Origin of the sequence: Streptococcus sanguinis (assembly GCF_019928825.1) — a bacterium.
GTDB classification, from domain to species: Bacteria; Bacillota; Bacilli; order Lactobacillales; family Streptococcaceae; genus Streptococcus; species Streptococcus sanguinis_L.
In genome coordinates, this window is record NZ_JAHZOP010000006.1 from 57,420 (window position 1) to 102,415 (window position 44,996).

A 44,996-nucleotide genomic window follows, 5' to 3' on the forward strand; every position below is an offset into this window, starting at 1 on the left:
CTATATCGCTCGTATCCGGAATTTAGCACGTGTCGTGGCCAAGACCTTTGTGGCTGAGCGCAAGCGTCTGGGCTATCCGCTTTTGGATGCAGAGACTCGCGATAAACTCTTGGCAGAGGAGGGAGAATAATCATGGTAAAAAATTTATTAGTTGAATTAGGCTTGGAGGAAATGCCAGCCTATGTCGTGACACCGAGCATGAAGCAGCTGCGCGACAAGATGGGAGCCTTCCTGACAGACCATCGTCTGACCTTTGAGAAGATTGAAATGTTCTCAACGCCTCGCCGTTTGGCGGTGCGCGTGGTTGGCTTGGCGGACAAGCAGTCTGATTTGACAGAAGATTTCAAAGGTCCTTCTAAGAAAATTGCTCTGGATGCAGATGGGAACTTTACCAAGGCTGCAGAAGGCTTTGTCCGTGGCAAGGGTTTAACGGTTGATGACATTACTTTCCGCGAAATCAAAGGTGAAGAATACGTCTATGTGACCAAGGAAGAAATCGGTCGCCCTGTAGAAGAGATCATCCCAGCAGTGACAGAAGTTCTGCAAGCCCTGACCTTCCCTGTCAGCATGCACTGGGCCAACAACACCTTTGAATACATCCGCCCGGTCCACACCTTGACTGTACTCTTAGATGAGCAGGCCTTTGACTTGGATTTCTTGGATATCAAGAGCGGCCGTACTAGCCGAGGACACCGCTTCCTGGGTCAAGAAACGGAGATTGCTTCAGCGGATTCCTATGAAGATGACCTACGGGCTCAGTTTGTCATTGCCAGTCCTCTTGAGCGGGGAGATATGATTGTCGAGCAGATTCGAGCACTTGAAGAGGAGCACGGAGTTTCTATCGAGATTGACGAAGACCTACTCAATGAAGTGTTGAATCTGGTAGAATATCCAACTGCTTTTCTAGGTAATTTTGATGCCAAATATTTAGAGGTGCCTGAGGAAGTCTTGGTAACTTCCATGAAAGAGCACCAGCGTTATTTTGTTGTGCGTGATAGTGAAGGTAAGCTTTTGCCACACTTCATCTCTGTCCGCAATGGGAATGCAGAGCATTTAGAAAATGTCATCAAGGGAAATGAGAAAGTCTTGGTGGCTCGTCTGGAAGACGGGGAATTCTTCTGGCGGGAAGACCAAAAGCTGGCTATTGCTGACTTGGTTGAAAAGCTGAGCAATGTGACCTTCCACGAAAAGATTGGCTCTCTGGCAGAGCACATGGAGCGAACTGGCAAGATTGCTGCTCTCTTGGCACAAGAGGCAGGATTGGATGCTGATGAGACAGCTGACTTGGCTCGTGCAGCGGCTATTTATAAGTTTGATTTGCTGACTGGCATGGTTGGGGAATTTGATGAGCTGCAAGGTATCATGGGTGAAAAGTATGCTCTTCTGGCTGGTGAGAATGCTACGGTGGCAGCTGCCATTCGGGAGCACTATATGCCGACTTCAGCCGATGGCGAATTGCCTGACACCAAGGTCGGAGCAGTCTTGGCTCTGGCTGATAAGCTGGATACCATTCTGTCCTTCTTCTCAGTTGGGCTGATTCCGAGCGGTTCCAATGACCCTTATGCACTACGCCGTGCGACTCAGGGTGTTGTGCGTATCTTGGACAAGTTTGGCTGGAACATTGACTTGGCTCAGCTTCTTGGTCGACTTTACGAACTGAAGTTTGATAGCCTAAGCTATGACAATCAAGAGGCCGTGCTGGACTTCTTCCGTGCCCGTGTTGAGAAAATGATGGATCGCAGCATTCCAAAAGACATCGTGACAGCTGTTCTTCAAAGCACTCATTTCGTCGTACGCGATTTGGTAGAAACAGCTGCGCTTTTAGCAGAAAAAGCTCAGGAAGATAACTTCAAGTCAGCAGTGGAAAGCCTATCTCGAGTCTTTAATCTAGCTGAGAAAGCCCAAGGTCAGACAGCTGTCAATCCAGCTCTCTTTGAAAATCAAGAGGAAAAAGACTTGGCAGCTGCCATTGAAGCAGTAGAGCTGACATCTGACTTAGCGGCCAATTTGGATCAACTCTTTGCCCTCAGTCCAGTTATTGACGCTTTCTTTGACCATACCATGGTTATGGCTGATGATGAGGCTGTGCGCAGCAACCGCCTAGCTCTCCTCGCATCTCTGACAGCAAAGGCGGGACAGCTGGCCCAGTTTAATCAGATTAATACCAAATAAAAGATAAGAGAGGTAGAATCATGGATCCTAAAAAAATTGAACGCATCAACGAACTCGCTAAAAAGAAAAAAACCGTCGGTCTGACTGGTGAAGAAAAGGTAGAGCAGGCCAAGCTTCGTGAAGAGTATATCGAAGGCTACCGTCGCTCTGTTCGCCATCACATCGAAGGCATCAAGATTGTTGACGAGGAAGGCAATGATGTGACACCTGAGAAGTTGCGTCAAGTTCAGCGCGAAAAAGGACTTCATGGCCGCAGTCTGGATGATCCAGAGTCTTAAGTAAATATAAAAAAATCCCTCGCTAGGAAGCTAGAAAGTTCCTGTCGAGGGGTTCTTTTATTCTTGTTTACGTTTTTTCAAAATGCGGAGGGCTACATAAATGCAGCTAACGATGATGGCTACATCCAGCCAAAAAATCCAAGGCTCCGTGATACGGAAAAAGAAATAAGCAGCGATGGCAATAATGAGGGACAGAATGCCTAGATCCATTTTTTCTTTGAGATTAAGTCTCATAGGTCTTCTTCCTCCTTTTTTTGTGCTTGACGAATCTTTCCTTTGGCAATGAAATGCATAATCAGTCCAAATCCAAGACCTGCGGCTAAACCAGTTATAATAAGTTTTGGCTGAAGCAAAACTTGTAGGATATCTTTCTTTTCCATGACAGCTATCATGATGCCGAAGAGAGGGTAAAAGAGCAGCCAATAGGAGAAGCCTGCTTTGAGACCAGCATGTTTCATAGCTTTTTCTTCTTTTTCATCCTGAAGTCCTAGCTCTAGATCATCAATTCCTTTGCGTCGTGCTTGGATAATTATATAAACACAAAAGCCGAGGATAAGGATTTCCAGCAGGATAGGATAGGCAACAGCGATAATTTTGGGCCAGCGAAAGGCTAGGGGAAAGGCGATAGCATTGCCAAAAATCAGAATAAAGAAAAGCCAGATGAAGCCTATATTTCCTAAGTGTTCAGCCTGTTGACGTTTTTGCTCGTCCAAAGGTCCAGTAATGCCGTAAAATCGTTTGATCATCTTGTCTGAGAATGTTTCTTTTTTCATGTTTGTTTCCTTTCTAGCTTAGGTCAAGGTATTATTCGCTCTGTTCAGTATGGTGTTTGCGTGATTTAAAGTAAAAGCTGATAAAAACACCTAAAATGCTAGCGACCAAGGCTGATTTCAGGATTCGATCAGCTTGTAAAAAGAGAGTGAAAAAGTCTTGCTTGAGAGTGACTGCTTCTACAAGGCTAAAGATAGGATGGAAAGTCAACCCAACGAAGAGAGCAATCTTAAGACCGGGATATTGAAGCTTGCGCCTTTCTTTTTCACTCATGAGTTCCAAATCCAAATCTGCCAGGTGCTCTTTCTCAGACCTGAAGTAAATGATACCAGCTATTATAAAGGTAAGAACCTCTATAATAATGGGGTAAATTCGAGCATCTAAGCCTGGATAGATATCGGCTAGCATGAAAGCTAGGAAATTACCAACTTGCAAAATCAAGAAAAGCCAAATAAAGCCTATATTTCCTAAGTGCTCAGCCTGTTGGCGCTTTTGCTCGTCCAAAGGTCCAGTAATGCCGTAAAATCGTTTAATCATCTTGTCTGAGAATGTTTCTTTTTTCATGTTTGTTTCCTTTCTTTAGGTATGAATGTTGCTGCAGGGAAAAACTCTTAGTCATTTGAATCTTCATCTGTCAGCTGGGATTCCCAAAAGAGGGCGTTGAGGTCAGTATCCAGCGCTCTAGCCAGATTGATACAGAGCTCGAGGGTGGGGTTGTATTTGTTGTTTTCAATCATATTGATAGTTTGCCGCGATACCCCGATAGACTTGGCCAACTCTAGCTGGGACATCTTTTTTTCTTTTCGAAATTCTTTGACACGATTCATTACACCCTTCCTTTCTAATTCTATAACTAATAACTTTCAGTAAGTTTGTCAGTTATATTTGACTTTTATTTTATGCTAGTATAATACTTTTCAAAAAAAGTGTCAAGTATATCTGACAAAAAATTTAAAAAAGGATTTCATCCGCTTACTTTTTCTTTTAAATTTTTTTTTGCTTTTGAATGTGATATAATAAGTAAGATATGACAAACGAATTTCATCACATTACTGTTCTTCTTCATGAAACGGTTGACCAGCTGGCGGTTAAGCCTGACGGCATCTATGTCGATGCGACCCTTGGCGGTGCTGGTCACAGCGAATATCTTTTGAGCCAGCTCGGAGACGAAGGGCATCTCTATGCCTTTGATCAGGACCAGACGGCTATTGACAATGCTAAAAAGCGCTTGGCTCCTTATGTAGAGCGGGGGATGGTGACCTTTATCAAGGACAATTTCCGCCACCTCAAGAGCCGTTTGCAAGAAGCCGGTGTGGAAGAAATTGATGGGATTTGTTATGACTTAGGCGTTTCCAGTCCTCAGCTGGATCAGCGTGAGCGTGGTTTTTCCTATAAACAGGATGCGCCTTTAGATATGCGCATGAACCGCGAGGCAGCCTTGACAGCTTTTGAGGTTGTCAATCATTATAGTTATCAGGATTTAGTACGAATCTTTTTTAAATACGGCGAAGACAAGTTTTCTAAGCAGATTGCTCGCAAGATTGAGCAGGCTAGAAGTGTCAAGCCTATTGAAACAACGACAGAACTGGCTGAAATTATCAAGTCAGCCAAGCCAGCTAAGGAGCTGAAGAAGAAAGGGCACCCAGCCAAGCAGATTTTTCAGGCCATTCGGATTGAGGTCAATGATGAATTGGGCGCAGCGGATGAGTCTATTCAGCGGGCCATTGATCTGCTGGCGGTAGACGGCCGGATTGCAGTCATTACCTTTCATTCGCTGGAAGACCGCCTGACCAAGCAGCTTTTCAAAGAGGCGTCAACAGTGGATGTTCCTAAAGGCTTGCCCTTTATCCCTGATGAACTGCAGCCTAAGCTGGAGCTGGTCAGCCGCAAACCAATTTTACCAAGCAAAGAAGAATTAGAAAGCAATAATCGGGCTCATTCCGCCAAGCTGCGCGTGGCCCGTAAGATACACAAGTGAGGAAGAAATGTCAGAAAAAAGACCAAACCCGCTTCAAGATCAGATGAGAAAATTTTCCCGAGTTGAGAAGGCTTTTTACGGCTCTATCGTTTTGACTGCCATTATTTTAGCGGTCAGCATCGTCTTTATGCAGACCAAGCTATTGCAGGTGGACCGGGATTTGACGGAAGTTAATACACAGATTGAAGCGGAGCAGACAGAGCTAGCCGACATCAAGCAGGAAGTCAATGAACTGACCCGCTATGAAAGGCTGTCCCAGCTAGCCAGCTCTCAGGATATGAAACTCCAGAAGGGAAATCGTAAAACAGTGAGTTCAACGGATGAAGAATAGAATTTTTGAAAAAATTAAAAAATACGCCCTGAAAAATAGGCAAACCCCTGAATACAATCGGCGGCAAGTGGGAAAGAGCATGAGTATCTTAGCTATCTTTCTCTTTTTCGTTTTCTTGATTAATTTTGCCATCATTATCGGGACAGACCAGAAGTTCGGTGTTAATCTGTCAAAGGGAGCAGAAGTAGTCCATCAAAAGACGGTCACAGTCGCTGCCCGGCGTGGAACGATTTATGACCGAAATGGTGTTCCCATTGCAGAGGATGCTACGACTTATAATGTCTATGCCATTATTGACAAGAGCTACAAGTCAGCTACCGGCAAGATTCTCTATGTAGAAGAATCCCAGTACGATAAGGTGGCAGAGATTTTCAATCAATATCTAGAGCTGGATAAGGACTACGTCAAAACCCAGCTGTCGCAGAAAAATCTCAAGCAAGTTTCTTTTGGGGCACAGGGCAATGGCATTACCTACAGTAATATGAACGCCATGCGGGAAGCCTTTGAAGCTGCTGGTATTGAAGGGATTGACTTTACTACCAGTCCTAACCGCAGTTATAGTAACGGTGTGTTTGCCTCCCAGTTTATCGGTCTGGCCCAGCTGCAGGAGGATAAGGAAGGCAATAAGACGCTGAAAGGGACTTCTGGCATGGAGCAGGCTCTGGATAGGATTCTTGCTGGTCAGAATGGGATTGTGACCTACGAAAAAGACCGGAATGGCAATGTTGTGCCTGGGTCAGAAAAGGTCTCTGTACAGGCAGAGGACGGCAAGGACGTCTATACAACGCTGTCGGCTGATTTGCAAACATACCTAGAAACGCGGATGAACGCCTTTCAGGAAAAAGTCAAAGGTAAGTTTGTCAATGCGACCTTGGTCAGTGCTAAGACAGGCGAAATCCTAGCCACATCTCAACGGCCTACCTATAATGCAGATACCAAGGAAGGCTTGAATGAGAAAAATCTAGGCAACTGGAACACCATGCTCTATCAAGGCCAGTATGAGCCTGGATCTACTATGAAGGTTATGACCCTGGCTTCAGCGATTGATAATGGCAGCTTTAATCCTAACGATACCTATGACAGCAGAGAGTACAAGGTCATGGATGCGACCATTCGGGACTGGAACGTCAACATGGGGATTTCAGAAGGGGAAACCCTGACCTTTGCCCAAGGATTTACCTATTCCAGTAACGTTGGTATGACCATTCTGGAGCAGAAGATGGGCAATGACAAGTGGCTGGACTACTTGAGTAAGTTTAAGTTTGGTCTGCCGACCCGCTTTGGGATGGGCAATGAAACCTATGGCTCCCTGCCAGGTGATAACTATGTTACGATTGCCATGAGTTCTTTCGGTCAAGGGATTGGTGTGACCCAGGTGCAGATGCTGCGCGCCTTCTCGTCCGTTGCCAATGATGGTGTCATGGTTGAGCCTAAGTTTATCAATGCTATCCATGATCCTAAAACCAATACAGCTCGTAAGACTACGACGGAAATTATCGGAAATCCTGTCTCAGAAAAAGCAGCTCAAACCACTCGGGATTATATGGTTCAGGTCGGAACAGACGCCTACCACGGAACCCTGAATGTCGGTGGAGAACCCGTCATTCAAGTGGCTGGTCAGAATGTCGCTGTCAAATCGGGGACCGCTCAGATCGCTTCTGAAAACGGTTATCTAGAGGGTGAGAACGACTATATCTATTCAGTTGTTGCCATGACGCCGGCAGAAAATCCGGAATTTATCATGTATGTGACAGTTCAGCAGCCTGAGGAAAAATTCCAGCCTATATTCTGGCAGGAAGTGGTCAATCCGGTCTTGGAAGAAGCAGTCGCTCTTAAAGACAGTCTTAATCTGACGACAGAGACGACTCCAGCTCTTGAAACAGTCACTGAAGAAACCAGCTATAAAATGCCATCACTGGAAGATTTGACCAAGCAACTAGGTCTGAAACATCAAATCAGTCCTGGCGGTCTGGCAGATGAATTGCGCCGCAACCTCGTCCAACCAATTGTACTGGGAACAGGTGGCAAGATTAAAAAAGTATCTGTCAAAGAGGGCAAAAATCTCAAGGCCAATCAGCAGATTTTGATCTTGTCAGATGATTTAGACAGTCTGCCCGATATGTACGGCTGGACCAAGGCCAATGTTGAACGTTTTGCGAAGTGGCAGGGCATTGAAGTCACTTTCAAAGGAGAGGGCTCCAAGGTCGTCAAGCTGAGCGAGAAGACCAATACTTCGCTGAAAAATCTCAAGAAAATAACAATTACAATGGGAGACTAATATGCTTATTGCTCTTATTGCAGGAATCGTAACTTTTATCCTAACTATCATCGGCATTCCTGCCTTTATTCGTTTTTACCATAAGGCTCGTATCACAGGCCAACAGATGCACGAAGATGTTAAGCAGCATCAGGCCAAGGCCGGAACACCAACCATGGGGGGTACTGTCTTTCTCTTGACATCTGTTCTGGCCAGCTTTGTTATCGGTCTGTTTTCGCATCAGCTGTCCAACGGCCTCATCATGATTCTTTTTATCTTGGTCCTGTATGGCGTTGTCGGCTTTTTGGATGATTTCCTTAAGGTGTTTCGTAAGATCAACGAAGGTCTAAATCCCAAGCAGAAATTGTTTCTGCAGCTGGTTGGTGGAGTTGTCTTTTACTTCTTCTATAATCAGCACGGTGCAGGTGACCAGCTGAATATCTTCACCGTTCCTGTCCAGATAGGCTTCCTCTATGTCTTTTTCGTCCTTTTTTGGCTGATTGGCTTCTCCAATGCTGTCAATCTGACGGATGGAATTGATGGTTTGGCTAGCATTTCTGTGGTCATTAGCTTGGTGGCCTATGCTGTAATTGCTGTTGAGCAGAAGCGTTTTGATATTTTGATTGTCATCATTAGCATGATTGGTGGCTTGCTAGGCTTCTTTGTCTTCAATCACAAGCCCGCTAAAATCTTCATGGGAGATGTGGGAAGCTTGGCTTTGGGAGGTATGTTGGCTGCTATCTCCATTTCCCTTCACCAAGAGTGGACCCTGCTCTTGATTGGTATCGTCTATGTATTTGAAACAACCTCTGTCATGATGCAGGTGACCTACTTCAAGCTGACCGGCGGCAAGCGGATTTTCCGGATGACCCCGGTTCATCACCACTTTGAGCTTGGTGGCCTAACTGGCCACGGCAAGGAGTGGAGCGAGTGGAAAGTCGATTTCTTCTTCTGGGGAATCGGTATCGTGGGCAGTCTTTTGACCCTAGCTATCCTATATCTATAGCAAAAAGCGAGTCTCTGACTCGCTTTTCTGCTTCTTAGATTTGAGGGTAAGCAGGATGGGCAATTTTTTGGTATAATAGTTAGGATAATAGAATAGAGGACAAGATGAAATTTACAGAATTTAAGTTTAAAGATTATATTCAGGAAGCGCTCAGGGATTTGAACTTCGTTGAAGCGACTCCGGTCCAAGAGAAGCTGATTCCAGTGGTATTGTCAGGTCGAGATTTGGTTGGCGAGTCTAAGACAGGCTCTGGTAAGACCCACACGTTTTTGCTGCCGATTTTTCAAATGCTGGATGAGGAAGCAGACAGCGTGCAGGCTGTTATTACAGCCCCAAGTCGGGAGCTGGCAGCGCAGATTTATCAAGCCGCTCGTCAGTTGGCTAGTTTTTCTGAAAGAGAGATTCGGGTGGCCAACTATGTCGGTGGGACAGACAAGGCTCGTCAGATTGGAAAGTTAGAGTCCAGTCAGCCTCATATCGTCATCGGAACGCCTGGTCGGATTTATGACTTGGTAGAGTCAGGCGATTTGGCTATTCACAAGGCCAAGACCTTTGTCGTTGACGAGGCAGATATGACACTGGACATGGGCTTTTTGGCGACGGTTGATAAGATTGCAGGCCGGTTGCCTAAAGACCTGCAGTTTCTCGTTTTCTCAGCGACCATTCCGCAGAAGCTCCAGCCTTTTTTGAAAAAATACCTGTCTAATCCAGTCATTGAGCAGATTAAGACCAAGACGGTCATTGCGGACACCATTGAAAACTGGCTCTTGTCAACCAAGGGACGAGACAAGAATGCTCAGATTTATCAAATCAGTCAGCTTCTGCAGCCTTATCTGGCTATGATTTTCGTCAATACCAAGACGAGGGCAGATGAACTGCACAGCTATCTGACAGCTCAGGGGCTTAAAGTTGCTAAAATTCATGGAGATATTGCTCCGAGGGAGCGCAAGCGTATCATGAATCAGGTCAAGAATCTGGATTTTGAGTACATTGTCGCTACTGACTTGGCAGCGCGGGGGATTGATATCGAAGGTGTCAGCCATGTTATCAACGATGCCATTCCTCAGGACTTGTCTTTCTTTGTCCATCGGGTAGGCCGGACCGGCCGTAATGGTCTTCTCGGCACAGCCATTACTCTCTACCAGCCGAGTGACGACTCAGATATTCGGGAGTTGGAAAAGATGGGGATTAAGTTCATTCCCAAGATGATAAAGGATGACGAGTTCCAGGATACCTACGACCGAGACCGTCGGGCCAATCGGGAAAAGAGCCGGGAGAAGCTGGATACGGAAATGCTGGGGTTGGTCAAGAAGAAAAAGAAAAAAATCAAACCAGGCTACAAGAAAAAAATCCAGTGGGCTGTTAACGAAAAGCGCCGCAAGACCAAGCGAGCAGAGAATCGTGCACGTGGCCGGGCAGAGCGTAAGGCTAAGCGCCAAACCTTTTAGTGATATACTTTTCTTATCGCTGTGATAAGAAAAATATATTAGTCTTTGTGAGATAGATATGATAGACTAGTGAAACTAGTCTATTTTTATATTGGGCTTAGTGTGGCTTATTTGATATTTAGGAACACGAGATTTGCACTAGCTACTCATGTTTTGACTGCTAAAAGACATTAAAAGCGGAGCAAATTCTTTGTTTTGTTCTAGAATTGTGTTAAAATATTTCATTATCAAGAAAAGGAAGTAATGATGGTAGTTACAACTTATCTTCTGACAACTGGTTGGTATGAGGAGTTCCTCAAGATTATTCCAGATGGTAAATTATTTAGTTTAAGGGCTGTTTTTGAGGCTATTCCCGGCATTTTGCAAAATCTGCCAATCACCCTTCTCTTGACAGCGGGTGGTGCAGTCTTTGGTATTCTGCTTGCCATGGTTTTTGCTATCGTCAAGATTAATCGAGTCAAAGTCCTGTATCCGATTCAGGCTTTCTTTGTCAGTTTTCTGAGAGGAACGCCGCTGCTTGTCCAGCTCATGCTGACCTATTTTGGGATTCCTTTATTGCTCAAGGCCATCAATCAGAAGTATGGCACAAGTTTTAATATCAACGAGATTCCAGCGTCTGTCTTTGCGATTGTTGCCTTTGCTTTCAACGAAGCGGCTTATGCCAGTGAGACCATCCGGGCAGCAATTTTGTCCGTAGATCCGGGAGAAATTGAGGCTGCACGCAGCTTAGGAATGACCAACAAGCAGGTTTATATGCGTGTCATTATCCCCAATGCAGCAGTAGTGGCGACACCTAGTCTGATTAATTCCCTGATTGGCTTAACCAAGGGAACTTCTCTGGCCTTTAGTGCCGGTGTAGTGGAAATTTTTGCCAAGGCGCAGGCTATCGCGGGGGCGGACTACCGTTACTTTGAGCGTTTTATTTCGGTTTCGCTGATTTATTGGGCAGTCAATATTCTCATTGAGCAACTTGGCCGCTGGATCGAAAAGATGATGGATATCAAACAGCCGGATAAATTTGAATCGCTTCAGCAAGCAGAAGGAGAAGGAATCTGATGATTAATATTTCACATTTAAGTAAGACTTTTTCAGGTCAAAAGGTTCTGGATGATCTCAGTTTGGACATTCAAAAAGGCGAAGTGGTAGCTTTAATTGGCTCTTCAGGTGCTGGGAAGTCAACCTTCCTCCGCAGCCTCAACTATCTGGAACAGCCTGATAGCGGAAAGATTACTATTGACGGCTTCAAAGTGGATTTTTCAAGAATTTCCAAAGATGAGATTTTGCTACTGCGCCGCAAGCTAGCCATGGTCTTTCAGCAGTTTAACCTCTTTTCCCGCCGGACGGCTCTGGAAAATGTCAAGGAAGGTTTGCTGGTAGTTAAGAAACTATCAGACCAAGAAGCGACTAAGATAGCCAAGGAAGAATTAGCAAAAGTTGGCTTGTCAGACCGAGAAAATCACTATCCTAGACATTTGTCAGGCGGTCAGAAGCAGCGGGTTGCCTTAGCAAGGGCTTTGGCTATGAATCCAGATGTTCTTTTGCTAGACGAGCCGACCTCAGCCTTGGATCCCGAGTTGGTCGGAGAAGTAGAGAAATCAATCGCTGATGCAGCCAAGTCTGGCCAAACCATGATTCTGGTCAGTCATGATATGTCCTTTGTCGCTCAGGTTGCGGATAGAGTACTCTTTTTGGACAAGGGGAAAATCATAGAGTCTGGGACACCGGATGAGATTATCCATCATCCAAAGGAAGAAAGAACCAAGGAATTTTTTGCTAGTTACAAACGGACCTATATTTGATATAATAGAGACAGTGAAGGCTCAGTTGGCTAGACCAGCTGAGTTTGTTTTCAGTGTCAGCATGCAGTGGAGCAGGCTTTCTTGTCTAGTGGGTGTTTTTGCTGACAGCTAGATTTGGAGTTGTTCCCTTTCTTTGCACTATGAGGCTGATTGACCTTTGAGGAGTTGACATGTTAGATCAAATATTTGCACTTTATATCGAGAGCCTGCTTTATACAGCAGTCGGTGTAGGGATCATTGCGGGTTTATGGATTGGGCTGCGGATGATTCGCCGCAAGGACAAGACAGCCAAGGAGCGGCAGAGTCATCTGTATGATGTCCTTCTGATTGTCATTATGACGATTCCAGTCCTGTCTTTTGCGACGTTGGGCCTGCTCATTGTCCTAAAAGCTTAAATGCTTGTAAAACTGTAGAAAAGTTGTTAGAATAATTCTAGTTACAACAAGGAGAAAGAAGAGTTATGTACGATACAATTATTATTGGAGCTGGACCTGCCGGCATGACAGCTGCCCTCTATGCAGCCCGCAGCAACCTAAAAGTTGCCCTGCTGGAGCGTGGTATTCCTGGTGGTCAGATGAATAATACTGCTGACATTGAAAACTATCCAGGCTATGCCAATATCAGCGGTCCTGAGCTAGCAGAGAAAATGTTTGAACCTCTGGAGAACCTGGGTGTTGAACATTTATTTGGCCTAGTAGAAAAAATTGAAGACCGAGGTGATTTTAAGGAAATCATCACAGAAGATGAGCGTTTTGAAACTAAAACAGTCATCATTGCTTCTGGTGCCAATCATCGTCATCTGGGGGTTCCTGGTGAGGAAGACTACAACAGCCGCGGCGTTTCCTACTGTGCGGTCTGTGATGGTGCCTTCTTCCGCGATGAAGACCTGCTGGTTGTCGGTGGAGGCGACTCAGCGGTAGAGGAAGCTATTTTCCTGACGCGCTTTGCAAAAAGTGTGACCATTGTTCACCGTCGCGATGAGCTGCGTGCACAAAAAGTGCTGCAGGATCGCGCCTTTACCAACGAAAAGATTCGCTTTGTCTGGGATTCTGTAGTGGAAAGTATCCATGGTGATGAACGTAAGGTGACTGGTGTAACTTTCAAGAATGTCAAGACAGGTGAGGTTAGTCAGGCAGAGTTTGGCGGTATCTTTATCTATGTTGGCTTAGATCCAGTTAGCGAATTTGCTGCGGACTTGGGCATCACTGGTGAGGCTGGCTGGATTCTGACGGATCATCAAATGAAAACGTCAGTAGCAGGCATTTACGCTGTTGGTGATGTTCGCCAGAAAGACCTGCGCCAGATTACGACGGCTGTTGGCGATGGTGCCATTGCCAGTCAGGAAGCCTACAAATATCTTACAGAGCAAGCATAAAAATATAAGCTAAGCAAGTGTGTCTATTCAAGTGAGTTGACTGGATTTGCTTAGCTTTTTTGGAATTATGATATAATAAAAGGTATCTAGCATAAAGGAGCAAGAAGATGTACCCAGATGATAGTTTAACTCTGCACACTGATTTGTACCAAATCAACATGATGCAGGTTTATTTCAAGCAAAATATTCACAACAAGCGTGCAGTTTTTGAAGTTTTTTTCCGTAAGAATCCTTTTAAAAACGGCTACGCAGTCTTTGCTGGCTTGGAAAGAATTATTTCCTATCTCAATAATCTGACATTCAGCCAGAGCGATTTAGATTATTTGCAAACCTTGGGCTATCACGGAGAGTTTCTGGATTATTTGCGGAATCTCAAGATGAGCCTGACCGTAAGGTCTGTTCAGGAAGGCGATTTGGTTTTTGCCAATGAACCAATCGTGCAGGTGGAAGGTCCACTAGCTCAGTGTCAGCTGGTTGAGACGGCTCTGCTCAATATCGTTAATTTTCAGACGCTTATTGCCACCAAGGCAGCCCGTATACGTTCTGTCATCGAGGATGAGCCCCTGATGGAGTTCGGTACGCGCCGGGCTCAGGAAATGGACGCTGCTATTTGGGGGACCAGGGCTGCGGTGATTGGCGGAGCCAACGGGACCAGTAATGTCCGGGCTGGCAAGCTCTTTGATATTCCAGTCTTGGGAACGCATGCTCATGCTCTCGTTCAAGTCTATGGTAATGATTATGAAGCCTTTAAAGCTTACGCTGAGACTCATCATAACTGTGTTTTCTTAGTAGATACCTATGATACATTGCGTCTAGGTGTTCCGGCAGCCATTCGGGTGGCTCGTGAGCTAGGAGACAAGATTAAGTTTCTGGGTGTCCGTATTGATTCGGGAGACCTTGCCTATATTTCTAAGAAAGTTCGGCAGCAATTAGATGAAGCTGGCTTTCTTGATGCTAAGATTTATGCTTCCAATGATCTGGATGAAAATACCATTCTCAACTTGAAAATGCAAAAGGCCAAGATAGATGTCTGGGGCGTGGGAACTAAGCTCATTACAGCCTACGACCAGCCGGCTTTAGGAGCAGTTTATAAGATTGTTGCTATTGCAGATGAGAATGGAGAATTGCGCAATACCATCAAGCTGTCCAATAATGCTGAAAAAGTTTCTACTCCAGGTAAGAAGCAGGTGTGGCGCATTACCAGTCGCGAAAAAGGGAAGTCCGAGGGAGACTACATTACCTATGATGGCCTTGATGTCAATGGTTTGGAAGAGCTGGAAATGTTCCATCCGACCTATACCTACATCAATAAAAAAGTCAAAAATTTTGATGCTGTACCGCTTTTGGTCTATATTTTCCAAGAAGGAAATTTAGTCTATAATCAGCCGACCTTAACTGAGATTCAAGCCTATGCCCGTGAGGAATTTGATAAACTTTGGGACGAGTACAAACGAGTTCTCAATCCACAGGATTATCCAGTTGACCTGGCTAGAGATATTTGGCAGGATAAGATGGACTTGATTGACCAGATGCGCAAGAAAGCCTACCAGACAGGAGCAGAAAAATGAGTCTACAAGAGGAAATCATCGCTCAACTGGGCGTCAAACCAATCATTGACCCGGAGGAAGAAATCCGCAAGTCGGTGGACTTTCTCAAGGCCTATTTGAGAAAGCACCCTTTTTTGAAAAGTTATGTCCTGGGTATTTCTGGTGGTCAGGATTCAACCTTGGCTGGCCGCTTGGCTCAGCTGGCTGTAGAGGAAATGCGGGCTGAGACTGGCGATGATGGCTATCGCTTTATCGCTGTTCGTTTGCCTTACGGTGTTCAAGCGGATGAAGATGATGCGCAAAAGGCTCTGGCTTTTATCCAGCCTGATGTCAGTCTAACAGTCAATATCAAGGAATCTGCTGATGCTATGACAAGGGCTGTAGAGGCAACGGGTGCCAAAGTCTCTGATTTTAACAAGGGCAATATCAAGGCCCGCAGCCGTATGATTGCCCAGTATGCTTTGGCTGGTTCATACAGTGGGGCTGTCATTGGGACCGATCACGCAGCAGAAAATGTCACGGCCTTTTTCACCAAGTTTGGGGATGGCGGAGCAGATATCTTACCGCTTTACCGTCTCAATAAACGACAAGGTAAGCAGCTTTTGGCCGCCTTAGGAGCTGATTCGGCTCTCTATGAAAAGGTACCGACGGCTGATTTGGAAGAGGAAAAACCTGGGATTTCGGATGAAGTCGCTCTGGGAGTGACCTACAATGAAATTGACGATTATCTCGAAGGTAAGTCTGTTTCAGCTCAAGCCCAAGAAACTATCGAATCTTGGTGGCATAAAGGACAGCACAAACGCCATTTGCCGATTACGATTTTTGATGAATTTTGGAAGTGAAAATCTCTATTGAAACTTTTTAGTTTGCGCTAAGAAACGAGGAAGTTATGAAAAAGATTGGTACACGGTCCATTGAAACCAAACGTCTTTTGCTAAGACCTTTTCTGGAATCGGATGCTCAAGCTATGTATGACAGCTGGGCTTCTCGTCCAGATAATTTACTGCATGTGACCTGGGATGCTCACGAGAGTCCTGAAGTCACCCAACAGTCTATTGCTCGCTGGGTTGAGAATTATCAAAACATGGATTTTTACAAGTGGGCCATCTGCCTGAAGGAAACCCCTGAACAAGTTCTTGGTGATATCAGTGTGGTCGATAGAGATGATACGGTCAATGCTTGCGAGGTCGGTTATATTCTAAGTAAAGACTATTGGGGACAAGGATTGATGACAGAAGCTTTGAAAGCTGTTTTGAACTATCTCTTGCAAGACGCAGACTTCAATCGTGTCGCAGCAAAATTTGTAACAGCTAATCCAGCTTCTGGGCGTGTCATGGCCAAAGCTGGCATGAGCTACGAAGGAACTTTCCGTCAGGCTGTATTGCATAAAGGACAAGTCAAAGATTTTTCCGTCTATGGAATCCTAAAACCCGATTTAAAAAAAGGCTAGGACTCTTTTGTCCAGCCTTTTTACTTGCGCTCTTTTTTTAAAGTTCTATAATAGATGTATAATGACAAGGAGGATTCTATGCATTCGTTAGAACAAGATTTTACAGATAAGTTGTATGCTGCTTATGAGGCTAATCCCAAGTTTGCAGCAATTGAAAATGCCATCAGCCACAATGGCCTTTTGGCTTCCTTAGAGAAGCGAAGCGCTGCTGTGGAAAACATACCTGTCTTTTCACTGGATCTTACTAAGGACAAGGTTAGTGACCAGAAAGCATCTGGACGCTGTTGGATGTTTGCAGCTCTTAATACTTTCCGCCACAAGATGATTGCTGGTTTCCAATTGGAAGATTTTGAGCTATCTCAGGCTCACACCTTCTTTTGGGATAAATATGAGAAATCCAACTGGTTCTTAGAGCAGGTGCTGGCGACTGCTGACCAAGAATTGACCAGCCGCAAGGTTAAGTTTCTCTTAGATACGCCTCAACAGGATGGCGGTCAATGGGATATGGTTGTTTCTCTTTTTGAGAAATACGGCGTCGTACCCAAGTCAGTCTATCCAGAGTCAATTTCTTCTAGCAACAGCCGTGAGCTCAATCAGATTCTTAATAAACTCCTGCGTCAGGATGCACAGATTTTGAGAGAATTAGTGGCAGAAGGTGCAAACTCGGCTGACCTTCAGGCTAAGAAAGAAGAACTTCTCCAGGGAGTCTTTAACTTCCTAGCTATGAATTTAGGTTTACCGCCTCGCCAATTCGACTTCTCTTATCGCGATAAAGATAACAATTTTCATAGTGAGAGCGGATTGACACCACAAGTTTTCTTCAAAAAATATGTTGATCTCAAATTAGACGATTATGTCTCTATCATCAATGCGCCAACTGTAGACAAGCCTTATGGTAAGTCTTATACAGTTGAGATGCTGGGTAATGTCGTTGGTAGCAAGCCAGTTCGTTATTTGAATGTTGAAATGGACAGGCTAAAAGAGCTGGCTATCGCCCAAATGCAAGCTGGCGAGACCGTGTGGTTTGGCTCGGATGTTGGTCAGTCTAGCAATCGTAAGGCGGGTGTTATGGCAGAGGGGATGCACGATTTCACTGCCAGCATGGATATTCGACTAACTCAGGATAAGGCTGGTCGCTTGGACTATAGCGAAAGCCTCATGACCCACGCCATGGTCTTGACAGGGGTAGACTTGGATGAAAATGGCAAGGCTAAGAAATGGAAGGTCGAAAACTCCTGGGGTGAAAAGGTTGGTAACAAAGGGTATTTCGTAGCCTCTGACGCTTGGATGGACGAATATACCTATCAAATCGTCGTTCGTAAAGAATTTCTGACAGCTACAGAATTAGCAGCATATGAAGCAGAGCCACTTGTGCTAGCACCATGGGATCCCATGGGGGCTTTGGCAAAGTAAGCTTTGATGAGAGAATAAGAAAAGAGTAAGAATTTTTCATTCTTACTCTTTTAGTTTGTATTCTAATCTTCGTCTCTCTAGTCATTTCCACCGTCACCGGAAGATGAGTCATTGTGGTTAGAAGAGCTATTGTTTGAATCACCAGAATGCTCACTGGAAGCTGATGTGTCAGAGTTAGCTTCTGTACTGTAACTGCTATAGCTAGAATAGTTATAGTACTGCTGGTTATTGTAGTAACGGTTATAGCCGGTACCACTGTTGAGATAGACATAAGAGCCACTGCGGTAGAGACCATCTGGCATTTCCCAATCCTCTGAAGCAGAGCCATCTTGAGCTAGGTAAAGCATCATTTCGCGGTAGACATCTGTTGCTACCTTAACCCCATCATCAAGAATTGGTGTCAGGCGGTTAGAGTAGCCGGTCCAAACAGCCATTGAATACTTAGGCGTGTAACCAACGAAGAGCTCGTCTGGTGTGACAATGCTAGAGTAGTAGTAAGGCTTGGTCAGCTTGGCTAATTCATCGTCAGCATAGTTGGAGGTTCCAGTCTTACCAGCCTGATAAACCCCAGAAATAGCAGCGTTTGTACCTGTACCAGACTGCAAGACTGTTTTCATCATATCGGTCATCATGTAGGCTGTCGTTTCCTTCATAGCCTTGGAACCATTGTTGGAGAAGGTCTTCTCCGTTCCGTCACTGAAGACGACACGATTGACATACTGAGGTTTGTAGTAAGTACCGCCATTGGCAAAAGCAGCATAGGCAGCAGCCATTTTTTCACTGCTGGCTCCGTATTCGTTGCCGGATTTGCTGGTATTACTTGAAAAGGCATTAACATAAAACATTTCAGGATAGTTAATCCCAATACGGTTTAGGAACTTGAGGGATTCATCCAGACCAACGGCTTCCAGCGTTTTCACGGCAGGAACGTTCCGGGATTCCTGAATAGCGTATTGAATCGTCATCCCGCCATAATATTTCTTATCCCAGTTATAGACTGGTGTGCTGGAATACGGGAAGTTATATGGAGCATCCGTGATAGGAGCAGCAGTTGAGGTATAGACTTCATTTTCAAGAGCTGGAGCATAATCGGTGATTGGCTTCATTGTTGAACCGAAGTCGCGGTTGGTTTCAACAGCTTGGTTGGTACCAAAGGATACGTTGGTAGATTGGTTACGAGAACCGAGCTGGGCAATGACTTTACCAGTTTGCACATCCATAACGGTGGACGCAACCTGCATTTCGTCATCTGGATAAGCTACATAGTCTCCTGTGTTGTAAATATCCCAGAGTTTCTTTTGGGCATCAGTGTTGACATTTGTATAGACTTCCATACCAGTTGTCAGGACATTGTAGCCAGTCTCTTCTTCTACTTGTTCAATTACTTCCTTAAGATAATTGTCCATGTAAGCAGGATAGCTAGTGGAAGCTTTCAAACTTTGAAGTCCGTCGGTTACAGGGGTATTCTTGGCTTGCTCATACTGTTCATCTGTGATGTACTTGAGATCATGCATCTCACGAAGTACCAGATTACGGCGGTTGGTCGCAGCCTCTGGATGGGTGTAAGGGTCGTATTGGTTAGGTGCCTGAGGCATACCTGCCAGTAGAGCTGTTTGGTGTAAGCTCAAGTCTTTTAGGTCCTTGCCATAGTAGCTTCGGGCTGCTGTCTGCATACCGTAGTTACTGTTAGACATGTAGACTTTGTTGACATAATAGGTCAAGATTTGCTGCTTGGTTGCTTTGCGCTCAAGCTGAGCGGCCAGCCAAGCTTCTTGGATTTTACGTGAAAGGGTCGCGTCCGAAGAAGAAGTTGAGAAATAAGACAGCTTAATCAACTGCTGGGTCAGAGTTGAACCACCTTGACGGCCTCCGCCACGGATGTTACTGATAAGGGCACCTGCAATCCGAATAAAGTCCACCCCGCGGTGGTTGAAGAAGCGATGGTCTTCGATGGCGACAATGGCGTTAACCAAATCCGTAGGTATTTCACTAGTTTCAGCATTGACCCGCTTTTCAGCGCCTAGGTCCGCAATCAAATTGTTATTGCTGTCAAAAATCTTACTGGATGTGGTCGCGATGAGGTCTTTTTCAGAAAGCTTAGGAGCCTTGACCGCATAGTAGGTAAATACCAAACAGCCAATCACGAATCCAATCATAAGCAGGGTTATAAGTGCACTTGCAAGATATTTCAAAGCCTGCATAAGAGTTTGTTTATTCATTTATAATACCACCTAGTAGTTTTTGTTCGATAATTTCAAGATAAGGGATGCTGGGAAGCTGTTGCATTTCAATCGGATAACCATGCTCTTGGATGTAAGTTAGAGGCATGGACTTCCCTCCCTTGTCGATCTTGTAAAACTCAATTAAATAAGAAGCGGGAAGTAGGTAAGTCTCACTTAAGCTGGAAAAATGCAGTAAGACAAAACAGATGCCCTTTTGCTCAAGGACTGCCTCCATATGCTCAATCTGATGCGAATGAAAATTTTTCATGGGCATCGATTTTTTCTGTCGGGTTTCCTTGGCTTCAAAGTCAATATAATGGCCCTTGTAGACACCAGAATAGTCTGTTGTGGAAGCTTGCCGAAAGTAAGCCTCTACAATCTTGGCTCGGCTACGGTGCGGATAATCAACCTTGACAATCTGAATGGGGGTGGGCTTTTTATGGATGACAGCGAGTCCTCTGCTTAGATAGTAGTTGTTGGATTCGTTGATCATCTTTTCAAAAGACATCCCACGATTGGCAAAGTTAATCATGCTGGGAACTGGCCTATTGATACTGCTTTTTGCCTTTAGCTTATGCGGATAGTTGACCATAAAACTCCTTATTGGTACAATAGCATCACTCTATTATACCACAAAAAACTTTTTTAAGGGAGAATAAATGACCAGTCTATTAATAACAGGCTACAAAGCCTTTGAAATCGGCATTTCGACGGAAAAAGATATGAGAATAAACATCATAAAAGAAGCCGCTAAGAGGGACTTAATCCGTTTTTTGGAAGATGGAGTGGACTGGCTGGTTTTTATGGGTAATCTGGGCTTTGAGTCTTGGGTTTTGGAGCTAGCTAATGAATTGAAAAAGGATTATGAATTTCAGATGGCAACCATCTTTCTCTTTGAGAATCAAGGTGAAAATTGGAACGAAGCCAATCAAGCAAAATTAGCTGCTTTTAAGCAGACCGATTTTGTCAAGTATGCTTATCCGACCTATCAAAATCCCAGCCAGTTTCGTGATTACAATCAATTCATCATTCAAAATACCAACGGAGCCTATCTCTTTTACGATGAAGAACAGGAGACAAAACTAAAACATCTTTACCAAGAAATGAAAAAACAAGAACAATATTTTATCAAAAAATTAACATTTGATGACCTGAATGAAGTGGCTGAAAATTTTTCGGGAAATTAGATGATAAATCTTGATTTTTATTAGGCATTTTGTTTATAATTGAATATGATAAACTAGATTGGAGAGAGAAGATGGCAAGTATTATTTTTACAGCAAAAGATATTTTTGATCAGGATTTTAAACGCGAAGTACGCGGCTATAGTAAGTCCGAAGTGGATGAGTTTTTGGATGATATTATCAAGGATTATGAGACTTATGCAGCCTTGGTAAAGGAGCTGCGTGAGGAAAATCGCCGTCTCAAGGAAGAGTTGGCTGCGAAGCCAGTTGAAAAAGCACCAGTTCAGCCAACTCAGCCTGTCCAATCAACACAAGCAACTCAGTCGACTGTGGAAAGCTTCCCGCAGATGACTTCTGCGACTAATTTTGATATCTTGAAGCGCTTGAATCGTCTTGAAAAGGAAGTATTCGGGAAACAAATTCTGGATCGTGAATAATGGTTCTTTTAGAACAGTGCAATTTTTGGATAATCGCGTGGAAATTTTAGATTTTCATGAGGAAAGTCCATGCTAGCACTGGCTGTGATGCCGGTAGTGTTTGTGCTAGGCGAAGAAATAAGCCTAGGGACGGATTTTTCCGTTACGGCGACTGAAAGGGCTAAGTCTTTGGATATGTCTGATTAGGTCTGAAAGTGCCACAGTGACGTAGTTCTTTTGGAAACAGAAGAAGTGGAACGCGGTAAACCCCTCAAGCTAGCAACCCAAACTTTGGTCGGGGCATGGAGTGCGTGGAAGCGAACATAGCACTCTGACTGGAAACAGTAGACAGATGATTATCGAAGGAAATGGTACCTAGTCATTTCCGGAACAAAACATGGCTTACAGAAAATTGCATATAGGCTGAGGCTGGGACGGCAAGTCCTGTCCTCTTTAAATTTTATAATAGAATAGCAAGAGAGTGGCTGAGCGCTCTATTCTCTGCTAAGTTCAACTAGCTGTTGCTTCATTTGTTTAATGGATATTTCAAGTGCTGAGCTAGCTGATAAATGGCAGTGAAACCTTCTCAGCCCAAAATTTAAAAAGGGAGAGTGAGGAAAATCGATGTGACGAAATCACGATTTTTGTCTCACTCCCTTTGTTTGTATAGATTGGAATCCATTTAAAAAGCCAATATGAAAGAAAAATTTAATTTAATTGCGACCGCAGCGGCAGGACTGGAAGCTGTCGTCGGCCGTGAAATCAGAGAGCTGGGGCTTGATTGTCAGGTCGAAAATGGCCGGGTTCGCTTCGAGGGTGATGTCAGTACCATTATTCAAACCAATCTCTGGCTGCGCGCGGCCGATCGGATTAAGATAGTAGTTGGCAGTTTTCCAGCCAAGACTTTTGAAGAGCTCTTTCAAGGAGTTTTTGCTCTGGATTGGGAGAATTATCTACCGCTTGGAGCTAAATTTCCTATTGCCAAGGCTAAATGCGTCAAGTCAAAACTTCATAATGAGCCTAGTGTTCAGGCTATTTCTAAAAAGGCAGTTGTCAAGAAGCTGCAGAAGCATTATGCACGTCCGGAAGGGGTGCCCCTGCAGGAAAATGGAGCTGAGTTTAGGATAGAGGTTTCTATCCTAAAAGATGTAGTGACAGTCATGATTGATACGACAGGGTCCAGCCTCTTCAAACGTGGCTATCGTGTCGATAAAGGCGGTGCACCGATTAAGGAGAATATGGCAGCGGCTATTTTGCTCCTGTCCAATTGGTATCCAGATAAGCCTTTGATTGACCCGACTTGCGGCTCTGGTACCTTTTGTATAGAGGCAGCTATGATCGGGATGAAGATGGCGCCGGGACTTCATCGTTCTTTTGCCTTTGAAGACTGGAATTGGGTGGATAAAGATCTGGTTGCACAGGCTCGCTCGACTGCACTCAGTCAGATTGATCAGACCATCCAGCTGGATATTTCTGGCTCGGATATCGATGGCCGTATGGTAGAGCTAGCTCGAAAAAACGCTGAGCAAGCAGGAGTAGCAGAGCGGGTTCACTTTAAGCAGATGCGATTGCAGGATTTGCATACAGATAAGATTAATGGTGTGATTATCTCTAATCCGCCATATGGGGAGCGCCTCCTAGATGATGAGGCTGTGACTCGTCTTTATCAGGAGATGGGAGAAACTTTTGCTCCGCTCAAAACTTGGAGCAAGTTTATCCTGACTAGCGATGAAGCTTTTGAAAGTAAATACGGCAGTCAGGCCGATAAAAAACGCAAACTTTATAATGGTACTTTAAAAGTTGATTTATATCAGTATTTTGGCCAGCGGGTCAAACGTCAGTTAGATTAGAAAGGATTTGCCGTGACGAAAGAAGAAAACTACTCACCGGAAGAAGAAAAGAAAGAGTCTGTCCTTGATTTTGAAGAGGCCAAGGAAATGACAGTCGGACAAGCTACTCGTAAGAAAGAGGAGCTGGAAGCCGGTGTGAATGAAAGCGACAATGTGCTGGATAAGTATATCAAGCAGCACCGTCAGGAAATCGAAGCAGGAAAATTTGAAACCCAGAAAATCAGAAAGCTGCAGGAGCAGGAAGCTGCTCAAGCTGAGCAAGCCTCTTCTGATTTGACCGACTTCATCAAAGAAAGACGGCAAGAGGTTGAAAGTGAACAGGAGATTCCAGCAGCTCGGTCGACAGCCGCTGAGACAGCGAGTGAGCCAGAAGCAGCTCCAAATCCCTTAGGATCTCGCAGTCAACGCTCAGAGAAGGCAGATTCGATTCCTGTTGCTCCCGTTCAAAAGACATCTTACGGTCCTATTCCAGAACCGCTTGATGAGAAGGAATTACAGGTTCCTAAGACGCCTTTCTACAAGAAAAAAGCTTTCCTTTATCCAGTCTTAGGACTTTTAGGGATTGCTGTAGCGGGTACAGGGCTTTACTTTGCTCTGGGGCATAATTGGGGACACAAGACTGTTACAAGCTCCAGCTCTTCAACATCGCAGTCCAGCAAAAAGAGTTCGTCTTCCTCTAGCTCTGATAATACTGCCAAGGATTTGAAGTCTTTTAATGATGAGTATGCTGCATTTTTCACAGATAGCAATCAGACAGCTGTCAAAAACAGTAAATTCGGCGACTTGGAAAAATTAAAAACCTTACTTGAAAAGCTAAAAGGTAGCAAAGACTATGATGCCGCTAAGAGCAAGTATGATTCCTTGGTCAAGCAAATTTCGGCTATCCAAAGTGTCAATTCGCAGTTTGACGGCGGAGCGATTACTGACGGTGTCTTGAACAAGGATGCCAAGGCTAATACAAATGCGACCTTCTCAGATGTATCAAGTGGCAATGCTAAATTAGATGAAGTTCTAAAGGCAGCAATTGCCCAAGGACGCGGCCAACAGGTACCAACTCCGGCTCCTGCTACTGATCAGGGAGGCTCTAGTGCGGGTACAAGTGGCAGTTCAAGCTCGTCTGCTTCTGGTTCAGGAGCTTCCAGCTCTTACTCTGGCTATGGTCTCCCTAGCAATGGAGTAAATCTGCAGAGAGATCTCAGTCGTGTCCCTTATAACCAAGCAGCTATTGATGACGTCAACAATCCAGCTTGGACATTCAATCCTGGTGTTCTGGAGAAGATTTTGCAAACTTCTCGTGAGCGCGGCTACATTACTGGAGACAACTATATTCTGGAACGCGTTAATATTATCAAAGGAAACGGCTACTACAACCTCTTCAAACCAGACGGCACCTACCTCTTCAGTATTAACTGTAAGACTGGATACTTTGTCGGAAATGGTCCGGGTCATGCTGACTCGCTTGATTTCTAGTCATCTTTGAACATTTCTTCAGCAGCTGGCTTTCAGGTTTGTTGATGAATTTCATTATACATGCACAAAAAAAGTTCTCAATTTCGAGAACTTTTTATTGTTTTAAATCACATGGCGTTCAAAGGCATCATCTGAGATTCCTTGGCTGAGAATAAGTTTGGCCCATTCTTTGGCTGAGAAAAGGCTGTGATCCTTGTAGTTTCCGCAGGATTCAATGGTTGTTCCAGGGACATCTTCCCAGCTAGTTGACTCAGCGATTTCTTCCAGACAAGATTTGATGACTTGAGCAATCTGGCTGGAGCTGTGTTGGCCCCACATAATCATGTGAAAACCAGTGCGGCAGCCAAAAGGTGAGCAATCAATCATACCATCAATGCGCTTGCGAATCAGCATAGCCAGCAAATGCTCGATGGTATGCAGACCGGCTGTCGGAATGGAATCTTCATTGGGCTGAACCAAACGGATATCAAAATTGGAAATGATATCGCCTTTAGGGCCGGTTTCCTCTCCAATGAGGCGGACATAAGGCGCTTTGACAATGGTGTGATCCAGCTCAAAGCTTTCAACGATAACTTCTTTAGACATGGTTTCTCCTTTGCAATGTAGCAAGTACGAGAAGGTTTTTCTAGTGATATCAAGCCATAGGTTTGTCTTGTTAGCGAAGAAAAAGCCTGTCTCATATACACATTTTCTTCTCTGATTATAGCATAAAAAAATTTTATTTGGGAATAAAGTTTAAGTTTTAGGAAAATGAAAAATTTGAACAATCGTGCTTATGGTTTGAAAAAGTTTTGGTACTCAGGCTTCTACAAACTTTGAAGATTTTGTCTCTAAAAATTGGACAAAAGCTTTCTTGAATTTCAAAAAATAGGTTTGTGAATTTTTTAGATTTGTGATAGAATAGTATGGAATTTTGAATTCAACAATTAAATAGATTTGGAGTAAAAACATGGACCTATTTCCTATAATTATGTCTGTTTTTGCTGCCATCATTGGTTTAGTGATTGGATATGTAAGTGTCTCGGCTAAGATGAAATCATCTAAAGAAGCTGCAGAGCTTACTCTTTTAAATGCTGAACAAGAAGCAACCAATTTACGCGGACAAGCTGAACGTGAAGCTGATTTGATTATCAAAGAAGCCAAGCGGGAAACAAGTTCGCTTAAAAAAGAAGCACTTTTGGAGGCAAAGGAAGAAGCCAGAAAATATCGTGAACAAGTTGATGCAGAATTTAAGTCTGAACGTCAAGAGTTGAAACAAATCGAAAGCCGCTTGACAGAGCGTGCTTCGACCCTTGACCGCAAAGACGATAATTTAAGCAACAAAGAAAAGGCTTTGGAGCAAAAAGAACAAAGTCTCTCAGATAAATCTAAACACATTGATGCGCGTGAAGAACAAGTAGCGGAACTTGAAAAGCAGAAGGCAGCAGAGCTGGAGCGAGTTGCTTCGCTATCGCAGACAGAAGCGCGTGATATTATTTTGACGCAGACCGAAGACAAGCTTTCTAAAGAGATTGCGACTAGGATTCGGGATGCGGAGCAAGATATCAAAGAGCGGTCTGATAAGGTCGCCAAGAATATCTTGGTCCAAGCCATGCAGCGTATTGCTGGTGATTATGTCGCTGAGCAAACCAACTCAACGGTGCATCTGCCAGATGACAGTATGAAGGGGCGGATTATTGGCCGGGAAGGTCGCAACATTCGGACTTTTGAAAGTCTGACTGGTATTGATGTCATCATTGATGACACGCCTGAAGTGGTTACTCTCTCAGGTTTTGATCCGATTCGCCGCGAAATTGCTCGTATGACCATGGAAGCACTTTTGAAAGACGGTCGCATTCACCCAGCCCGCATTGAGGAGTTGGTTGAGAAGAACCGCCTGGAAATTGACAATCGCATTCGTGAGTACGGGGAAGCCGCAGCTTATGAAATCGGAGCTCCTAACCTGCATCCTGATTTGATGAAGATCATGGGGCGCTTGCAGTTCCGTACTTCTTATGGTCAGAACGTCCTTCGGCACTCTATTGAGGTTGCCAAACTTTCCGGTATCATTGCTGCTGAGCTGGGTGAAAATGCCAATTTAGCCCGCCGTGCTGGTTTCCTCCATGATATTGGCAAGTCTATCGACCGTGAGGTTGAAGGCAGCCACGTGGAAATTGGAACAGAACTGGCTCGTAAGTACAAGGAGCATCCAGTCGTTGTTAATACCATTGCCAGCCACCACGGGGATGTGGAAGCAGAAAGTGTCATTGCCGTTATCGTAGCTGCAGCAGACGCTCTCAGTGCCGCTCGGCCAGGTGCCCGCAGTGAATCTCTGGAAAGCTATATCAAGCGTCTCCAAGATTTGGAAGAAATCGCTAATAGTTTCAAGGGTGTCAAGAACAGTTTTGCTTTACAAGCCGGCCGGGAAATCCGGATTATGGTTCAGCCGGACAAGATTAAGGATGACAAGATTACGATTTTGGCTCACGATGTTCGTGAAAAGATTGAAAACAACTTGGAATATCCAGGCAATATCAAGGTAACAGTTATCCGTGAGATGCGGGCCGTTGACTACGCAAAATAAAGAAGAAATGCAGTCTGGTAACAGATTGCTTTTTTCTTGAATGTTCTGCTGGTCTATTTTATTTTCCGTATGATTACTTGCTTATTTTTCTATTTTCTCAAAACTCTAGACACATACAGTTCTTCCTATCCTCTTGAAATATCAGTCTAATTTTGTTACACTAGATAGAAAGACTGTGAAGGAGACATGATGACGGAACGAGGCTTACTAATCGTCTTTTCTGGTCCCTCTGGTGTAGGAAAAGGGACTGTTAGACGAGAAATTTTTGAAAGCACTGATAATCAATTTCAGTACTCGGTATCCATGACGACTCGTCCTCAGCGTCCAGGTGAAGTGGATGGAGTTGACTATTTCTTCCGCACTCGCGAGGAGTTTGAAGAGCTGATTCGTCAGGGACAGATGCTGGAGTATGCAGAGTATGTAGGAAACTACTACGGGACGCCTCTGACTTATGTCAATGAAACGCTGGATAAAGGTATTGATGTCTTCCTAGAGATTGAGGTTCAGGGAGCTTTGCAAGTCAAGAAAAAAGTTCCAGATGCTGTCTTTATTTTTTTGACTCCTCCAGACTTAGAAGAACTTAAAGACCGCTTGGTCGGCCGTGGGACAGACAGTGCTGAGATTATCGCCCAGCGCATTGAAAAGGCCAAAGAAGAAATTGCCCTTATGCGCGAGTATGATTATGCCATTGTCAATGATCAGGTACCGCTAGCTGCCGACCGTGTCAAGCGCGTGATTGAAGCAGAGCATTTCCGAGTAGACCGTGTTATCGGCCGCTATCAGGACATGCTTCCCAAAAATGAAACGATTATTCGATAGAAAGTTAGAAATTAGGTAGAAAATTATGATGTTAAAACCGTCTATTGACACTTTGCTGGACAAGGTTCCGTCAAAATATTCCTTGGTTATTTTAGAAGCTAAGCGCGCTCATGAGCTTGAAGCTGGAGCTCCCGCTACGCAGGAATTCAAGTCTGTCAAATCCACTCTTCGTGCTTTGGAAGAAATTGAATCTGGCAATGTCGTTATCCATCCAGATCCAGAAGGCAAGCGCGAGGCAGTTCGCCGTCGGGCAGAAGAAGAGCGCCTGCGTAAAGAAGAAGAAGAACGCAAGATTAAAGAGCAAATCGCTAAAGAAAAAGAAGAAGGTGAGAAGATTTAAGGTTGGGGATGCTCAATCTTATTTTTTCTGTAATGATGCTTAAGAAAGTGGGGTGAGAATGTGAAGCTAGCAAAGATTATTGTGGATGTTCCTCTGATGCAGACGGACAAGCCCTATAGTTATGCTATTCCAGAAGAGTTTGCTGGAATGCTAATGGCTGGCATGCGGGTCCATGTCCCTTTTGGGCAGGGAAATCGCCTGATTCAGGGGATTGTGGTCGGCTTTGATGAGACGGGAGGCCAAGAAGAGCTGAAGGAGATTGCGGAGGTCCTTGATTTCAGTCCCGTGCTGAATCAGGAACAACTCTGGCTGGCGGATGAGCTGCGCAAGTCAGTCTTTTCCTACAAGATTACCCTTTTAAAAGCCATGCTGCCTAGTCTTCTCAACTCCAGCTATGATAAACTGCTCTATCCAACGGAGCTGCTGAATGATGAGGAGCGCTCAGCTATCTTTGGTCAAGAGGACAGCCTTCGATTTTCTGATTTGGACAAGAAAAGCCAGGCCAAGCTGATGCGACTGACTCAAACGGGCCGTATTCGACTGGAGTATCAGGCGACGGACAGGAAGCATATTAAGACTGAGAAATGGTATCAGGTCAATCATACCGCTCTGCAAAATCATGATCTTCCCCGACAAGCCAAGAAAAAACAAGAATTAAAAGAAGTTTTGCTGGAGCAGAAAGACAGCCGGCTCTTGGCTGATTTGCGAGAAAACTTTTCGCGCGATATTATTAATTACTTTATCAAAGAAAATCTAATTAACATAGAAGATAGAGAAATCAGCCGTTCTGCTGCTCATTTCCAAAAGGAGCGGCAGCAGCAAAGTCTGACCTTAAATGATGAACAAGCCACAGTGGTTGCGGCAATCACTCAGAAAATTGGTCAGAGTCATTCTCAGCCAGTTCTCCTAGAAGGGGTCACAGGCAGTGGGAAGACCGAAGTTTACCTACAGGTCATCGCAGAGGCACTGGCCCAGGGTAAGACAGCCATCATGTTGGTTCCAGAGATTTCTCTGACTCCGCAGGTTACTGACCGCTTTATTTCTAGATTTGGTGACCAAGTTGCAATTTTGCATTCAGGTCTGTCTGACGGTGAGAAATATGATGAATGGCGTAAGGTGGAGCGAGGAGCTGCCCAGGTTGTTGTCGGTGCGCGTTCAGCTATTTTTGCTCCGCTGACAAATATTGGAGCCATTATCATTGATGAAGAGCATGAATCCTCTTATAAGCAGGATTCCAATCCTCGCTATCATGCAAGAGAGGTAGCTCTCCTACGAGCTCGGTATAATCAAGCTGTTTTAGTGCTGGGTTCGGCGACTCCGAGCTTGGAGAGTCGTGCTCGAGCAAGCCGTGGAGTCTATGATTTTCAACTGCTCAGCAAGCGTGCAAATCCGTTGGCGCAGATTCCTCAAGTAGAAGTGGTGGATTTTCGAGATTATATCGGCCAGCATGAAGCCAGTAATTTCACGCCAGTCCTGCTAGATGCTATTCAAGATCGTCTGGATAAGGGAGAGCAGACTGTTCTCATGCTAAATAGGCGGGGTTATTCCAGCTTTGTCATGTGTCGGGAATGTGGGACCGTTGATAGCTGTCCTAACTGTGATATTTCTCTGACCCTGCATATGGACACTAAGACCATGAACTGCCACTACTGTGGCTTTACTAAGAACATTCCTCAGAGTTGTCCTAACTGTGCCAGTCGTAGCATTCGCTATTATGGTACAGGGACGCAGAAAGCTTATGATGAGTTGGTTCAGCTCTTTCCACAGGCTCGCATTTTGCGGATGGATGTAGATACGACCCGTAAGAAGGGCAGTCATGAAGCCATTTTAGAAAGCTTTGGTCAGGGGCAGGCAGATATTCTCTTAGGCACTCAGATGATTGCCAAGGGATTGGATTTTCCAAACGTAACGCTAGTTGGTGTTCTCAATGCGGATACTGCTCTTAATCTGCCGGACTTTCGCTCTTCAGAGCGAACTTTTCAGCTGCTGACTCAGGTGGCTGGCCGGGCTGGTCGGGCTGAAAAGGCTGGTCAGGTCTTTATCCAGTCCTATAATCCTCATCATTATGCCATTGAGTTTGCTAAGCTGCAGGATTATGAAGGTTTTTATGCTTATGAAATGGGAATCCGCCGGCAGCTAGGCTATCCGCCATATTACTTTACGGTCGGTCTAACCCTGTCGCACAAGGACGAAGAGACAGCAGTGCGAAAAGCCTATGAGGTTATGGATATTCTGCGAAGCGGTCTGTCAGAAAAAGTGCAAATCCTGGGTCCAACGCCGAAACCCATTGCCCGCACCCACAATCTCTATCATTATCAGATTTTGCTTAAATATCGTTTTGAGGACAAGCTGCAGGCGACGCTAAATCAAGTCTTGGACTGGACACAGAATCGAGACAATAAAGATTTACGCTTGACAATTGATAATGAACCACAAAATTTTATGTAAAGCTTTTTAGGCGAGATTAAGGTAGTTGCAGGCGACTTCTGATATAATAAGGGAAGGAACGAAGAAGGAATTAATAGTTAAAAATGATGAAAATAATATTTATGGGAACTCCGGACTTCTCAGCAACTGTCCTAAAAGGGCTGCTGGATAGCGGTCAATACGAAGTGTTAGCAGTAGTGACGCAGCCGGACCGGGCCGTCGGCCGTAAAAGAGAGATTCGCATGACTCCAGTAAAAGAGCTGGCCTTGGAATACAAGCTACCGGTTTATCAACCGGAAAAGCTGGCTCAAAGCTCGGATTTAGAGGAGTTGATGAACTTAGAAGCAGATGGTATTGTCACAGCTGCTTTCGGACAGTTTTTGCCTAGCCGTTTGCTGGACAGTGTTGACTTTGCGGTGAATGTTCATGCCTCATTGTTGCCTAAATACCGAGGTGGTGCACCTATTCACTATGCTCTGATCAACGGCGATGAGCAGGCAGGCGTTACGATTATGGAAATGGTCAAGGAAATGGATGCTGGAGACATGATAGCCAGCAAGGCGACGCCGATTGAAGAGACTGACAATGTTGGAACTCTCTTTGAAAAATTGGCGCTTATCGGTCGAGAACTGTTATTGGATGTTCTGCCAGCTTATAGGGCAGGGCAGATTATCCCTCAGCCGCAGGATCCAAGCCAGGTCACTTTTTCTCCGAATATCAGCCCAGAAGAAGAGCGGATAGACTGGAGCAAAACAAACCGACAAATTTTCAATCAAATTCGTGGCATGTATCCTTGGCCAGTAGCTCATACCTTGCTGCAGGGACAACGCTTTAAGATTTACGAAGCAGATATGGCGGCCGGCAATGGTCAGCCTGGACAGATATTGTCTATTAGTAAAAAAGAACTGGTGGTTGCAGCTGGTCAAGGAGCCCTCTCGCTGAAGACAGTTCAGCCTGCTGGCAAGCCCAAGATGGCTATCGTTGATTTTTTGAATGGACTGGGTCGCAGCCTGTCCATAGGAGATACTTTTGGAAAGTAAGCAAAAAACGGCCCGTTGGCAGGCCTTGGAAATTTTGGAAGAAGTTTTTGAAGAAAGAGCTTATTCCAATATCGCCTTAAACCGAGCACTGAGTCAAAGTCCGCTGAGCCAAGCAGATAAAGGCCTGGTAACAGAGCTGGTTTACGGCACAGTTGCTCGGAAAATCACCCTGGAATGGTATTTATCCCATCTGATTGAGGATAGGGACAAATTGGATAGCTGGCTCTATATTCTGCTTATGATTAGTCTGTACCAGATGCTCTATCTGGATAAAATCCCTCAGCATGCAGTTGTTCATGAGGCAGTTGAAATTGCGAAAATCCGTAAGCACGGCAGCGAGAAATTTGTCAATGCCTTGTTACGTAGGATTGAGCGTGAGGGTGTAGCTGATTTTGAAACAATCAAGCGCAAAAACAAACGCTATTCGATCCAGTATTCTCTGCCGGTCTGGCTGGTAAAAGCCCTGATAGAAGAGTATGGAGAAGAAAGAGCACTAGCTATCTTTGCCAGTCTCTTTGTTCGCAGTAAGGCCAGCATTCGCGTGACGGATATGTCGCGCAAGGCAGAGCTTCATCAGCTTTTAGGGGCTGAGGACTCTCTTTTATCTCCGTCAGCCTTGGTTAAGAGACAGGGGCATTTTGCTGGGCATCAGCTCTTTGAAAGCGGAGCGATTACGATTCAGGATGAGTCTAGCCAGCTGGTGGCGCCGACTCTGGCCATCGAAGGTGAGGAGCAGATTTTGGATACCTGCAGTGCACCGGGCGGCAAGACTGTTCACATGGCTTCCTATCTGACGAGCGGTCACATTATAGCCTTGGACCTCTACGATCATAAGTTAGAGCTCGTAGAAGAAAATGCAGAAAGACTGGGTTTGGCAGATAAAATCACCACTAAAAAGCTGGACGCGACCAAGGTTTTTGAGACTTTTGGGCCAGATGCTTTCGATAAAATCCTGGTGGACGCTCCTTGCTCTGGTATTGGCTTAATTCGCCGCAAACCAGATATAAAATATAATAAAGAAAATGCAGATTTTGAGAATTTACAAAAAATTCAGCTGGATATACTAGACAGCGTTTGTCAAAGTCTACGTAAAGGTGGTATAATAGCTTATAGTACTTGCACGATTATGGCCAAAGAGAATTTTGAGATTGTCGAGAAATTTCTGGCCAGTCATCCGAACTTTGAGCAAGTCTTATTAGACCATGAAAGAAAAGATATCGTCAAAGACGGCTGTATCTTGATTACGCCGGAATTATATGAAAGCGACGGATTTTTTATCAGTCAATTTAGGAAGATATCGGAATAAGAGGAGGAAACTGACAGTATGGAAATTTCATTATTAACAGATGTTGGTCAAAAGCGTACAAATAACCAAGATTATGCCAATCTTTTTGTGAATCGGGCGGGCAAAACTCTGATTATCTTGGCAGATGGTATGGGCGGCCACAGAGCTGGAAATATTGCCAGTGAAATGGCTGTGACAGACTTAGGAGCTGCCTGGGTTGATACACAGATTGATTCGGTGAATCAAGTACGTGAATGGTTTGCAGAGCACTTGGAAAAGGAAAATCAGCGCATTCATCAATTTGGTCAAGATGAAGAATACAAGGGCATGGGCACGACTTTGGAAGCCTTGGCTATCATTGATAATCAAGCCATCTATGCCCATATCGGTGATTCTCGCATCGGCTTGATCCGCGGTGATGAATACCGTCAGCTGACTAATGACCACTCGCTTGTTAATGCTTTGTTGAAAGCTGGACAGATTACTCCAGAAGAAGCAGAGCGTCATCCGCAGAAGAATATCATTACCCAGTCTATTGGTCAAAAAGACGAAGTACAGCCTGATTATGGCATGATTACCTTGGAAGATGGTGACTATCTTCTGCTCAACAGTGACGGTCTGACCAATATGATTTCAGACAGTGAAATTTGTGACATTGTCACCAGCGACATCAGCCTGTCTGAAAAAACAGAAACCTTAATTCGCTTTGCCAACAATGCTGGAGGACTGGATAACATCACAGTTGCTCTGGTTCGTTTTGACAAGGAGGATAAGGCATGATCCAAATCGGCAAAATCTTTGCCGGGCGATATAAAATAATCAAGCAGATTGGCCGCGGAGGTATGGCAGATGTCTATCTGGCCAAGGACTTGATTTTGGATGGTGAGGAAGTTGCGGTAAAGGTTCTTAGGACCAATTACCAGACAGATCCTATAGCTGTCGCGCGCTTCCAGCGGGAAGCCAAGGCGATGGCTGACTTGGACCATCCGCACATCGTTCGGATTACTGATATTGGGGAAGAAGATGGCCAGCAGTATCTGGCTATGGAATACGTGGCAGGTCTTGACCTCAAGCGCTATATCAAAGAGAATTCTCCGATTTCAAATGAAGAAGCAGTCAGAATCATGGGACAAATCTTGCTGGCAATGCGCTTAGCGCATACACGCGGTATTGTCCATCGTGACCTGAAACCACAAAATGTCCTCTTGACCCCAGATGGCAATGCCAAGGTAACAGACTTTGGGATTGCGGTGGCCTTTGCAGAGACAAGTCTGACTCAGACTAACTCAATGCTAGGCTCGGTTCATTATCTATCACCTGAGCAGGCGCGTGGCTCTAAAGCAACTGTTCAGAGTGATATTTATGCGATGGGGATTATTTTTTATGAAATGCTGACTGGTCATATCCCTTATGATGGGGATAGTGCAGTTACGATTGCCCTACAGCATTTCCAAAAGCCGCTGCCATCCATCATTTCTGAAAATCCTAATGTGCCTCAGGCTTTAGAAAATGTGGTCATTAAGGCAACAGCCAAAAAACTGACGGATCGTTATCAGTCAGTTGCAGAGATGTATGTCGACTTGTCCAGCAGCTTATCTTATGAGCGCCGGAATGAAAAGAAATTAGTCTTTGATGATGTTGCGAAAGCAGACACCAAGACCTTGCCAAAAATCTCGCCGGTACCGCAGCCGGCAGTTCCACCTGTCAAGCCAACACCGCCTAAAGCGGAAGCGGATGAAGTTAAGGAAGAGACAGCTGATGCGGTTAAGAAAGTTCCAAAGAAACGTCGTTTGAGAACGCGTTACAAGGTACTTTTCTTTGCAGTCCTATTGGTTTTGGCGGCTTTTGTTGTCCTTCTCTATAACAGCCCGTCTAATACCAGCGTGCCAGATGTTTCTGGTCAGACTGTAGCAGAGGCTCGCTCCGCTATCGAAGCTAAGAAGCTGGTTGTCGGAGACGAAAAGGAAGAATACAGCGACAATGTCGAATCTGGCAAAGTCATTAAAACTGATCCACAGGCCAATAGTCAGCGCCGCGAAGGCAGCAAGATTGACCTGATTATTTCCAAGGGATCGAAAACCTTTGTGATGGAAGATTATGTCGGTCAAGCAAAATCAGCCGTGGTTGAAAATCTGAAAACAAACTATAATGTTTCTGAAAAATTGATTGAGATTGTTGAGGAAGAATCGGACGAGTACGAGCCAGGTCAGGTCATTCGCCAGTCACCGGCAGCTGGTTCGACCTATGATTTGACTTCTAATCATAAGATTAAGCTGACAGTGGCCAAAGAAGTAACTAGTGTGTCCATGCCTGACTTTGGCAGCATGCAGTACACCTACGCCAATGCTCGTTCTTACTTGATTCAAATGGGAATTTCTTCTTCTCGAATTGAGCGAGTTGTTGACCGTTCGGTCACTTCGACTCAGGCAGACTTGGTAACTTCCCAGTCACCAGCAGCAGGTCAGACAATTGACCTCAAGTCTAATGAAAAAATCACTCTTTACGTGACAGAAGCAACGACACCATCGTCATCTAGCTCGTCATCTTCATCGTCTAGCAGTAGCTCAAAGAGCAGCTCATCGTCTGAAGATAGCGGACATGGAACTAGTTCCAGCTCATCTGATAGTTGATTAATAAGCCATCCATTTTAAGTTTTTTAGCTTAAAACGGATGGCTTTTTCTTTTTTGCTGGACAAATTTCCCCATTTCATGCCTTGGACGGAGGTTTTTTGGTTTAATTTTGTTAAAATAGGAAGGTAGAGAAAGGAAACGGCTATGTGGAAGGTTCAATTATTTGTCTTTGTTGAAACAGTCTTACTATCCATGGCATTGGTGACCATGTTGGCAGCTGATTTTTCACGTGTTGTCATTATCTTGGTCCTTTTTTTGCTGCTGCTCTATTATTACTTCGGCAAGCAAAAAGGGAATTTTCTGCTGGTCGCTTCCATGATTATGCTGTTTTTCATTATTATGCTCAATCCCTACGTCATTGCTGCCCTTTTATTCGCGCTGGTTTATGGAATGATTGTGGCCTACCCTTATATCTATAAGGAAAATCAAGAAACCCATCTCGTTTACGAAGAAGATGTGGAAATTCAGAGTGAGAAGAATCGCTGGTTGGGGGACCTGCAGCATTTTTCTAAGGACAGCTGTCAATTTCACGACATCAATCTCTTGCGCATTGTTGGGAAAGACACCATTCATTTGGAAGACGTGATTTTGGTCAACCATGATAACGTCATTGTCATTCGAAAAGGTTTTGGTGATACCAAGATTATTGTGCCACTGGATGTGGAAATTCAGCTGCAAATCAATACTCTTTACGGGGAGCTAAATTTTCTGCATCATCCGTCCCGCAAGCTACGCAATGAAACCATTTCGCTGACGACACCAGACTATAAACGAGCCAATAAGACAGTGAAGATTGTTCTCGTCAGCTTCTTAGGAAATGTGGAGGTTGTCAGAAAGTGAAGAAATCAAATTATTTTCTCATTCTCCTCTATACTTTCTTTGTTTTATTTATCATCTTTCACTATATTTTCAATATTTTTGATTTCACTTGGCAGGAGCTCTTTAATGATTTGGAGCTGTTGCAGTCTTTTGTGTTCTTTGTTGTGATTATCGGTTTATCACTGACCATTCTGATTGTGATTGCGGCCCGCTTAATCCAATATCTATCGGTAGCCCATGTGCAAAAAAATCTTCGGCATTTGCTGGATGGACGGAGACTGGAGCCGACAGACCAGCCCGAGCTGGATCGCACTCTGCATCAGCTCGAAAGAAGGCTGCACCGTCTGACAGAGAACCTCCAAAAATCTGAAAACCAATCCCTGCAGACAGAAGAAAAAATTATCGAAAAAGAACGGCGGCGGATTGCGCGTGATTTGCATGATACTGTCAGTCAGGAATTATTTGCAGCCAATATGATTCTTTCAGGAGTGGCTGGAAATGTAGAACGGCTTGATGGAGAAAAACTGCAAAAACAGCTCAAGGGGATTGCCGATATTCTGGACACAGCCCAGAAGGATTTACGGATTCTCCTGCTTCACCTGCGGCCTACAGAGTTGGAAAATAAGACTCTGGTCGAAGGGATGGATGTGATTATCAAGGAGCTAACTGATAAAAGCGACATTGATGTTCACTTCAATCATCAGGTTGGGAATCTACCCAAACAGATGGAGGAGCATGTCTTCAGAATCATGCAGGAAATTATCAACAACACACTGCGGCATGCCCAGGCCAGTCGGTTGGATATTTACCTCTATCAGGCACCTAATGAGCTTAAAATCAAGGTATCTGATAATGGCGTCGGTTTTGATCCGCTGGCTCAGGATGAACTCAGCTACGGCTTGAAAAATATGGAAGACCGTGTACGGGATATGGCGGGCACTTTTAAGCTTTTGACAGCCCCCAGAAAAGGTCTTTCTATTGAAATCACGATACCTTTACTAGAAGGAGAAGATCATGAAGATATTGTTAGTGGATGACCACCAGATGGTCAGATTGGGATTGAAAAGTTACCTGGAACTGCAAGATGATATAGCAGAAGTATCTGAAGCAGTCAATGGTAAAGAAGGCGTTGAGCAAGCTTTGGCAAGTCGTCCGGATGTGATTATCATGGATATCGTCATGCCTGAGATGAATGGGATTGAAGCGACACTGGCCATTTTGAAAGAGTGGCCGGAAGCAAAGATTCTGATTTTGACTTCTTATCTGGATAACGAAAAAATTTATCCTGTTCTGGATGCAGGCGCTCATGGATACATGCTTAAGACTTCCAGCGCTGAAGAAATTCTTCGTGCTGTCAAAAAAGTGGCCAAGGGAGAATTTGCCATTGAAACAGAGGTCAGCAAGAAAGTGGAGTATCATCGTAACCATATCGAGCTCCACGAGGATTTGACAGCTCGCGAGCGTGATATTTTAGGGCTTTTAGCCAAGGGGTATGAGAATCAACGGATTGCGGATGAGCTTTTTATTTCCCTCAAAACGGTCAAGACTCATGTCTCCAATATCCTGTCCAAATTGGAGGTGAGCGACCGCACTCAGGCAGTTGTTTATGCTTTTCAGCACCATCTTGTCCCACAAGAAGATTTTTAATGGTATAATAGAAAAGATTAAGATTGGACAAGGGGAGATATGGACGCAAAATTAAAGTATAAGGCAAAAAAGATAAAAATTGTCTTTTTCGATATAGATGATACCCTGCGGGTCAAGGATACAGGTTTTATCCCAGACTCTATCCAGACAGTTTTCAAGCAGTTGAAGGACAAAGGGATTTTGACGGGTATTGCGTCTGGAAGAGGAATGTTTGGTGTTGTGCCGGAATTGAGAGCTTTGCAGCCAGACTTTTTCGTTACCCTGAACGGAGCCTATGTCGAAGACAGCAAAGGGAAGGTGATTTCTCAGACGGTTATCCCGTCCGATAGAGTGACGTCCTATATTGCTTGGGCTCAGGAGGAAGGGATTGACTATGGTCTGGTCGGAAGTCATGAAGCGGCCTTGTCTAATCGAAATTCTCTGATTTCAGAGGCCATTGATGTGGTTTATCCAGATTTGCCTGTTGATTCAGATTTTCATTTAGACAAGGATATTTATCAGCTTTGGACCTTTGAAGATAGAGGAGATAGCCTGCAGCTGCCGGATACATTAGCAGAACACCTGCGTTTGGTTCGCTGGCATCCTCATTCGTCAGACGTGGTACCGACAGAAGGGTCCAAGGCAGCCGGAGTTTCCAAGGTTGTCGAGCATCTGGGCTTCAAACCTGAAAATGTCATGGTTTTTGGCGACGGACTCAATGATCTGGAATTGTTTGACTATGCGGGAATTGGCATTGCCATGGGCATTTCCCATGAAGAACTGCGAAAAAGAGCAGATTATATTACAAAAACGGTAGAAGAAGACGGTATTTTTGCCGCTTTAGAGGAGTTAGGTATGGTAGAAAAAGAATTACATTTTCCACAAGTAGAACTTGCAGCAGCAGAAGGTCCAAAAGCGACTATCAAGACTAATCACGGTGACATGAAAGTTCAGCTGTTTCCAGAACAGGCACCAAAAACAGTAGCCAACTTTATTGCCCTTGCTAAAGATGGATATTATGACGGTGTGATTTTCCATCGCATTATTCAGGACTTTATGATTCAGGGTGGTGATCCTACTGGTACCGGTATGGGCGGTCAGTCTATCTATGGCGAGAAATTTGAAGATGAGTTTTCACCTGAGTTATACAATATTCGTGGGGCTCTTTCCATGGCAAATGCTGGGCCGAATACTAACGGCAGTCAATTCTTCATTGTTCAAAATAAAGATCTTCCTTATTCAGCTAAGGAATTGAGCCGCGGCGGCTGGCCTGAAGCTATCGCTGAAGTCTATGCCAGTCAGGGAGGAACACCGCATTTGGATCGGCGCCATACTGTCTTTGGTCAGCTTGTTGATGAAGCATCCTACCAAGTTTTGGACAAGATTGCAGCTGTTGAGACGGGTGCGATGGACAAACCCGTGGAAGATGTTGTGATTGAGACCATTGAGGTAGAAGACTGATGAAAATCGGTGATAAATTAAAAGGCAAAATCACTGGGATTCAGCCTTATGGAGCTTTTGTTGAGCTGGAAAACGGAACAATTGGTCTAATTCATATCTCAGAAATTCGTCCGGGTTATATTGAGAATATCCATGATAGTGTAAAGATTGGCCAGCAAGTCTTAGTACAGGTTGTGGACTATGATGAATTTTCTGGGAAGTCCAGTCTGTCCATGCGAACCCTGGAAGAAGAAAAGCACCGCCTCCCTAGACGCCACCGCTTTTCAAACGACCGCTGTAAAATTGGTTTTGAACCTTTAGGCAGACAACTGCCTATCTGGATCAAAGAGGCAAAAAAATTCTTAAAAGAAGAAAAAGTTTAAAAAATATCCTGTTCCACAAGAGAACAGGATATTTTGCTTGGATAGAATTGCTATTCAATTCATAGCCGACTGCTAAGTTGAAATGGACATGTTTTTCAAAAAATACTAAGCATCAAATTCATAGAGGGCAGTAGACAGGTAGCGTTCGCCGTTATCAGGTGCCAGAGCAAGGACTTTCTTGCCAGCTCCTAGTTTTTTCGCTACTTCAATAGCTGCGAAAATAGCGGCAGCAGATGAAATCCCCACTAAGAAGCCTTCCTGACCGCCAATATAGCGTCCGAATTCCAGTGCTTGATCAGAAGTTACGCGGACAATACCGTTGTAGGCTGCTGTATCCAAAGTCTCTGGAATGAATCCAGCTGAAAGTCCTTGGATTTTGTGAGGACCTGGCTTCTCACCAGAAAGGATAGCAGATTCGTCTGCTTCAACTGCATAGATTTGGATGTTCGGATTAACTTTTTTGAGAGCGTGAGATACACCGGAAATAGTTCCGCCAGTTCCGACACCGCCAACAAAAGCGTCCAGTCCAGTTTCACCGAAAGCAGCGATAATTTCTGCTCCTGTTGTTCGTTCGTGAACCTCTGGATTGGCCGGATTGTTAAACTGCAGTGGCAGCCAGCCATTTCGTTCTTGTGCGATTTCTTGTGCTTTTGCAATAGCACCCTTCATTCCTTCGCTACCTGGAGTCAAGACTAATTCAGCACCATAAGCTTGGATAATTTTGCGGCGCTCCACACTCATGGTCTCTGGCATAACAATGACAACCTTGTAGCCTTTGGCTGCTCCAACCCATGAAAGGCCAATACCAGTATTTCCGCTGGTTGCTTCAACGATAGTATCACCAGGCTTGATAAGGCCATCGCGTTCAGCCGCCTCAATCATGCTGAGAGCAATCCGGTCTTTGACAGAAGAGCCGGGATTGAAAGCTTCTAACTTCACATACACCTCAGCAGCTCCTTCTGGAACCAAGTTGTTCAATTTGACAATGGGAGTTTGCCCAATTAGTTCTGTAATATTTTGATAAATACGTGACATAGGATACATACCTCAATATAATTTAATAGAATTAGTATAAAATGAAACAAGCGCTTTGTAAAATATAAAAAAGCTATGAGAGCCATAGCTTTTCTTTATGTCAAAACGTCAAGGGGGACTTCTACTTGGCGCAGCCCTTGATCTATCATCTCCAATTTGCCCTTAAAAAACTCAGTCAGTTTATCTTTGAGCAGTTCTCTTTCACCTTTGTCAACGAAAAGAAGAGTGGAGACGGTATCTGTAAATTCAGTATCGTATTCAGCAAGATTTTCTGCCTTGAGAAAATTCGCAAAATCCTGATATTGGCTGTAAGACAGTTTTAGGCGCAGGCCAGTCTGTCCTTTTATTTCAACCAGTCCAATCTCCTTAATAGCCAGAGCAACACTGCCGGCATAAGCTCGAATCAGACCGCCGGCTCCTAGTTTAATACCGCCAAAATAGCGAGTAACCACAACGCAAAGATTGGTCAATTCATGCTTTTCTAGAACTCCCAGCATAGGAACTCCGGCTGTTCCGCTAGGCTCCCCATCATCGCTGGTTCGTTTAATATCGCTCTTTTCTCCAATGATAAAAGCAGAGCAGTTATGGGTAGCCTTGTAATGTTCTTTTTTTATAGCAGCGATAAAAGCGCGAGCCTCTTCCTCGGAGTAAACTCTTTTCACATGGCAGATAAAGCGGGATTTTTTAATTTCCTCTTGAACCATGCCATCTTCCTTAATTGTCTTAAATTCCATAACTATATTTTACAAAAAAAGATAAATTTTGCCAAAAAATTACGAATATATAAGTATGTTAGAGTTACAAGATTGTTTAGGACGGATATTTACAGAAAGTCAGTTAGAGTCTAGCTTGCGCGCACAAGCAAAAGCAATTCCCAGTATCCAAGAAGAAAAAGGCAAGCTACGCTGCGGACGCTGCAACAGTTTGATTGAACGAGAAAATCAGCTACCTGTTGGAGCTTATTATTGTAGAGAATGCTTAATCTTGGGACGGGTGCGGAGTGACCAAAAACTCTACTATTTTCCTCAAGAGGATTTTCCTAAAAATCAGGTGCTTAAATGGCGGGGGCAACTGACAGAGTTTCAGGGGAAGGTCTCCAAAGGCTTACTTGATGCGCTAGAGAAAAGACAGGATACGTTAGTGCATGCTGTTACTGGCGCTGGAAAAACAGAAATGATTTACCAAGTGCTTGCCAGAGTTATTGACAGAGGTGGTTCTGTTTGCTTGGCCAGTCCGCGGATTGATGTTTGTTTAGAGCTTTATCGGCGCCTTAAAGAAGATTTTTCTTGTGAAATAGCCCTTCTGCATGGGGAGTCAGAAGCTTATTTTCGCAGTCCCTTGGTAATTGCTACCACTCACCAGCTCTTAAAATTTTATCAAGCTTTTGATTTGCTGATTGTTGATGAGGTAGACGCCTTTCCTTATGTGGATAATCCCATGCTGTATCACGCTGTAGAACGTTCTGTGAAAGAGGATGCTACAACTATTTTTCTGACAGCCACTTCCACGGATGAACTGGATAAAAGGGTTCAAAAAGGTGAGCTGAAACGCCTGAGTCTTCCCAGAAGATTTCATGGTAATCCCTTGACTATCCCTCAGAAAGTTTGGTTATCCGATTTTCAAAAACATCTTCAGAAGAAGAAAATAGCACCTAAACTTTTGAACTATATACAAAAACAGAGGGAGACTCAATTTCCTCTCTTGATATTTGCTGCAGAAATTCAAAGAGGAGAGGATTTTGCTCAGGCTCTGCAGATTGCTCTGCCGGATGAAAAGCTAGCTTTTGTTGCCTCCACAACAGAAAATCGTCTGGAGATTGTTGAACAGTTTCGTCGCAAGGAGATCACTATTTTGGTGACAACGACTATCTTAGAGCGTGGGGTAACCTTTCCTGGTGTAGATGTTTTTGTCTTGGAAGCCAATCATCGCTTGTTCAGTCGTAGTGCCCTGGTTCAGATTTCAGGCCGAGTTGGCCGCAGTTTGGACAGACCAACTGGACAGTTGCTATTTTTTCATGATGGGACTACCCTTGCTATGGAAAAGGCAATTCGGGAAATGAGGGATATGAATAAGGAGGCGGGATTATGACAGAGTGTCTTTTATGCAAAGGGCAAATTGAGGACAAAAGTAGTTTTTTACGGCTTTTTCTATTAAAAGAAGAAGGACCAAGCTGCTGCTCCACTTGTTATCAAAATTTTGAACGCATATCTGAAGAGCATTGCCCTCGCTGTTTTCGCGACGGGAAATCAGATTTATGCACAGATTGCAAAAAGTGGGAGGAAGAAGGGAATCTAGTCCAGCACCAGTCACTATTTACCTATAATCAAGCAATGAAGGCTTATTTCAGTCAATACAAGTTTCAGGGAGACTATGCATTGCGCTTTGTATTTGCAAAAGCAACTAAAAAAGCAGTCAAAATGTTTAGAGAGCACACCATTGTTCCGATTCCAGTCAGTATAGAAAAATTTCAAGTTCGAGGATTTAATCAAGTGCAGGGAATTTTAGATGCAGGAAAAGTAGCATATAGAAATATCTTAGAGAAAAAAGACACCCTAGCCCAGTCGAGCAAGACACGTGAGGAGCGTCTGCAGACTCAGCAAGCCTTTGAAATTAAGAAAGAAGTTGATTTGCCAGATAAAATTTTGCTGGTTGATGATATCTATACGACTGGAAAAACCTTGCAATTGGCCAAGCAAATCTTATTGGAAGCCGGTGTGAAAGAAGTATTGTCGTTTTCAATCGCAAGATAAGAAAAAATTTGCAAAAAAGGAATGAAAGCGTTATAATGATATTATAAATAAAACATTTATGTTTAGAAAGAAGGTACTTATATGCTTAAATATAGTATCCGTGGTGAAAACCTAGAAGTAACAGATGCTCTCCGTGACTACGTAGTTTCTAAACTTGAGAAGATTGAGAAGTATTTCCAAGCAGAGCAAGAACTTGATGCGCGTGTGAACCTCAAGGTTTACCGTGAAAAGACTGCGAAAGTGGAAGTGACAATTCCGCTAGGCTCCATCACTCTTCGTGCAGAAGATATCTCTCAGGACATGTATGGATCAATTGATTTGGTCACAGATAAGATTGAGCGCCAAATCCGCAAAAATAAGACCAAGATTGAAAGAAAGAATCGCAATAAAGTTGCTACAAGTCAGCTTTTCACAGATTCCTTTGCTGAAGAAGCAGAAGAAGTCCCATCAAAAGTTGTCCGTTCAAAACACATAGATTTGAAGCCAATGGACTTGGAAGAAGCGATTCTGCAGATGGATTTGTTGGGTCATGATTTCTTTATCTATTCCGATGCAGAGGACAGCAGCACAAATGTTATATACCGTCGTGAAGATGGAGATATTGGACTGTTAGAAGTCAAATAAATAAGAAAAGAGGGTTGAGAGCAAGTTTCTCACCCTTATTATTTCATAGAAAGTTATACTGCCAGATGACATAGAACAAGCAACCTAGGCACAAAGAAATTAACTTTATACTTAGAGTTTAAAAATAAACTCCAAAAAAATGTAAAAAAAATTAGAAAAGGTATTGACAGGAGGTGTGGTTGGGTGATATACTAATATAGTTGTCGCGAAAGACAAAGCCCTTTGAAAACTGAACAAGACGAACCAA

Annotated in this window: 45 protein-coding genes and 1 other RNA gene (1 of these 46 only partly in view); 37 read left to right on the top strand and 9 right to left on the bottom strand. The window is 44.3% G+C overall.

Annotated elements, in window-relative coordinates; genetic code table 11:
* The 3 genes in view from glyQ to K1J09_RS11090 are tightly spaced (at most 20 nt apart) and all read left to right on the top strand, a layout consistent with a single transcriptional unit that may run on beyond the window.
* A protein-coding gene (gene glyQ / locus K1J09_RS11080; RefSeq protein WP_125331659.1) for a glycine--tRNA ligase subunit alpha crosses the window boundary here: on the top strand, positions 1-130 show its 3' end. The gene continues 788 nt to the left of window position 1, outside the view; only the last 130 of its 918 coding nucleotides appear in the window; its start codon lies beyond the left edge, outside the window; its stop codon occupies positions 128-130.
* A gap of 2 nt (positions 131-132) precedes the next feature.
* The gene (glyS, locus tag K1J09_RS11085; protein WP_223323957.1) at positions 133-2,172 is read left to right on the top strand and encodes a glycine--tRNA ligase subunit beta; all 2,040 of its coding nucleotides are present in this window, start codon (positions 133-135) and stop codon (positions 2,170-2,172) included.
* A gap of 20 nt (positions 2,173-2,192) precedes the next feature.
* Positions 2,193-2,450 (top strand): DUF896 family protein, encoded by a 258-nt coding sequence (locus K1J09_RS11090; protein WP_125331654.1) that lies wholly within the window; start codon positions 2,193-2,195, stop codon positions 2,448-2,450.
* Positions 2,451-2,507: 57 nt separating this feature from the next.
* On the opposite strand, the gene K1J09_RS11095 is transcribed toward K1J09_RS11090, so the two are convergent.
* From K1J09_RS11095 to K1J09_RS11110, 4 genes are read right to left on the bottom strand one after another with little or no spacing between them, the layout of a single operon-like run.
* The gene (locus tag K1J09_RS11095) at positions 2,508-2,684 is read right to left on the bottom strand and encodes a hypothetical protein (protein WP_002927526.1); all 177 of its coding nucleotides are present in this window, start codon (positions 2,682-2,684) and stop codon (positions 2,508-2,510) included.
* Positions 2,681-3,223 (bottom strand): DUF3278 domain-containing protein, encoded by a 543-nt coding sequence (locus K1J09_RS11100; RefSeq protein WP_223323956.1) that lies wholly within the window; start codon positions 3,221-3,223, stop codon positions 2,681-2,683. The genes K1J09_RS11095 and K1J09_RS11100 overlap by 4 nt, the downstream gene beginning before the upstream one ends.
* 31 nt (positions 3,224-3,254) lie before the next feature.
* Complete coding sequence (locus K1J09_RS11105; RefSeq protein WP_223323955.1) at positions 3,255-3,785, bottom strand: DUF3278 domain-containing protein; 531 nt, start codon at positions 3,783-3,785, stop codon at positions 3,255-3,257.
* A gap of 47 nt (positions 3,786-3,832) precedes the next feature.
* Positions 3,833-4,048, bottom strand: a complete 216-nt coding sequence (locus K1J09_RS11110; protein WP_125331648.1) for a helix-turn-helix transcriptional regulator — start codon at positions 4,046-4,048, stop codon at positions 3,833-3,835.
* Positions 4,049-4,248: 200 nt separating this feature from the next.
* Here K1J09_RS11110 and rsmH point away from each other — a divergent pair, with 200 nt between their 5' ends.
* The 13 genes from rsmH to pepC all read left to right on the top strand — a co-directional run bounded on the left by rsmH (position 4,249) and on the right by pepC (position 17,825).
* Positions 4,249-5,199, top strand: a complete 951-nt coding sequence (gene rsmH / locus K1J09_RS11115; protein ID WP_002916316.1) for a 16S rRNA (cytosine(1402)-N(4))-methyltransferase RsmH — start codon at positions 4,249-4,251, stop codon at positions 5,197-5,199.
* A 7-nt stretch (positions 5,200-5,206) separates the two neighbouring features.
* Positions 5,207-5,530: a cell division protein FtsL gene (ftsL, locus tag K1J09_RS11120; RefSeq protein WP_002893529.1), complete on the top strand. Its 324-nt coding sequence runs from the start codon at positions 5,207-5,209 to the stop codon at positions 5,528-5,530.
* Positions 5,520-7,808: a penicillin-binding protein PBP2X gene (gene pbp2x / locus K1J09_RS11125; RefSeq protein WP_002916314.1), complete on the top strand. Its 2,289-nt coding sequence runs from the start codon at positions 5,520-5,522 to the stop codon at positions 7,806-7,808. The genes ftsL and pbp2x overlap by 11 nt, the downstream gene beginning before the upstream one ends.
* 1 nt (position 7,809) lies before the next feature.
* Entirely contained in the window at positions 7,810-8,793 is a 984-nt protein-coding gene (gene mraY / locus K1J09_RS11130; RefSeq protein WP_002911286.1) for a phospho-N-acetylmuramoyl-pentapeptide-transferase, read from the top strand.
* Positions 8,794-8,897: 104 nt separating this feature from the next.
* Positions 8,898-10,241 carry a DEAD/DEAH box helicase gene (locus K1J09_RS11135; RefSeq protein ID WP_002916311.1) on the top strand — a complete coding sequence of 448 codons (1,344 nt, stop codon included), beginning with the start codon at positions 8,898-8,900 and terminating at the stop codon, positions 10,239-10,241.
* Between the two features lie 246 nt (positions 10,242-10,487).
* Complete coding sequence (locus K1J09_RS11140) at positions 10,488-11,297, top strand: amino acid ABC transporter permease (protein ID WP_032909874.1); 810 nt, start codon at positions 10,488-10,490, stop codon at positions 11,295-11,297.
* A complete protein-coding gene (locus tag K1J09_RS11145) occupies positions 11,297-12,040 on the top strand; it encodes an amino acid ABC transporter ATP-binding protein (RefSeq protein ID WP_002893523.1) in 744 nt (247 codons plus the stop codon). The genes K1J09_RS11140 and K1J09_RS11145 overlap by 1 nt, the downstream gene beginning before the upstream one ends.
* Positions 12,041-12,210: 170 nt before the next feature.
* Positions 12,211-12,435 carry a DUF4059 family protein gene (locus K1J09_RS11150; protein ID WP_002893522.1) on the top strand — a complete coding sequence of 75 codons (225 nt, stop codon included), beginning with the start codon at positions 12,211-12,213 and terminating at the stop codon, positions 12,433-12,435.
* A 65-nt stretch (positions 12,436-12,500) separates the two neighbouring features.
* Positions 12,501-13,415, top strand: a complete 915-nt coding sequence (gene trxB, locus K1J09_RS11155) for a thioredoxin-disulfide reductase (RefSeq protein ID WP_002916307.1) — start codon at positions 12,501-12,503, stop codon at positions 13,413-13,415.
* Positions 13,416-13,522: 107 nt separating this feature from the next.
* Entirely contained in the window at positions 13,523-14,983 is a 1,461-nt protein-coding gene (locus K1J09_RS11160) for a nicotinate phosphoribosyltransferase (RefSeq protein WP_002916306.1), read from the top strand.
* Entirely contained in the window at positions 14,980-15,804 is an 825-nt protein-coding gene (gene nadE / locus K1J09_RS11165) for an ammonia-dependent NAD(+) synthetase (RefSeq protein ID WP_223323954.1), read from the top strand. The genes K1J09_RS11160 and nadE overlap by 4 nt, the downstream gene beginning before the upstream one ends.
* Before the next feature lie 47 nt (positions 15,805-15,851).
* Complete coding sequence (locus K1J09_RS11170; RefSeq protein ID WP_002911295.1) at positions 15,852-16,412, top strand: GNAT family N-acetyltransferase; 561 nt, start codon at positions 15,852-15,854, stop codon at positions 16,410-16,412.
* Positions 16,413-16,490: 78 nt separating this feature from the next.
* The gene (pepC, locus tag K1J09_RS11175) at positions 16,491-17,825 is read left to right on the top strand and encodes an aminopeptidase C (RefSeq protein ID WP_223323953.1); all 1,335 of its coding nucleotides are present in this window, start codon (positions 16,491-16,493) and stop codon (positions 17,823-17,825) included.
* 77 nt (positions 17,826-17,902) lie between these two features.
* On the opposite strand, the gene pbp1a is transcribed toward pepC, so the two are convergent.
* Entirely contained in the window at positions 17,903-20,044 is a 2,142-nt protein-coding gene (gene pbp1a / locus K1J09_RS11180) for a penicillin-binding protein PBP1A (protein WP_223323952.1), read from the bottom strand.
* On the bottom strand, positions 20,037-20,639 hold the full coding sequence (gene recU, locus K1J09_RS11185) for a Holliday junction resolvase RecU (RefSeq protein WP_002908985.1): 603 nt from the start codon (positions 20,637-20,639) through the stop codon (positions 20,037-20,039). Before recU ends, pbp1a begins: the two co-directional genes overlap by 8 nt.
* Before the next feature lie 67 nt (positions 20,640-20,706).
* Here recU and K1J09_RS11190 point away from each other — a divergent pair, with 67 nt between their 5' ends.
* The 5 genes from K1J09_RS11190 to K1J09_RS11210 all read left to right on the top strand — a co-directional run bounded on the left by K1J09_RS11190 (position 20,707) and on the right by K1J09_RS11210 (position 24,967).
* Positions 20,707-21,234 carry a DUF1273 domain-containing protein gene (locus K1J09_RS11190; RefSeq protein ID WP_061602557.1) on the top strand — a complete coding sequence of 176 codons (528 nt, stop codon included), beginning with the start codon at positions 20,707-20,709 and terminating at the stop codon, positions 21,232-21,234.
* A 71-nt stretch (positions 21,235-21,305) separates the two neighbouring features.
* A complete protein-coding gene (gpsB, locus tag K1J09_RS11195; protein ID WP_050540601.1) occupies positions 21,306-21,668 on the top strand; it encodes a cell division regulator GpsB in 363 nt (120 codons plus the stop codon).
* 21 nt (positions 21,669-21,689) lie between these two features.
* Positions 21,690-22,057: RNase P RNA component class B (gene rnpB, locus K1J09_RS11200), an RNA gene on the top strand.
* Between the two features lie 285 nt (positions 22,058-22,342).
* Complete coding sequence (locus K1J09_RS11205; RefSeq protein WP_223323951.1) at positions 22,343-23,497, top strand: THUMP domain-containing class I SAM-dependent RNA methyltransferase; 1,155 nt, start codon at positions 22,343-22,345, stop codon at positions 23,495-23,497.
* 12 nt (positions 23,498-23,509) lie between these two features.
* Positions 23,510-24,967 (top strand): cell division site-positioning protein MapZ family protein, encoded by a 1,458-nt coding sequence (locus K1J09_RS11210; protein WP_223323950.1) that lies wholly within the window; start codon positions 23,510-23,512, stop codon positions 24,965-24,967.
* Positions 24,968-25,069: 102 nt separating this feature from the next.
* On the opposite strand, the gene K1J09_RS11215 is transcribed toward K1J09_RS11210, so the two are convergent.
* Positions 25,070-25,552, bottom strand: coding sequence for an S-ribosylhomocysteine lyase (locus K1J09_RS11215; RefSeq protein WP_002893508.1), 483 nt, complete (start codon positions 25,550-25,552; stop codon positions 25,070-25,072).
* Between the two features lie 364 nt (positions 25,553-25,916).
* Between K1J09_RS11215 and K1J09_RS11220 the strand changes: the two genes are divergently transcribed.
* The 13 genes from K1J09_RS11220 to K1J09_RS11280 all read left to right on the top strand — a co-directional run bounded on the left by K1J09_RS11220 (position 25,917) and on the right by K1J09_RS11280 (position 40,340).
* Positions 25,917-27,530, top strand: a complete 1,614-nt coding sequence (locus K1J09_RS11220; protein ID WP_004185631.1) for a ribonuclease Y — start codon at positions 25,917-25,919, stop codon at positions 27,528-27,530.
* A 186-nt stretch (positions 27,531-27,716) separates the two neighbouring features.
* A complete protein-coding gene (gmk, locus tag K1J09_RS11225; RefSeq protein ID WP_002893505.1) occupies positions 27,717-28,349 on the top strand; it encodes a guanylate kinase in 633 nt (210 codons plus the stop codon).
* Positions 28,350-28,374: 25 nt separating this feature from the next.
* Positions 28,375-28,689: a DNA-directed RNA polymerase subunit omega gene (rpoZ, locus tag K1J09_RS11230; protein ID WP_002893503.1), complete on the top strand. Its 315-nt coding sequence runs from the start codon at positions 28,375-28,377 to the stop codon at positions 28,687-28,689.
* A gap of 60 nt (positions 28,690-28,749) precedes the next feature.
* Positions 28,750-31,137, top strand: coding sequence for a primosomal protein N' (locus tag K1J09_RS11235; protein WP_223323949.1), 2,388 nt, complete (start codon positions 28,750-28,752; stop codon positions 31,135-31,137).
* Positions 31,138-31,220: 83 nt separating this feature from the next.
* Positions 31,221-32,156 carry a methionyl-tRNA formyltransferase gene (gene fmt / locus K1J09_RS11240; protein ID WP_223323948.1) on the top strand — a complete coding sequence of 312 codons (936 nt, stop codon included), beginning with the start codon at positions 31,221-31,223 and terminating at the stop codon, positions 32,154-32,156.
* Positions 32,146-33,462 (top strand): 16S rRNA (cytosine(967)-C(5))-methyltransferase RsmB, encoded by a 1,317-nt coding sequence (gene rsmB / locus K1J09_RS11245; RefSeq protein ID WP_223323947.1) that lies wholly within the window; start codon positions 32,146-32,148, stop codon positions 33,460-33,462. Before fmt ends, rsmB begins: the two co-directional genes overlap by 11 nt.
* A gap of 18 nt (positions 33,463-33,480) precedes the next feature.
* Positions 33,481-34,221 carry a Stp1/IreP family PP2C-type Ser/Thr phosphatase gene (locus tag K1J09_RS11250; RefSeq protein WP_223323946.1) on the top strand — a complete coding sequence of 247 codons (741 nt, stop codon included), beginning with the start codon at positions 33,481-33,483 and terminating at the stop codon, positions 34,219-34,221.
* Positions 34,218-36,071 carry a Stk1 family PASTA domain-containing Ser/Thr kinase gene (pknB, locus tag K1J09_RS11255; protein ID WP_223323945.1) on the top strand — a complete coding sequence of 618 codons (1,854 nt, stop codon included), beginning with the start codon at positions 34,218-34,220 and terminating at the stop codon, positions 36,069-36,071. The genes K1J09_RS11250 and pknB overlap by 4 nt, the downstream gene beginning before the upstream one ends.
* Positions 36,072-36,216: 145 nt before the next feature.
* Positions 36,217-36,912, top strand: coding sequence for a cell wall-active antibiotics response protein LiaF (gene liaF, locus K1J09_RS11260; RefSeq protein WP_002893496.1), 696 nt, complete (start codon positions 36,217-36,219; stop codon positions 36,910-36,912).
* Positions 36,909-37,928: an envelope stress sensor histidine kinase LiaS gene (locus K1J09_RS11265; protein ID WP_223323944.1), complete on the top strand. Its 1,020-nt coding sequence runs from the start codon at positions 36,909-36,911 to the stop codon at positions 37,926-37,928. The genes liaF and K1J09_RS11265 overlap by 4 nt, the downstream gene beginning before the upstream one ends.
* A complete protein-coding gene (locus K1J09_RS11270) occupies positions 37,906-38,538 on the top strand; it encodes a response regulator transcription factor (RefSeq protein ID WP_002926512.1) in 633 nt (210 codons plus the stop codon). The genes K1J09_RS11265 and K1J09_RS11270 overlap by 23 nt, the downstream gene beginning before the upstream one ends.
* A gap of 39 nt (positions 38,539-38,577) precedes the next feature.
* On the top strand, positions 38,578-39,978 hold the full coding sequence (locus tag K1J09_RS11275) for a bifunctional Cof-type HAD-IIB family hydrolase/peptidylprolyl isomerase (RefSeq protein WP_125331610.1): 1,401 nt from the start codon (positions 38,578-38,580) through the stop codon (positions 39,976-39,978).
* Positions 39,978-40,340 (top strand): S1 RNA-binding domain-containing protein, encoded by a 363-nt coding sequence (locus K1J09_RS11280; RefSeq protein ID WP_002901252.1) that lies wholly within the window; start codon positions 39,978-39,980, stop codon positions 40,338-40,340. Before K1J09_RS11275 ends, K1J09_RS11280 begins: the two co-directional genes overlap by 1 nt.
* A gap of 105 nt (positions 40,341-40,445) precedes the next feature.
* Here K1J09_RS11280 and cysK read toward each other — a convergent pair whose 3' ends face one another.
* Together cysK and K1J09_RS11290 are read right to left on the bottom strand one after the other, a co-directional pair.
* Positions 40,446-41,375, bottom strand: a complete 930-nt coding sequence (gene cysK, locus K1J09_RS11285; RefSeq protein WP_125331608.1) for a cysteine synthase A — start codon at positions 41,373-41,375, stop codon at positions 40,446-40,448.
* Between the two features lie 95 nt (positions 41,376-41,470).
* On the bottom strand, positions 41,471-42,109 hold the full coding sequence (locus tag K1J09_RS11290; RefSeq protein WP_125331606.1) for a YigZ family protein: 639 nt from the start codon (positions 42,107-42,109) through the stop codon (positions 41,471-41,473).
* Between the two features lie 55 nt (positions 42,110-42,164).
* On the opposite strand from K1J09_RS11290, the gene K1J09_RS11295 reads away from it, so the two are divergent.
* The 3 genes from K1J09_RS11295 (at position 42,165) to hpf (ending at position 44,749) form a co-directional block, all read left to right on the top strand.
* On the top strand, positions 42,165-43,463 hold the full coding sequence (locus K1J09_RS11295) for a DEAD/DEAH box helicase (protein WP_125331604.1): 1,299 nt from the start codon (positions 42,165-42,167) through the stop codon (positions 43,461-43,463).
* Positions 43,460-44,125, top strand: coding sequence for a ComF family protein (locus K1J09_RS11300; protein WP_223323943.1), 666 nt, complete (start codon positions 43,460-43,462; stop codon positions 44,123-44,125). Before K1J09_RS11295 ends, K1J09_RS11300 begins: the two co-directional genes overlap by 4 nt.
* 81 nt (positions 44,126-44,206) lie before the next feature.
* Positions 44,207-44,749, top strand: a complete 543-nt coding sequence (gene hpf / locus K1J09_RS11305; protein WP_002903257.1) for a ribosome hibernation-promoting factor, HPF/YfiA family — start codon at positions 44,207-44,209, stop codon at positions 44,747-44,749.
* Positions 44,750-44,996: the final 247 nt, after the last annotated feature.

Coding starts and splice junctions, on each gene's coding strand:
- pbp1a (WP_223323952.1), bottom strand. CDS start 20,044: ATGAATAAACAAACTCTTATGCAGGCTTTGAAATATCTTGCAAGTGCA.
- K1J09_RS11105 (WP_223323955.1), bottom strand. CDS start 3,785: ATGAAAAAAGAAACATTCTCAGACAAGATGATTAAACGATTTTACGGC.
- K1J09_RS11280 (WP_002901252.1), top strand. CDS start 39,978: ATGAAAATCGGTGATAAATTAAAAGGCAAAATCACTGGGATTCAGCCT.
- recU (WP_002908985.1), bottom strand. CDS start 20,639: ATGGTCAACTATCCGCATAAGCTAAAGGCAAAAAGCAGTATCAATAGG.
- mraY (WP_002911286.1), top strand. CDS start 7,810: ATGCTTATTGCTCTTATTGCAGGAATCGTAACTTTTATCCTAACTATC.
- K1J09_RS11170 (WP_002911295.1), top strand. CDS start 15,852: ATGAAAAAGATTGGTACACGGTCCATTGAAACCAAACGTCTTTTGCTA.
- ftsL (WP_002893529.1), top strand. CDS start 5,207: ATGTCAGAAAAAAGACCAAACCCGCTTCAAGATCAGATGAGAAAATTT.
- K1J09_RS11205 (WP_223323951.1), top strand. CDS start 22,343: ATGAAAGAAAAATTTAATTTAATTGCGACCGCAGCGGCAGGACTGGAA.
- trxB (WP_002916307.1), top strand. CDS start 12,501: ATGTACGATACAATTATTATTGGAGCTGGACCTGCCGGCATGACAGCT.
- K1J09_RS11145 (WP_002893523.1), top strand. CDS start 11,297: ATGATTAATATTTCACATTTAAGTAAGACTTTTTCAGGTCAAAAGGTT.
- K1J09_RS11290 (WP_125331606.1), bottom strand. CDS start 42,109: ATGGAATTTAAGACAATTAAGGAAGATGGCATGGTTCAAGAGGAAATT.
- K1J09_RS11300 (WP_223323943.1), top strand. CDS start 43,460: ATGACAGAGTGTCTTTTATGCAAAGGGCAAATTGAGGACAAAAGTAGT.
- K1J09_RS11110 (WP_125331648.1), bottom strand. CDS start 4,048: ATGAATCGTGTCAAAGAATTTCGAAAAGAAAAAAAGATGTCCCAGCTA.
- K1J09_RS11190 (WP_061602557.1), top strand. CDS start 20,707: ATGACCAGTCTATTAATAACAGGCTACAAAGCCTTTGAAATCGGCATT.
- K1J09_RS11295 (WP_125331604.1), top strand. CDS start 42,165: ATGTTAGAGTTACAAGATTGTTTAGGACGGATATTTACAGAAAGTCAG.
- gmk (WP_002893505.1), top strand. CDS start 27,717: ATGATGACGGAACGAGGCTTACTAATCGTCTTTTCTGGTCCCTCTGGT.
- cysK (WP_125331608.1), bottom strand. CDS start 41,375: ATGTCACGTATTTATCAAAATATTACAGAACTAATTGGGCAAACTCCC.
- fmt (WP_223323948.1), top strand. CDS start 31,221: ATGATGAAAATAATATTTATGGGAACTCCGGACTTCTCAGCAACTGTC.
- pepC (WP_223323953.1), top strand. CDS start 16,491: ATGCATTCGTTAGAACAAGATTTTACAGATAAGTTGTATGCTGCTTAT.
- rsmH (WP_002916316.1), top strand. CDS start 4,249: ATGACAAACGAATTTCATCACATTACTGTTCTTCTTCATGAAACGGTT.
- K1J09_RS11095 (WP_002927526.1), bottom strand. CDS start 2,684: ATGAGACTTAATCTCAAAGAAAAAATGGATCTAGGCATTCTGTCCCTC.
- glyS (WP_223323957.1), top strand. CDS start 133: ATGGTAAAAAATTTATTAGTTGAATTAGGCTTGGAGGAAATGCCAGCC.
- K1J09_RS11215 (WP_002893508.1), bottom strand. CDS start 25,552: ATGTCTAAAGAAGTTATCGTTGAAAGCTTTGAGCTGGATCACACCATT.
- K1J09_RS11270 (WP_002926512.1), top strand. CDS start 37,906: ATGAAGATATTGTTAGTGGATGACCACCAGATGGTCAGATTGGGATTG.
- K1J09_RS11160 (WP_002916306.1), top strand. CDS start 13,523: ATGTACCCAGATGATAGTTTAACTCTGCACACTGATTTGTACCAAATC.
- gpsB (WP_050540601.1), top strand. CDS start 21,306: ATGGCAAGTATTATTTTTACAGCAAAAGATATTTTTGATCAGGATTTT.
- K1J09_RS11250 (WP_223323946.1), top strand. CDS start 33,481: ATGGAAATTTCATTATTAACAGATGTTGGTCAAAAGCGTACAAATAAC.
- K1J09_RS11220 (WP_004185631.1), top strand. CDS start 25,917: ATGGACCTATTTCCTATAATTATGTCTGTTTTTGCTGCCATCATTGGT.
- K1J09_RS11100 (WP_223323956.1), bottom strand. CDS start 3,223: ATGAAAAAAGAAACATTCTCAGACAAGATGATCAAACGATTTTACGGC.
- K1J09_RS11135 (WP_002916311.1), top strand. CDS start 8,898: ATGAAATTTACAGAATTTAAGTTTAAAGATTATATTCAGGAAGCGCTC.
- liaF (WP_002893496.1), top strand. CDS start 36,217: ATGTGGAAGGTTCAATTATTTGTCTTTGTTGAAACAGTCTTACTATCC.
- pbp2x (WP_002916314.1), top strand. CDS start 5,520: ATGAAGAATAGAATTTTTGAAAAAATTAAAAAATACGCCCTGAAAAAT.
- K1J09_RS11150 (WP_002893522.1), top strand. CDS start 12,211: ATGTTAGATCAAATATTTGCACTTTATATCGAGAGCCTGCTTTATACA.
- hpf (WP_002903257.1), top strand. CDS start 44,207: ATGCTTAAATATAGTATCCGTGGTGAAAACCTAGAAGTAACAGATGCT.
- K1J09_RS11140 (WP_032909874.1), top strand. CDS start 10,488: ATGGTAGTTACAACTTATCTTCTGACAACTGGTTGGTATGAGGAGTTC.
- K1J09_RS11275 (WP_125331610.1), top strand. CDS start 38,578: ATGGACGCAAAATTAAAGTATAAGGCAAAAAAGATAAAAATTGTCTTT.
- nadE (WP_223323954.1), top strand. CDS start 14,980: ATGAGTCTACAAGAGGAAATCATCGCTCAACTGGGCGTCAAACCAATC.
- rpoZ (WP_002893503.1), top strand. CDS start 28,375: ATGATGTTAAAACCGTCTATTGACACTTTGCTGGACAAGGTTCCGTCA.
- pknB (WP_223323945.1), top strand. CDS start 34,218: ATGATCCAAATCGGCAAAATCTTTGCCGGGCGATATAAAATAATCAAG.
- K1J09_RS11090 (WP_125331654.1), top strand. CDS start 2,193: ATGGATCCTAAAAAAATTGAACGCATCAACGAACTCGCTAAAAAGAAA.